Below are 57,671 nucleotides of genomic sequence, written 5' to 3'. Positions count from 1 at the left end.
CATGCCAAAACGTACAGACATAAAAAGCATCCTGATTCTCGGCGCTGGCCCGATCGTGATCGGCCAGGCCTGCGAATTCGACTACTCCGGCGCCCAGGCCTGTAAAGCCCTGCGTGAGGAGGGCTACCGCGTCATCCTGGTGAACTCCAACCCGGCCACCATCATGACCGACCCGGCCATGGCCGACGCGACATACATCGAACCGATCAAATGGCAGACCGTTGCCAAGATCATCGAGAAAGAGCGTCCGGACGCGCTGCTGCCAACCATGGGCGGCCAGACTGCATTGAACTGCGCCCTGGACCTGGAGCGCGAAGGCGTCCTGGAAAAGTTCGGCGTAGAGATGATCGGTGCCAATGCCGACACCATCGACAAGGCTGAAGACCGTTCGCGTTTCGACAAGGCCATGAAGTCCATCGGCCTGGCGTGCCCGCGTTCCGGTATCGCCCACAGCATGGAAGAAGCCAATGCGGTCCTTGAGACCCTGGGCTTCCCTTGCATTATCCGTCCGTCCTTCACCATGGGCGGCACCGGTGGCGGCATTGCCTACAACCGTGAAGAGTTCGAAGAGATCTGCGCGCGTGGCCTGGACCTGTCGCCGACCAAAGAGCTGCTGATCGACGAATCGCTGATCGGCTGGAAAGAATACGAGATGGAGGTTGTCCGCGATAAGAAGGATAACTGCATCATCGTCTGCTCCATCGAAAACTTCGATCCGATGGGCGTGCACACCGGTGACTCGATCACCGTAGCTCCGGCGCAGACCCTGACCGACAAGGAATACCAGATCCTGCGTAACGCCTCCCTGGCGGTATTGCGCGAGATCGGCGTTGAAACCGGCGGTTCCAACGTTCAGTTCGGCATCTGCCCGGACACCGGCCGCATGGTCGTGATCGAGATGAACCCACGTGTATCGCGTTCTTCTGCGCTGGCCTCGAAAGCTACCGGCTTCCCGATTGCGCGGATCGCTGCCAAGCTGGCTATCGGCTACACCTTGGACGAACTGCAAAACGAAATCACCGGCGGCGCTATGCCGGCGTCTTTCGAGCCGTCTATCGACTACGTTGTGACCAAGCTGCCACGCTTTGCCTTCGAGAAGTTCGCCAAGGCTGATGCGCGCCTGACCACCCAGATGAAGTCGGTCGGCGAAGTCATGGCGATCGGCCGCACGTTCCAGGAATCCCTGCAGAAAGCCCTGCGCGGCCTGGAAGTCGGTGTTTGCGGCCTGGACGAGAAGCTCGACCTGAGCAATCCGGAAAGCATGAGCATCCTCAAGCGCGAGCTGACCGTGCCGGGCGCCGAGCGTATCTGGTACGTGGCCGACGCCTTCCGTGCCGGCCTGAGCGTCGAAGATATCTTCGGCATGAACATGATCGATCCGTGGTTCCTGGTGCAGATCGAAGATCTGATCAAGGAAGAAGAGAAGGTCAAGACTCTGGGCCTGTCGTCTATCGACCGCGACCTGATGTTCCGTCTCAAGCGCAAAGGCTTCTCCGACCAGCGTCTGGCCAAGCTGCTGGGTGTGACCGAGAAGAACCTGCGTACTCATCGCCACAAGCTGGATATCTTTCCGGTCTACAAGCGCGTTGACACCTGCGCCGCAGAGTTCGCCACCGACACTGCCTACATGTACTCCACCTATGAGGAAGAGTGCGAAGCCGCGCCGTCGGATCGCGACAAGATCATCATTCTGGGCGGCGGTCCGAACCGTATCGGCCAGGGTATCGAGTTCGACTACTGCTGTGTACACGCCGCCCTCGCCCTGCGCGAAGACGGGTACGAGACCATCATGGTCAACTGCAACCCGGAAACCGTTTCCACCGACTACGACACTTCCGACCGTCTGTACTTCGAGCCGGTAACGCTGGAAGACGTATTGGAAATCTGCCGCGTCGAGAAGCCTAAGGGCGTGATCGTCCAATACGGCGGCCAGACCCCGCTGAAACTGGCGCGTGCCCTGGAAGCTGCCGGCGTGCCGATCATCGGTACCAGCCCGGACGCTATCGACCGTGCCGAAGACCGTGAGCGCTTCCAGCAGATGGTTGAGCGCCTGAACCTGCGTCAGCCGCCAAACGCTACCGTGCGCAGCGAAGACGAAGCCATCCGTGCAGCCAGCAAGATCGGCTACCCGCTGGTGGTGCGCCCGTCCTACGTACTGGGCGGTCGCGCGATGGAAATCGTCTACGAAGAAGACGAACTCAAGCGCTACCTGCGTGATGCGGTGAAAGTGTCCAACGACAGCCCGGTGCTGCTGGACCACTTCCTCAACTGCGCCATCGAAATGGACGTGGATGCGGTATGCGACGGTACTGACGTAGTGATCGGCGCGATCATGCAGCACATCGAGCAGGCCGGCGTTCACTCCGGTGACTCCGCGTGCTCGCTGCCGCCGTACTCGCTGCCGGCGCACATCCAGGACGAGATGCGCGAACAGGTCAAGAAAATGGCCCTGGAGCTGGGTGTGGTCGGCCTGATGAACGTTCAGTTGGCGCTGCAAGGCGAAGACATCTACGTCATTGAAGTCAACCCGCGTGCCTCGCGTACCGTGCCTTTTGTATCCAAGTGCATCGGTGTGTCCCTGGCCATGATCGCTGCCCGTGTGATGGCCGGTAAGACCTTGAAGGAAATCGGCTTTACCAAGGAAATCATTCCAAACTTCTACAGCGTGAAAGAGGCGGTGTTCCCATTCGCCAAATTCCCTGGTGTGGACCCGATCCTGGGCCCAGAGATGAAGTCCACCGGTGAAGTGATGGGCGTGGGCGATACCTTCGGTGAAGCGTTCGCCAAGGCCCAGATGGGTGCCAGCGAAGTGCTGCCAACCGGTGGTACTGCGTTTATCAGCGTGCGTGATGACGACAAGCCACTGGTTGCGGGCGTGGCCCGTGATCTGATCAACTTGGGCTTTGAAGTTGTCGCGACTGCCGGGACCGCCAAGCTGATCGAGGCTGCGGGCCTGAAAGTACGTCGCGTGAACAAGGTGACGGAAGGCCGTCCGCATGTGGTCGACATGATCAAGAATGACGAAGTCACGCTGATCATCAACACCACCGAAGGTCGTCAGTCGATCGCGGATTCCTACTCCATTCGTCGTAATGCCTTGCAGCACAAGATCTACTGCACCACCACCATTGCTGCTGGCGAAGCCATCTGCGAAGCGCTCAAGTTCGGTCCGGAAAAGACCGTGCGTCGCTTGCAGGATCTACACGCAGGATTGAAGGCATGATCAAATACCCAATGACCGTCCAGGGCGCCAAGGCCCTGGAAGAGGAACACGCCCATCTGACCAAGGTTGTACGTCCGAAGCTGAGCCAGGACATCGGTACGGCCCGCGAGCTGGGTGACTTGAAGGAAAACGCCGAATACCACGCTGCTCGCGAGCAGCAGGGTATGGTCGAGGCGCGGATTCGTGATATCGAAGGCCGTATGCAGAATGCGGTGATCATCGACGTCACGACCATCCCGCATACCGGCAAGGTGATTTTCGGCACGACCGTGGAAATCGCCAACGTCGAGACTGACGAAAGCGTGACTTACCAGATCGTGGGTGAGGACGAGGCTGATTTCAAGCAAGGCAAGATCTCCGTCGGCTCGCCGATCGCTCGCGCCTTGATTGCCAAGGAAGAGGGCGACGTCGTTGCCGTGAAAACGCCGAGCGGCGTCATTGAGTACGAGATTGTCGAAGTCCGCCACATCTGAAAGACGGCGCCCGCTACGTGCGGGCGCCATGCTTTGGCAGCTCTCTCAGATGCTTTGGGTGGGCGGTCTGTGGCTGTTGCATATGGGTGTATTGCCGGTGCTGGGCCTTATTGGTCTGGCACCGTTACTGATCGATGAGATCGACAAATTGCTGAGCGCGCTGCTGGTGGGTTTTGCGGCGGCGTGTGTGTTGCTCCAGGCGTTAGTGCTGGTCAAGGCTGAGGGCTTTGAGAGTTTGTGGCGGGACATTCGCGGGCAACTGCTGTTGATGTCGCTGTATGCGTGCGCGATGTTTTGCGTGGTGTATATTTGGCTGCCGCAAGCGTTGCGCTGGCAGTTATTCAGCTATCTTGTGCTAGGGTTTTCCGGTTTGGTGCTGGTCATGCAGCCGGCGCCGGGGTGGAGTGGCAGGGCGCGCGAAGCACGCCCGTGACCCTTTTCATCATTTGAAACGATGAACGTTCGACAGTTGCTTGTTGACGCTGAAGTTCTTGCGATACAGCAGCGCCATCTTGCCGATGACCTGAACCAGGTCCGCTTTGCCCACCTTGCACAGTTCTGCAACGGCGGCCAAACGCGCTTCGCGATCAAGGATATTGACCTTGATCTTGATCAGTTCGTGATCGTTCAGTGCGCGTTCAAATTCGGCTAAAACACCTTCAGTCAACCCGTTGTCTGCCACAATCAGAACTGGTTTCAGATGGTGGCCAATGGATTTGTACTGTTTCTTCTGCTCTTGAGTGAGCGGCATAATCTGACCCCTGCGTCTGATCTTGTAAAAAGCGGCGGCCAGTTTACCCGAGCGAGTCCGGGACCGCCCAGTTAATCACGACCCGTTTTATTTTTCGAGGTGGCCCGTGGCCCGTTCCAAAACCAGCCTTAAGTGGCTACAAGAACATTTCAATGATCCTTACGTCAAAAAGGCGCAAAAGGACGGCTACCGTTCCCGGGCCAGCTACAAGCTGCTGGAGATCCAGGACAAGGATAAACTGATCCGTCCGGGCATGAGCGTTATCGATCTCGGCGCGGCCCCCGGTGGCTGGTCCCAGGTGACCAGTCGTCTGATTGGTGGGCAAGGCCGATTGATCGCTTCCGACATCCTCGAGATGGACAGCATCCCGGACGTGACCTTTGTTCACGGCGACTTTACCGAAGACAAGGTATTGGCCGAGATCCTGGAGGCTGTGGGAAATTCGCAGGTAGACCTTGTGATTTCCGACATGGCCCCCAATATGAGTGGATTACCGGCTGTTGATATGCCGCGTGCCATGTTCCTGTGTGAGCTGGCGCTGGATTTGGCGGGTCGGGTATTGCGTCCGGGTGGCGATTTCCTGGTGAAGGTCTTCCAGGGCGAAGGTTTCGACGAGTACCACAAGAACATTCGCAAGTTGTTCGACAAGGTGCAGACCCGTAAACCGGACTCTTCCCGTGACCGGTCCAGGGAGCAGTATCTGCTGTGCCGTGGCTACCGCGGTGTGGAAGGCGCAGCGAGCGAAGAGCGTTTTTGAGAAATTCGAGGAGGGCGATAGGTTTTTTTATATCGCTTTCGTCACGAAGCTTTACGAATATTGTGTAGTCAAAGTTTCACAAAGGGTTACAGACGGCGCCTGCCAGAGTTGTAGGTAATGTAGTAAGTTAGGCCGGTGAATATCATGCGAAGCGCGCGCCAGTAGCGGAGCTTGCTTCAGAGGGTAGTTAATTGAACGATATGGCAAAGAATCTGATCCTGTGGTTGATCATCGCGGCTGTCCTGGTGACGGTGATGAACAACTTCTCCAGCCCTAACGAGCCACAGACCCTCAACTATTCCGACTTCATCCAGCAAGTCAAGGATGGCAAGGTCGAGCGCGTAGCGGTTGATGGCTACGTGATTACCGGTAAGCGCAACGACGGCGACAGCTTCAAGACCATTCGTCCGGCAATCCAGGACAACGGTCTGATCGGTGACCTGGTGGATAACCACGTGGTTGTCGAAGGCAAGCAGCCTGAACAGCAAAGCATCTGGACTCAGCTCCTGGTGGCAAGCTTCCCGATCCTGGTGATTATCGCCGTGTTCATGTTCTTCATGCGCCAGATGCAAGGTGGTGCGGGAGGCAAGGGCGGGCCGATGAGCTTTGGCAAGAGCAAGGCGCGCCTGCTCTCCGAGGACCAGGTCAAGACTACCCTGGCTGACGTTGCAGGTTGCGACGAAGCCAAGGAAGAAGTGGGTGAGCTGGTCGAGTTCCTGCGTGATCCGGGCAAGTTCCAGCGCCTGGGTGGTCGTATTCCTCGCGGCGTGTTGATGGTAGGTCCACCAGGTACCGGTAAAACCTTGCTGGCCAAGGCGATTGCCGGCGAAGCCAAGGTGCCTTTTTTCACTATTTCCGGTTCTGACTTCGTCGAGATGTTCGTCGGTGTGGGCGCCAGCCGTGTTCGCGATATGTTCGAACAGGCCAAGAAGCATGCGCCGTGCATCATCTTCATCGACGAAATCGATGCCGTTGGTCGCCATCGTGGCGCTGGCATGGGCGGTGGTCATGATGAGCGTGAGCAGACCCTCAACCAGTTGCTGGTAGAGATGGATGGTTTCGAGATGAATGACGGCATTATCGTCATCGCCGCGACCAACCGTCCGGACGTACTGGACCCGGCGTTGCTGCGCCCGGGCCGTTTCGACCGTCAGGTCGTGGTTGGCCTGCCGGATATCCGCGGTCGTGAACAGATTTTGAAAGTACACATGCGCAAGGTGCCAATGGGTGACGACGTGGCTCCGGCTGTGATTGCTCGTGGTACGCCTGGCTTCTCCGGTGCCGACCTGGCCAACCTGGTCAACGAGGCTTCGTTGTTTGCTGCCCGTACCGGCAAGCGCATCGTTGAAATGAAAGAGTTCGAATTGGCAAAAGACAAGATCATGATGGGCGCTGAGCGCAAATCCATGGTCATGTCCGAGAAAGAGAAGCAGAACACGGCTTATCACGAAGCCGGTCACGCCATTGTTGGTCGCGTTGTGCCTGAGCATGACCCGGTCTACAAGGTGTCGATCATTCCTCGTGGCCGTGCGCTGGGTGTGACCATGTTCCTGCCGGAAGAGGATCGCTACAGCCTCTCCAAGCGCGCATTGATCAGCCAGATCTGTTCGCTGTATGGCGGGCGGATTGCCGAAGAGATGACCTTGGGCTTCGACGGCGTCACCACAGGTGCTTCCAATGACATCATGCGTGCCAGCCAGATTGCACGAAATATGGTGACCAAGTGGGGGTTGTCGGAAAAACTCGGTCCTTTGATGTATGCAGAGGAAGAGGGTGAGGTGTTCCTCGGTCGTGGTGGTGGCGGTCAAAGTGCCAGCTTCTCCGGTGAGACTGCCAAGCTGATCGACTCCGAAGTTCGCAGCATCATTGACCAGTGTTACGGCACGGCCAAGCAGATCCTCACCGATAACCGCGACAAGCTTGATGCCATGGCTGATGCGCTGATGAAGTACGAGACCATTGATGCCGATCAGATCGACGACATCATGGCCGGTCGTACACCGCGTGAGCCTCGCGATTGGGAAGGTGGTTCAGGTACTTCGGGTACCCCACCCGTCGTTCAGAACGAACGCCCTGAGACCCCGATCGGCGGCCCGGCAGCTGACCACTAAGGTTTGAAATGACTTCTGCTTTGTCCTCTACCCGGTTGCCTTGCGGCAACCGGGTTCTTGATTTGGCCCATACGCATGTCATGGGTATTCTCAATGTAACTCCCGATTCCTTTTCCGATGGTGGCCGTTTCAGCCAGCTGGATGCTGCGTTGCGTCATGCCGAGGCGATGGTGGCTGCCGGTGCGACCTTGATTGATGTGGGCGGCGAGTCCACTCGGCCTGGGGCTCGTGTGGTGTCCCCGTTGGAAGAGCTTGAGCGGGTAGCGCCCATTGTCGAGCGTATCGCCCGTGAGCTGGATGTGATCATTTCTGTGGATACTTCAACTCCCGCGGTAATGCGTGAAACCGCGCGTCTGGGGGCGGGGCTTATCAATGATGTGCGTTCGTTGCGGCGTGACGGTGCTCTCGATGCCGCTGCAGCGACCGGCCTGCCGGTGTGCCTGATGCATATGCTGGGTGAGCCCGGTAACATGCAGGACAGTCCTCACTACGACAACCTGGTCGGCGAGGTCACTGGGTTCCTGGCAGACAGGATCGCTCAGTGTGTCGAGGCGGGCATCGCGTGCGAAAAGATCATCCTTGATCCGGGGTTTGGCTTCGCCAAGACCCTGCAACATAATTTAAGCCTGTTCAAGCATATGGAGGCGCTGCATGCCCTTGGTCGGCCGCTGCTGGTCGGTGTGTCGCGCAAGAGCATGATAGGGCTGGCCTTGAATCGCCCGGTGGGTGAGCGCTTGTACGGCGGCCTCGCCCTTGCAGCGCTTGCCGTGACCAAGGGCGCTCGTATTTTGCGTGTGCATGATGTCGCCGAGACGGTGGATGTGGTGCGCATGATTGCCGCTGTAGAATCAGCCGAATAAGAATGATGGAGCACTTATGACTAAAAAATACTTTGGCACCGACGGCATCCGTGGTCGGGTTGGCGAGTTTCCGATTACCCCTGATTTCATGCTCAAGTTGGGTTGGGCGGCAGGCATGGCGTTCCGCAGCATGGGGGCGTGTCGGATCCTGGTTGGCAAGGACACCCGTATTTCGGGTTATATGTTTGAATCCGCGCTTGAGGCAGGCTTATCTGCTGCCGGCGCCGACGTAATGCTGTTGGGGCCCATGCCCACGCCGGCGATCGCTTACCTGACGCGTACCTTTCACGCTGAAGCCGGTATTGTGATCAGTGCGTCGCACAACCCGCATGACGACAATGGCATCAAGTTCTTCTCGGGGCAGGGTACCAAGTTGCCTGACGAGATCGAGTTGATGATCGAAGAGCTGCTGGATGCGCCGATGACGGTGGTTGAATCCAGCAAGTTGGGCAAGGTGTCGCGAATCAATGATGCGTCCGGCCGTTATATCGAATTCTGCAAAAGCAGCGTGCCGAGCAGTACCAATTTTGCCGGGCTGAAGATCGTTGTCGATTGCGCCCATGGTGCGACCTACAAGGTAGCGCCAAGTGTTTTCAAGGAGCTGGGAGCGCAGGTCACCGTGCTGTCGGCTCAGCCTAACGGGTTGAACATCAACGACAACTGCGGCTCCACGCACATGGAGCAACTGCAGGCGGCGGTTCTGGCCGAACATGCGGACCTGGGTATCGCGTTCGATGGCGACGGCGATCGTGTGCTGATGGTGGATCACACCGGCATGATTGTGGATGGTGATGATTTGCTGTTCATCATTGCCCGTGATCTGCATGAGCGTAACAAGCTGCAGGGCGGCGTTGTGGGTACCCTCATGAGCAACCTGGGGCTTGAGTTGGCATTGGCGGAGTTGGGTATTCCGTTTATCCGCGCCAATGTCGGCGACCGTTATGTGATCGCCGAGCTTCTGGAGCGTAACTGGCTGGTAGGCGGCGAGAACTCGGGACACGTCGTATGCTTCCAGCATACGACTACGGGCGACGCCATCATCGCTGCGCTGCAGGTGCTTCTGGCCTTGCGTCGTCGTGACGAGAGCCTGGCGCAGGCGCGTCAGGCCCTGCGCAAGTGTCCGCAGGTGCTGCTCAATGTGCGTTTTGCCGGTGGTGAAAATCCAATCGAGCACCCTGCCGTCAAAGAGGCTTGTGAGCGTGTTACCCAGGCAATGGCCGGGCGTGGGCGTGTGTTGTTGCGCAAGTCGGGCACTGAGCCTCTGGTGCGTGTCATGGTCGAAGGCGAGGACGAAACCCAGGTTCGCGGCCATGCCGAAGACCTGGCAAAACTGGTAACTGAAGTTTGCGCCTGAATTCGGCTTGCCAGTGATGGTGTGGTTGGGTAACATCTGCGCCCACTTTGACCGACGGGGTACAGCATGCGTCGCACTATGGTAGCTGGTAACTGGAAGATGCACGGTACCCGCGCCAGTGTCGCTGAGCTGATCAATGGCCTTCGTCACTTGGCCTTGCCTAGCGGTGTTGATGTCGCGGTTTTCCCGCCTTGCTTGCATATCAACCAAGTGGTTGATGGCTTGAAGGGCAAGTCGATCCAGGTCGGCGCGCAGAATTCTGCGGTGGAGCCCATGCAAGGCGCATTGACCGGTGAGATTTCGCCGAGTCAGTTGGTTGATGCAGGGTGTGCCTATGTACTTGTCGGGCACTCCGAGCGCCGTCAGATGATGGGCGAGCGGGATGCGACGCTCAACCGCAAGTTCGCCGCGGCACAGGCTTGTGGCTTGGTTCCGGTGTTGTGCATAGGGGAGACCCTTGAGCAGCGCGAATCAGGCAAGACTCTTGAAGTTGTCTCGCGTCAGCTGGGCAGCATCATCGAGGAGCTGGGTGTTGGGGCGTTTGCAAAGGCGGTTATTGCTTACGAGCCGGTCTGGGCCATTGGCACCGGACTGACTGCTACACCGCAACAGGCGCAGGATGTGCACGCAGCCATCCGCGCGCAGTTGGCGGCAGAGAATTCTGAAGTCGCGCAAGGTGTGCGGCTTCTATACGGCGGCAGCGTGAAGGCGGCCAATGCGGTCGAACTGTTCGGCATGCCGGATATCGATGGGGGGCTCATTGGTGGAGCCTCCCTGAATGCAGATGAGTTCGGTGCGATCTGTCGCGCCGCGGGAAACTGAAAAAATGCTGGAAACAGTCGTAGTCGTTTTTCATCTGTTGGCTGCCCTGAGCGTAGTTGCTCTGGTTTTGTTGCAACAGGGTAAAGGTGCGGATGCTGGTGCGTCTTTCGGTGCAGGTGCTTCAAATACTGTGTTCGGAAGCCAAGGTTCCTCTACCTTTCTTAGTAAGTTTACTGCTATACTTGCCGCAGGTTTCTTCATAACCAGCTTAGGGTTAGGTTACTTTGCTAAAGAGAAAGCTCATGTGCTGACTCAGGTAGGTTTGCCAAACCCAGCAGTGTTGGAAGTTCCAAAAGCAAAACCGGCTTCTGATGATGTCCCGGTGCTTCAAGAGCAAAAGTCGGCTACTCCAGCGACTGACGTACCTCCAGCTCAAGAGCAGAAGTAAGAAGGGTTGTAAGCGCTGTATTGCCGAGGTGGTGGAATTGGTAGACACGCAACCTTGAGGTGGTTGTGCCCATAGGGTGTAGGGGTTCGAGTCCCCTTCTCGGTACCAATTATCAGGAGAGCCCGCTGTTGCGGGCTTTCTTGTAGGTGGAAGGTTACATTGACCCTGTAAGGGATCGGTCGTATACTTCCGCCCCAGCTTTGTCGCGGGGTGGAGCAGTCTGGTAGCTCGTCGGGCTCATAACCCGAAGGTCGTCGGTTCAAATCCGGCCCCCGCAACCAGTTTTAGCGGAGCCCCTTTTAAGGGGCTTTTTGTTAGCTGGACACTTTCAACGCCGCTGTTCGACGGCGTTTCAAGGATGGGCGTTTCGCCCATTTTTTTATTTTGCACAGCATGCACATACATGCACGAGGGGGTTCAGGTGTCGAGCAAGCTAGAAGAGTTGCAGGCCTTGCTGGCCCCGGTGGTCGTGGCCCTAGGCTATGAATGCTGGGGTATTGAGTTTTCGGCTCAAGGTCGCCACTCAATGTTGCGCGTTTATATCGATAAAGAGGGCGGCGTGCTGGTGGACGATTGTGCCATTGTCAGCCGTCAGATCAGCGGTGTGCTGGATGTTGAAGATCCGATTTCCGTTGAATACACCCTTGAAGTTTCCTCGCCAGGCATGGAACGCCCACTGTTCACTATTGATCAGTTTGCAAAATTTGCCGGTGAACAAGTGAAGATCAAGCTGCGTTCGCCCTTCGAAGGGCGACGCAACTTTCAGGGCCTTCTGCGCGGTGTAGAAGAACAGGATGTCGTGGTGCAGGTAGAAGACCATGAGTTCCTGTTGCCGATCGATATGATCGACAAGGCCAACATTATTCCCAGTTTTGACTGAGACGCGGATCCCGCGGATCCAATGGCTTGCGAAAGGCGAGGCGTACGATGAGCAAAGAAGTACTGCTGGTTGTTGAGTCGGTATCCAATGAAAAGGGCGTACCGGCAAACGTGATTTTTGAAGCGCTGGAGCTGGCCCTGGCCACTGCTACCAAAAAGCGTTTTGAAGACGAAGTTGATCTGCGTGTGGAAATCAACCGCCACACCGGTGCCTATGAGACTTTCCGTCGCTGGACGGTCGTCGAAGAAGCCGATCTTGATGATCCGGCCATCGAAACCTGGCCGAGCAAGGTTGCGCAAACGCACCCGGGCGCCCAGGTCGGTGATGTCGTCGAAGAAAAGATCGAATCGATCGAATTCGGCCGTATTGCTGCACAGACCGCCAAGCAGGTCATCGTGCAGAAGGTTCGTGAAGCCGAGCGCGCTCAAGTCGTTGACGCTTATCGCGAGCGCCTGGGTGAAATCATCTCCGGCACCGTGAAAAAAGTTACCCGCGACAATGTGATCGTCGACCTGGGCAACAACGCCGAAGCGTTGCTGGCCCGCGAAGACATCATCTCTCGCGAAACCTTCCGTGTCGGCGTGCGTCTGCGTGCGCTGCTCAAGGAAATCCGCACCGAGAACCGCGGTCCTCAGCTGATCCTGTCGCGCACCGCGCCGGAAATGCTGATCGAGCTGTTCCGCATCGAAGTGCCGGAAATTGCCGAAGGTCTGATCGAAGTCATGGCTGCGTCCCGCGATCCGGGTTCGCGTGCCAAGATCGCGGTTCGCTCCAAGGACAAACGCATCGACCCGCAAGGCGCTTGCATCGGTATGCGCGGTTCGCGCGTCCAGGCAGTGTCGGGCGAATTGGGCGGTGAGCGTGTGGATATCGTCCTGTGGGACGATAACCCGGCGCAGTTCGTGATCAACGCCATGTCGCCGGCTGAAGTGGCGGCAATTATCGTTGACGAAGATGCCCATGCAATGGACATCGCCGTTGGCGCAGACAATCTGGCTCAGGCCATTGGTCGTGGTGGTCAGAACGTGCGTCTGGCCAGCCAACTGACCGGCTGGACCCTGAACGTGATGACCGAATCGGACATCCAGGCTAAGCAGCAAGCTGAAACCGGTGACATCCTGCGCAACTTCATCGAAGAGTTGGAAGTCGATGAAGACCTGGCACAGGTACTGGTAGATGAAGGCTTCACCAGCCTGGAAGAGATTGCCTACGTACCGTTGGAAGAAATGCTCAACATCGACGGCTTTGACGAAGACACCGTCAACGAGCTTCGCGCTCGGGCCAAGGATCGTTTGTTGACTAAAGCCATCGCTACTGAGGAAAAGCTGGCAGACGCCCATCCGGCCGAAGACCTGCTCTCGCTTGAGGGTATGGACAAGGATTTGGCGATGGAACTGGCGGTGCGCGGCGTAATTACCCGCGAAGACCTGGCCGAGCAGTCTATTGACGATCTGCTCGACATCGACGGCATTGACGAAGATCGTGCCGGCAAGTTGATCATGGCCGCCCGAGCCCATTGGTTCGAGTAATTAGGCGCGGCCTGAGGAGAGAAGTGCATGACGCAAGTCACGGTGAAACAACTGGCCGATGAGGTCAAAACACCGGTAGAGCGCCTGTTGCAGCAGATGCGTGAGGCAGGTCTGCCGCACACCGCCGCCGATGAAGGTGTGAGCGATAGTGAGAAGCAGTCTTTGCTGACTCACTTGAAGAGCAGCCACAAGGCGAAAGTGGAAGAACCGCGCAAGATTACATTGCAGCGCAAAACCACCAGCACCCTGCGTGTTGCGGGTAGCAAGAGCATCAGCGTAGAAGTACGCAAGAAGAAAGTCTTCGTACAGCGCAGCCCGGAAGAAATCGAAGCCGAGCGCAAACGCGAGCTGGATGAACGTCGCGCAGTAGAAAATGCTGCTCGCCAGAAGGCTGAAGAAGAAGCCAAGCGTCGCGCCGAAGAAGAAGCGCGTCGCCAGCCTGCTGCTGCGCAACCTGCCAACACTGAAGCGGTTGCCGCTCCTGTTGAAGCTGTGCGTGAGGCCGCCCCGGTTGCTGCTGCGCCTGCTCCTGCAGCCGACGCCCGCAAGCGCGACGAACCTCGTCGTCCGGACAAACCACGTGCCGACGATAACAATCGTCGCGGTGGTGGTGGCGATGGCGAGCGCAAAAACGCTCCGCATCGTGCCTCGGTCAAAGAGAAAGCGCCTGCTCCACGCGTTGCCCCACGTACTACCGACGAAGAAAGCGATGGCTTCCGTCGTGGTGGTCGCGGCAAGGCCAAGCTGAAAAAACGCAACGCCCACGGTTTCCAGAGCCCAACCGGCCCTGTCGTGCGTGAAGTGAAGATCGGCGAGACCATCACTGTGGGCGATCTGGCCCAGCAGATGTCGGTCAAGGCTGCTGAAATCATCAAGTTCATGTTCAAGCTGGGCACCCCGGCCACCATCAACCAAGTACTGGATCAGGAAACTGCCCAGTTGGTTGCTGAAGAGCTGGGCCACAAAGTGACCCTGGTCAGCGACACTGCCCTGGAAGATTCCCTGGCCGAGTCCCTGAAGTTTGAAGGCGAGGCAGTTTCCCGTGCGCCGGTTGTGACCGTAATGGGCCACGTTGACCACGGTAAAACTTCCCTGCTCGACTACATCCGTCGTGCCAAGGTTGCCGCAGGCGAAGCCGGTGGTATTACCCAGCACATCGGTGCATACCACGTTGAAACCGAACGCGGCATGGTCACCTTCCTTGACACTCCAGGTCACGCCGCGTTTACCGCAATGCGTGCCCGTGGTGCCAAGGCGACCGACATCGTGATCCTGGTGGTTGCAGCGGACGACGGCGTAATGCCGCAGACCATTGAAGCTGTCCAGCACGCCAAGGCTGCCGGTGTTCCTCTGGTTGTAGCCGTGAACAAAATCGACAAGCCGGGCGCCGATCTCGATCGCATCCGTAGCGAACTGTCGGTTCACGGCGTGACATCCGAGGAATGGGGTGGCGAGACGCCATTCGTATCGGTCTCGGCGAAAATGGGTACCGGCGTTGACGAACTGCTCGAAGCGGTCCTGTTGCAAGCTGAAGTCCTGGAATTGACTGCTACGCCTTCGGCTCCTGGCCGTGGTGTAGTGGTTGAATCGCGCCTCGACAAGGGCCGTGGCCCGGTCGCGACCGTGCTGGTTCAAGACGGTACCCTGCGCCAAGGCGACATGGTGCTGGTCGGTTCGAACTACGGCCGTGTACGTGCCATGCTCGACGAGAACGGCAAGCCAATCAAGGAAGCAGGTCCTGCTATCCCGGTCGAGATCCTCGGCCTGGACGGTACGCCGGACGCTGGCGACGAGATGAGCGTAGTTGCCGACGAGAAGAAAGCCCGTGAAGTGGCTCTGTTCCGTCAAGGCAAGTTCCGCGAAGTCAAGCTGGCCCGTGCTCACGCCGGCAAGCTGGAAAACATCTTCGAGAACATGGGCCAGGAAGAGAAGAAGACGCTTAACATCGTCCTCAAATCCGACGTCCGTGGTTCCCTCGAAGCGTTGAACGGCGCCTTGAACGGCCTGGGTAACGACGAAGTGCAAGTGCGTGTTGTCGGTGGCGGTGTCGGTGGTATCACCGAATCCGACGCCAACCTGGCACTGGCTTCCAACGCTGTACTGTTCGGCTTCAACGTGCGTGCCGATGCTGGCGCTCGCAAGATCGTCGAGCAGGAAGGCCTGGACATGCGTTACTACAACGTCATCTACGACATCATCGAAGACGTCAAGAAAGCCCTTACCGGTATGCTTGGCAGCGACGTCCGGGAGAACATCCTGGGTATCGCCGAGGTGCGTGATGTGTTCCGCTCGCCGAAATTCGGCGCGATCGCCGGTTGCATGGTTGTCGAAGGCACCGTGTACCGTAACCGTCCGATCCGTGTACTGCGTGAAGACATCGTTATCTTCGAAGGCGAGCTGGAATCCCTGCGCCGCTTCAAGGATGACGCTGCCGAAGTACGTGCCGGCATGGAATGCGGTATCGGCGTCAAGAGCTACAACGACGTCAAGGTTGGCGACAAGATCGAAGTCTTCGAGAAGGTTCAGGTTGCTCGCAGCCTCTAACTCGCGCACTTCAGGAGCCACACAGCGCGTGGGCATGTACTTGCCCCGCGCCGTGTCCGGACTCTAAACGCAACGCCCGGTCTGGCTTTTGTCAGGCCGGGCGTTTGCCGCTTTCAGACCCCACGGGTTTCACCGTGTGGCAGTAACAGGTAACAAGACATGGCAAAAGAATACAGCCGTACCCAGCGTATCGGCGATCAGATGCAGCGTGAGCTGGCTCAACTGATCCGTCGCGAAGTTAAAGACCCGCGCGTTGGCCTGGTCACCATCACCGCCGTTGAAGTGAGCCGTGACGTGGGTCATGCCAAAATCTTCATCACCGTGATGGGGCAGGACAACAGCGAAGAAATCGCGCAAAGCATCAAGGTGCTCAACTCCGCCGCAGGTTTCCTGCGGATGCAGTTGGCCCGCGAAATGAAGCTGCGCAGCGTTCCGCAGTTGCACTTCCATTACGACGAAAGCGTCGTGCGTGGCGCGCACCTCTCGGCCTTGATCGAGCGCGCCGTGGCTGAAGACAGCCAGCATCCGTCCACACCTGAAGACGCCAAGGAGTAAGCGGTGGCTCAGGTCAAACGTATCCGTCGCAACGTCAGTGGCATCATTCTGCTCGACAAGCCCATTGGTTTCACCTCCAATGCAGCGCTGCAGAAGGTCCGCTGGCTGCTTAACGCCGAGAAGGCGGGACACACCGGCAGCCTGGATCCACTGGCCACCGGCGTTCTGCCGTTGTGCTTTGGTGAGGCCACCAAGTTCTCGCAGTACCTGCTTGATTCAGACAAGGGTTATGAAACCCTCATGCAACTGGGCAAGACAACCACCACGGCAGACGCCGAAGGTGATGTTTTGCAGGTTCGCGACGTGACCGTTGGTCGTGCGGATATCGAAGCTGCATTACCTGCTTTTCGTGGGCAAATCAGTCAGATACCGCCGATGTACTCGGCGCTCAAGCGGGATGGGCAACCTCTTTATAAGCTGGCACGTGCGGGCGAAGTGGTGGAGCGCGAACCGCGTTCTGTTACTATTGCCCGGCTGGAATTGCTCGCTTGTGAAGGTGACACTGCTCGATTGGCGGTGGACTGCAGCAAAGGCACCTATATCCGTACCCTCGTGGAAGATATTGGTGAGAAGCTGGGCTGCGGTGCTTATGTAGCTGAACTGCGACGTACCCAGGCCGGCCCTTTCACCCTGGCCCAGACGGTCACGCTGGAAGAGCTGGAAGCGGTGCACGCCGAAGGCGGCAACGAAGCGGTTGATCGCTTCCTGATGCCATCGGACAGCGGTTTGCTGGATTGGCCATTGCTGCACTTCTCGGAGCACAGCGCGTTCTACTGGCTCAACGGCCAGCCGGTACGCGCCCCGGATGCCCCGAAGTTCGGCATGGTGCGAGTACAGGATCATAACGGTCGCTTTATCGGTATCGGTGAAGTGAGCGAAGACGGGCGCATCGCGCCGCGTCGACTGATTCGGTCAGAATGACCGAACGAGGGTGGCTGTTAATAGGCATGGTCACTTCTCATTTATAGATACGGGGGTATGCCCTCGGCCTATTGAGATCACCCCTTGGGTGGTTTCCTGAAAAAAGGATTGCCTCATGGCTCTCGACGTTCAAGAAAAAGCACAAATCGTAGCTGACTATCAGCAAGCTGTTGGTGACACTGGTTCGCCAGAAGTGCAAGTTGCACTGCTGACCCACAACATCAACAAACTGCAAGGTCACTTCAAGGCCAACGGTAAAGACCACCACTCCCGTCGTGGTCTGATCCGCATGGTAAACCAGCGCCGTAAGCTGCTGGACTACCTGAAAGGCAAGGATCTGGGTCGTTATCAGGCTCTGATCGGTCGCCTGGGTCTGCGTCGCTAATCAGCGATTGCGCTAGAGGTTGGTTGTCTGCCGTGTGCCAGTGGGATTCCCGCTGGCCCATGGTAGGCTCCCAGCCTCAAGTTTTATCTGGATACACGTTTTACCCTGGACGAGGGTCGGGCCGATTCCCGACATTGCCCAAGAATTTCGCAAGAAGACAAGTTCCCCCAAGAGCCACAAAGAAGGTAGGACACCGTGAACCCGGTTATCAAAAAATTCCAGTTCGGTCAGTCGACCGTTACCCTCGAGACAGGCCGTATCGCCCGTCAAGCCTCTGGCGCAGTGCTGGTTACCGTTGACGACGACGTTACCGTACTGGTGACCGTGGTTGGCGCCAAGACCGCTGACCCGAGCAAGGGCTTCTTCCCTCTGTCCGTTCACTACCAGGAAAAGACTTACGCTGCCGGTAAGATCCCTGGCGGGTTCTTCAAGCGCGAAGGCCGTCCTTCCGAGAAAGAAACCCTGACCTCCCGACTGATCGACCGTCCGATCCGTCCGCTGTTCCCGGAAGGCTTCATGAACGAAGTGCAGGTTGTCTGCACCGTCGTTTCCACCAGCAAAAAGACCGATCCGGACATCGCTGCGATGATCGGTACTTCGGCTGCGCTGGCTATCTCCGGTATTCCGTTTGATGGCCCAATCGGCGCCGCTCGCGTTGCTTTCCACGAAAGCACAGGTTACCTGCTGAACCCATCCTACGAGCAGCAGAAAGCTTCGAGCCTGGACATGGTCGTTGCCGGTACCTCCGAAGCCGTATTGATGGTTGAGTCGGAAGCCAAAGAGCTGACCGAAGACCAGATGCTGGGCGCCGTACTGTTTGCTCACGACGAGTTCCAGGTGGTAATCAACGCGGTCAAGGAATTGGCTGCCGAAGCTGCCAAGCCAACCTGGACCTGGGCTGCTGCTCCGGAAGCTACCGACCTGCTGGGCGCTATCCGCTCCGAGTTCGGCGCTGCCATCTCCGACGCCTACACCATCACCGTCAAGGCCGACCGTTACGCTCGCCTGGGCGAGCTGAAGGACCAGGTTGTCGCCAAGTTGTCCGGTGAAGAAGGCCAGCCTTCTGCCAGCGACGTCAAGGCTGCATTCGGTGAAATCGAATACCGCACCGTTCGCGAAAACATCGTTAACGGCAAGCCACGTATCGACGGTCGCGACACTCGCACCGTGCGCCCGCTGAACATCGAAGTCGGCGTGCTGCCCAAGACTCACGGTTCGGCGCTGTTCACCCGTGGTGAAACCCAGGCCCTGGTAGTTGCGACTCTGGGTACTGCCCGTGACGCACAGCTGCTGGACACCCTGGAAGGCGAGAAAAAAGACCCGTTCATGCTGCACTACAACTTCCCTCCGTTCTCGGTGGGCGAGTGTGGCCGCATGGGTGGTGCTGGTCGTCGTGAAATCGGTCACGGCCGTCTGGCCCGTCGTTCGATTGCTGCGATGCTGCCGGCTGCCGACGTGTTCCCGTACACCATCCGTGTCGTATCGGAAATCACTGAGTCCAATGGTTCCAGCTCGATGGCTTCCGTTTGCGGTGCTTCCCTGGCGCTGATGGACGCTGGTGTGCCGATGAAGGCGCCGGTTGCCGGTATCGCCATGGGCCTGGTTAAAGAAGGCGAGAAGTTCGCCATCCTGACCGACATCCTGGGCGACGAAGACCACCTGGGCGACATGGACTTCAAAGTAGCCGGTACCGCTAAAGGCGTAACCGCGCTGCAGATGGACATCAAGATCAAGGGCATCACCGAAGAGATCATGGAAATCGCTCTGGGCCAAGCCCTGGAAGCGCGCCTGAACATCCTCGGCCAGATGAACCAGATCATTGGCCAGTCGCGTACCGAACTGTCGGAAAACGCTCCGACCATGATCGCGATGAAAATCGACACCGACAAAATCCGTGATGTTATCGGTAAAGGCGGCGCGACCATCCGTGCGATCTGTGAAGAGACCAAGGCTTCGATCGACATCGAAGACGACGGCTCGATCAAGATCTTCGGCGAAACCAAGGAAGCGGCTGAAGCTGCACGCCAGCGCGTCCTGGGCATTACCGCTGAGGCCGAGATCGGCAAGATCTACGTCGGCAAGGTTGAGCGCATCGTCGACTTCGGCGCATTCGTCAACATCCTGCCGGGCAAAGACGGTCTGGTTCACATCTCCATGCTGAGCGACGCTCGTGTTGAGAAAGTGACCGACATTCTCAAAGAAGGCCAGGAAGTGGAAGTGCTGGTACTGGACGTGGACAACCGCGGCCGTATCAAGCTGTCCATCAAGGACGTAGCAGCAGCCAAGGCTTCGGGCGTTTAATCACCCCGCGTTCTAGCTGAAAAAAAGGGACTCTTCGGAGTCCCTTTTTTGTGGGAGAAGGAAATTCCCCTAAAATCAGTTGTTTAGTCGCCTGCAAAAAACCGCAACTTGCACGCAGGCACGACCTGCTTCATGCAACTTGCACGATTTCGAAAAGCGCGCTGTTTTTTAACTTGTTGTTTTATAACGATTTTGTCCTGTTATCCCACTTGGCACGCCGCCTGCACTATCCCTGTTAACGCTGCCGCATCAAGGTTCACACGCTGCAGACTTTTAATAAAACAGGAGTTACTCGTATGAAGAAGTTCGCTCTCGCTACCGCAACTGCTACCGCTCTGACCCTGGCCATGGCTAACGCCGCCTTCGCTCAGCCAACCCAGGCGCCAATGACCCTGGCAGCTGGCGAAATGACCAAGGCTAAAGAGTCCACCTCGGATACCTGGATCACCACCAAAGTCAAAGCAGACCTGCTGACTGAAAAAGGCATCCCAGGCTCCGACATCAAGGTAGAAACCAACAAAGGTGTCGTTTCCCTATCTTCGGACGTAGCTATCTCGGACTCGCAGAAAGCGACTGCTGTAGCCATCACCAAGAAAATCAAAGGTGTGAGTGCTGTTTCGGCTGACGGCCTGCTGGCTGGCGGCGCTGTCAAAGCTGACGGCATCGACAAAACCAAAGGTGCGGCTGCTGATGCCAAAGAAACCACCAGCGACACTTGGATCACCACCAAAGTGAAGGCTGACCTGGTTACCGAAAAAGGTATTCCTGGCACTGATATCAAGGTCGAGACCAACAAAGGTGTAGTTTCCCTGTCGTCCCCGACTGCTGTGACTGCATCGCAGAAAGAAACTGCGGTTGCCATCACCAAGAAAATCAAAGGCGTTAAAGCTGTATCGGCCGACGGCCTGAAAGCAGAGTAACGTTCAAGGTTTCGTCTGAACGATATAGCGGCGGCTTAGGGTGAGCTAGTTATCCACCCGATGCACCTCTGGAGTTCATGCGACCGACCACACGGATGTGGTCATTACAGGCCCCGGCACTTGTGTCGGGGCCTGTTCTATTTTGGGGTTGAAACAAAAACTGCCAGCCCCCCCAAAATGTGGGAGCTGGCTAGCCAGCGATGCTGGCACCTCAGTCATTCAGTTGCACCGAGGTGGTGCTATCGCAGGCAAGCCAGCTCCCACATTAGGATAGGCGTTGCTCAGAAGTTACTCAGCATCCAGATGCATTGGGGTGATGACGCGACCATCTTTCTCCGCCTGCCCCAGCTGCGCATCAATGAAGTACACCCGGTCGTCTTCCAACTGGCCCTTGTCCACCAAGTAATCCTTGATGGTACTGGCGCGCTCCTGGCCCAGTTGGCGCAGCAGCACATCACTGCCGCTCCAGAACTTGATCACACCCTCTTTGAGCTTCGCCGAGCGCTCATCGCTGCCCAGGTCTTTCCATTCGGCGGGAGGTTGCTGTTTAAGACGGGTGCGGTAGATACCTTCCAGCAACGGTGCTTTTTCTTTCTCGGGCACTTCAAGCAACGAAGCTTGGGCCGGGACTTTGTCGCCACGGCGCTGGAGGATCTTGTAGTAGTTGTACTGGTATTCACGTTCCAGTCGCTGTGCCGCCAGGAACGGCCCGTCGCTGCTGGCAGCAGCCGTGCCTTCGATTTCCAGGCGCAGGGTAGGGCGCTCTTTCAGTGCCTTGGCCAGGGTGTTCAGCGCGCCCTCGGCATCTTTGTTCAGCTCACTGGAGCCCGCGGCGAACGAAACATTACCCAAGTCTTCAGAGCCGCCACCCGTCACCAGCCCGCCAATAAACTTGAAGGGCGCCGTCGCTGCGCGGACGACGAGGTTACGCAGGGTCTGCCACACAATCGGCATTACGCTGAATTGCGGGTTGTTCAGGTCGCCACTGACCGGCAGTTCGATCGAGATCTTGCCGTCGCTGTCCTTGAGCAGGGCGATGGCCAGGCGAATCGGCAAGTCCACCGCATCGGAGCTGTCGACTTTCTCACCCAGTTGCAACTGTTCGACCACCACTTTGTTTTCGGCCTTCAACTGGCCCTTGGTGATCACGTAGTGCAAGTCGAGATTCAGCCGGCCCTTGCGGATACGGAAGCCTGCGAACTTGCCCGAGTAAGGTGTCAGGTTGGTCAACTCGACACGTTTGAAGCTGGTTGCGATATCCAGGGCTGCCATCGGATCAAACGGGTTCACGCTGCCCTTGATGGTCACCGGGGCGTAACGGTCTACCTTACCCTTGATATCGACGCTGGCCGGTTTGGCCTGGCGACTATCGATGGTGCCAATCTGGCCGTTGAGCTGTTGAATCGCGGTGGCGAAGTTGGGCGTGAGGCTAAAGTCGGCAAAGTTGGCCGAACCATCGTTAATTGCGATCTGCCCGATGTGGATGCCCAAGGGTTTGTCTTTGCTGGCCGCCGGCTTGGCGGCTGATTTGGCACCACTGTCGGCAGGCTGGGGAATCAGCAAGTCATCGATGTTGGTGGTGCGATCGTCGTTGATCATGAAGCGTGCATACGGCTGCAGCAGGTTGACCTTGTCGATCGACAGGCTCTGACCGTGCTGATAGTTCACACCCTCCAGTACCAGGCGCTGCCACTTGAGGAAGTCGCGGGTCTTGAGGGTGTCCAGGGTATGCAACTGATCGACCTGAGCGCGGCCGGTGATTTGCAGGGCCAACGGCTCGGTGCTCTTGAGGTTCACATCCAGGTTGCTGCCCAACATGCCGCTGCGCAGTTCCAGGCGAATAAATGGGCTGATATACGACTGGGCCACCCGCAGGTCGATGTCCTGGGTATTCACTTTCAGCTTGGCGCTGACCGGGTTGAGGTTAACCTCGCCGGTTGCCTGGATCTTGCCTTGCTTGCCCACGCCACTATCGACCTTCAAGGTGAAGGGGCTTTGGTTGAGGCTGTCGAAGTTCTGCATGTCGACATTCAACGGGCCCAGTTCCAGCGCCACCGCAGGTTTGGCCTGGCGGTCGGCCAGGTGTACCTGATAGTTGCGCAGTTGCACATCCTTGAGCATCACTTGCCAGGGTTTGCTTGGCGCTGCCGGTTGAGGTTCAGGCGTGTCGGCGTTGGCCGGTGCAGGTGCTGGCTTGCCTGGCTGGCTGGCGAACAGTTTCTGCCAGTCGAGTTGGCCATCGGCTTCAAGAGCGGCCCAGGTTTCCAGCTTGTTGCTGCGGATTTTGCCGACAACTACTTGCTGCTTGGCCAGGTCCACCGTGGTTTCGCTGACATCCAGGCGTTCCAGGCGTACCAATGGCCGGCCATCCGGCGCCTTGATCGCGAAGGGCGCAATGCTGGCGGCGGTGTTGGTCAAGTTCAGTTCGGTCTCTTTGGCCAGGCTGAACTTATAGTCGGTGCTGAAGTTAAGCACGCCGTCTTCCAGCACCAGCGGCAAGGCGTCACGTACATACGGCCACCAGGCTTTCATCTTGCCGTCGGTGACCTTCAAGGTACCTTCGGAGGTGATCGGTACCAGGCTGACATTCCCTTTCCAGTCGATCTGCCCGCCGTCAGGGCCAGCGGCCACCAGGGTCATGTCGGCGTTGTCTTCGGGCAGGGTGCTGAGGTTTTTCAGCTCGAAGTCGAGTTTGTCGTAGAGGAATTCGATAGGTTCGCTGGGGCGCAGATCTCTGAAGTGCAGATTGCCGCCCGCCAGTTTGATGCTGTCGATACGCAGCGGGAACGGTTTGGCATCGGGATCTGCGGGAGTCGGTTCGCTCGGCGGCAGTTTGAACAACTGCGCCAGGTTCAACTGGCCGGATTTGTCGAACAGCAGTTCGGTCTTGGGCTGGTCCAGTTGCACATCGGCCAGGTGCAGGGCGCGGGTCCAGAGACTGTCGGCCTGCAGGTTGGCGTAAAAGCGCTGGAAGCCCACTTGTTCTTTGCCCGGCTCACCGATCTTCAGGCCCCACAGCGTGAGTTCCAGGCTGAACGGGTTGAGCTCGATGCGCTCGATTCGCGCCGGCACCGTGGCGTAATTCGCCAACTGTTGGTTGGCAATGCGAAGAGCGATGCCGGGTAAAATCAGAAAGCCCAGCAAGCTGTACAAAGCCAGGGCGGTCAACAAGGCGCCTGCGGCGCGGATCAATCCTTTGGGCATGGGTGACGCCATCTGTGTCGAACGAGAGTGCCTTGGAGTATGGCACGGTAATTCGGTTCCGAAGAACAGTGGCCGCTGGGAAACTTCCTACAAATGCAGGATCAAGGTCTTTAACGGAGGCTGCTGATCCGTGGAAGGAAAGTCCGCCCCGGGTGTCATGACCTGCCAGTCGCGCACTGGGCGACCGGCTTTTTCTGCGCAACGCAGCACCTGTTCACGCCAGTCATCCATGCTGACTTTGGCCAGGTTGTTACAACAGATCAGTACGCCATTGTCAGCGGTGGTCAGCAGCGCTGGCTTGAGCAAGCTCTGATAGTCGCGCAGCAGGTCGACGGTGCCGAACGCGCTCTTGGCCCAGGCGGGCGGATCAAGCAGGACCAGGTCGTACTGGCGCTGCTCCAGGCGCGGATAGCTCGGCAGTTTTTGGCCGCGACGCTGGGTGATCGGCAGGCCCGCCAGTTGGCGAATGGCCGGGAAGTAATCGGACTGTACGAATTCCATGCTCGGCAATTGTGGGTTGAGCAGGCCGTTTTCACGCCCAACCGCCAGGTTGCCCTCGGCAAAATCCAGGTTGCACACTTCGCGTGCGCCGCCGGCGGCCGCGCTCAAGCCCACGCCGCAGGTGTAGGCGAACAGGTTCAGCACGCTTTTGCCGGCGCTGTGATCCTTCACCCAGCCACGGGTGTTACGCAGGTCGAGGAACAGCAACGGGTCCTGCCCGGCATGGCGCCCCCGCACACGGTAGCTGAGGCCCCACTCGTGGCCGACCAGGTCTTCCAGCGCCGCAGGCTCTGCGCGGTATACCGTATCTTCACGATCGATACGCGAGTTGCCTCGGGCACGGTCGTTGTACACCAGCAGCAATTCCAGGCCTATGTATTGGTTGATCAGCTGATGCAGGTCCAGAAGGTCTGCGCTGTCCAGCGACTGATGGAAGCTCTGCACCAGCAATTGCGGGCCGTAGCGGTCGATGGTCAAGCCGCCGGCGCCTTCCTGGCTGCCGTGGAATAGCCGGTAGCAGTCCGTACCCTGGGCGTGCAGTTCGTTGATCAGGTCTTGGCGGTGATCGAGGGCGGCGCGCAGCGCCTGATTCAGGGGGGTCATGAAGCGCGCCTTGCTTGCAGAAAAATAAGAAAATCGGGGCGCGGAGTTTAACAGTTAACCCCGGCCTGCACAGGCCGGGGATTATCCTGAGCGCTATCGGTTCAGGCGTTTGTCGATCAACCCGTCTACGACGCTTGGGTCAGCCAGGGTTGAGGTATCGCCCAGGCTGTCCAGTTCGTTGCAGGCGATCTTGCGCAAGATGCGCCGCATGATCTTTCCGGAGCGGGTTTTCGGCAAGGCAGGCGCCCACTGGATCAGTTCCGGTTTGGCAAAGCTGCCAATTTCCTTGCTGACCAGGTCCAGCAAGTGCTTTTTCAGCGCATCGCTGGGCTCGACGCCGTTCATTGGCGTTACAAAGGCATAGATGCCCTGGCCCTTGACGTCATGGGGATAGCCGACCACAGCGGCTTCAGCGACCTGGTCATGCAGCACCAGGGCACTCTCGACCTCGGCGGTGCCGATGCGATGGCCGGATACGTTGATCACATCATCGATGCGACCGGTGATCCAGTGGTCGCCGTCTTCATCGCGGCGCGCGCCGTCGCCGGTGAAGTAGTAGCCGGGATAGGGCTTGAAGTAGGTGTCGACCATGCGCTGCGGGTCGCCGTAGACGCTGCGAATCTGCCCCGGCCAGCTGGCCTTGATCGCCAGCACGCCACTGCCGGCGCCGCTGATTTCCTTGCCCTGCTCATCGAGCAGCACCGGTTGTACGCCGAACATCGGCTGTGTCGCGCAGCCCGGCTTGATGCGCTGGGCGCTGACCAGCGGGCTGAGCATGATGCCGCCGGTTTCGGTTTGCCACCAGGTATCGACGATGGGGCAGCGCTGTTCGCCCACCGCATTGAAGTACCAGTCCCAGGCTTCCGGGTTGATCGGCTCACCGACACTGCCCAGCAGGCGCAGGCTGGCGCGGGAGGTGCTCTCCAATGGACCGTGGCCTTCACGCATCAGGGCGCGCAAAGCGGTGGGCGCGGTGTAGAAAATATTCACCTGATGTTTATCGATCACCTGCCAGAAGCGCGAGCTGTCCGGATAACTCGGTACGCCCTCGAACATCAGCGAAGTAGCGCCATTGGCCAGCGGACCGTAGACGATGTAGCTATGCCCGGTGACCCAGCCCACATCGGCGGTGCACCAGAACACTTCGCCCTCTTGGTAGTCGAGTACGTACTTGAAGGTCATCGCCGCTTGCAGCAGGTAGCCGCCAGTGGTGTGCAGCACGCCCTTGGGTTTGCCGGTGCTGCCGGAGGTGTAGAGGATGAACAGCGGATCCTCGGCGTCCATCGGCTCGGGTGGGCAGTTGTCGCTGGCGGCGTCCAGGGCCGCTTGGTACTTGAGGTCGCGGCCCTCGTTCCAGTTCACGCTGGCTCCGGTGCGCTCGACCACCAGCACCGTGCTGACGTTCGGGCAACTGGCCAGGGCTTTATCGACATTCTGTTTCAGCGCCACGGGCTTGCCGCCGCGCACGCCTTCGTCGGCGGTTATCACGGTGCGGCAGTCGGCATCGAGAATACGGTCACGCAGGGCGTCAGGCGAAAACCCGCCAAACACCACTGAGTGCACCGCGCCAATTCGCGTGCAGGCCAGCATGGCGTAGGCCGCTTCCGGGATCATCGGCATGTAGATGCACACGCGGTCGCCTTTTTTCACGCCACGGTTTTTCAGCACATTGGCCAGGCGGCTGACGTTTTGATGCAGTTGGCGGTAAGTGATCGTGGAGGATTTTGACGGATCGTCGCCCTCCCAGATGAAGGCCGGCTGATCGGCGCGTTGCGCCAGGTGACGGTCAATGCAGTTGTAGCTGACGTTCAGTTGGCCGCCGGCAAACCATTGGGCGGCACCGGTATTGATGTCTGACTGCTGGACGGTGTGCCACGGTGTTATCCAGTCCAGAAAGGCCTTGGCCTGTTCGGCCCAAAAAGTGTCCGGCTGTTCGATGGATTGGCGATAGAGGCGCTGATAGTCCTCTTGACTGAGTTGCGCAGCCCGGCGGACGGCATCGGCGGTGGGAAACGTGCTGATATCGAACATGAGCGATCCTTATTCTTGTTTTTGCGACAAGTGATAAAGATGCACCCTGTGGTGGGAGGGTTCAAGGCCAACGTCCAAACAGACGTTGGCCTTGAGTGATCAGCATCAGCCGCGGTGACGACCGCGGAAGTAGTTGATCAGGCCCTGGGTCGAAGCGTCCTCGGCTGAGGTTTCTTCGGCGCCCGTCAGGCGGTTGTAAACGCCTTTGCCCAGTTCTTTGCCCAGTTCAACGCCCCATTGGTCAAAAGCGTTGATGCCCCAGACCACGCTCTGCACGAACACCTTGTGCTCATACATCGCCACCAGCGCACCGAGGCGACGCGGGCTGATGCGTTCGACCACGATGGTGTTGCTCGGACGGTTGCCCGGGATCACCTTGTGCGGTGCCAGCTTCTGCACTTCCGCTTCCGGCAGGCCCTTTTCACGCAGCTCGGCTTCGGCTTCGCCGCGGGTCTTGCCGAGCATCAGTGCCTGGCTCTGGGACAGGCAGTTGGCGTATAGCCACTGGTGGTGATCGGAGACCGGGTTGAAGCTGACGATCGGCACGATGAAGTCGGCCGGGATCAGTTGCGTCCCTTGGTGCAGCAGCTGGTGGTAAGCGTGCTGCCCGTTGCAGCCTACGCCGCCCCAGATCACCGGGCCTGTATCGGTGGACACTGGCGTGCCGTCCTGGCGCACGCTCTTGCCGTTGGATTCCATGTCCAGCTGTTGCAAATGCTTGGTGATGTTACGCAGGTAATGGTCGTACGGCAGGATCGCATGGCTCTGCGCGCCCCAGAAGTTGCCGTACCACACGCCCAGCAAACCCAGCAGCACAGGCATGTTGGCTTCGAACGGCGCGTTCAGGAAGTGCTGGTCCATGGTGTAGGCACCCGACAGCAGTTCCTTGAAGTTGGACATGCCGATGGCCAGGGCGATTGGCAAGCCAATCGCCGACCACAGCGAGTAACGCCCACCTACCCAATCCCACATCGGGAAGATGTTCTCTTCGCGAATACCAAAGGCCACGGCCGCCGCGTTGTTGCTCGAAACGGCGATGAAGTGGCGATACAGCTCAGCTTCCGAACCACCCTGGGCCAGGTACCAGGCGCGGGCGGCCTGGGCGTTCTTCAGGGTTTCAAGGGTGTTGAAGGATTTGGACGAGACAATGAACAGCGTGGTCTCGGCGCGCAGCTTCATGGTCAGCTCGTGGAACTCGCTGCCGTCGATATTCGCCAGGTAGTGGCAACGCACGCCTTTGTGGGCGTAGGACAACAGTGCTTCGGAGACCAGTTCCGGACCGAGGAACGAACCACCGATGCCGATGTTCACCACGTCGGTGATCGGCTTTTCGGTGTAGCCACGCCACAGGCCGTCGTGGATGCGGCCGACCAGGTCAGTGATCTGGTTCAGCACCTTGTGCACGTCCGGCATGATGTTCACGCCGTTGACCGACAGCTTGTCACCCACCGGGCGGCGCAGGGCGGTATGCAGCGCCGGGCGGCCTTCGGAAGAGTTGACGGGCTCGCCGGCGTACAGCGCATCAATCGCGCCTTTAAGGTTCACTTCCTTGGCCAGGTCCACCAGCAGGTCGCGGGTTTCGCTGGTGATCAGGTTTTTCGAGTAATCGAGGAAAAGTCCGCAGCTGCTCAAGGTAAATTGGGAAAAGCGCTGAGGGTCGGCATTGAACGCTTCGCGCATGCTGAAATCCTGCATGGCTTGGCGATGTTGAACAAGCGCTTGCCAGGCGGGCAGAGCGGTAACGTCGTGAGGGGTGCGGTAGTACGCCATCGCTGCGGGTTTCCTTTTATTACAGGGACTGCCTTTAGGACACTTAAAAGCCCGGAACATCCATTCTTGTCTCAACGACTGGGTTCCAGACAGCGCTAACCATAGCGCAGGGCGATTACATTAAACCTAGCGTGTGGATATGTCTTGGCTTTGTCTGCGCTGTGGCCGGTACTTTTTTATACCGGCACAGCCGTCGGGGCAACAGGTGGAGGGTAAAGTGGGGTCAGGCGAGGTTCAGGTGCAGGTTATCGATCAGGCGCGTGGCGCCCAGATAAGCGGCGACCAGGATCACCACATCCCGATCTTCAGCCGTGGCCGGGCGCAAATTTACGCCTTGGCGCACTTCCAGGTAGTCCATGCGTAGCCCTGCGGCTTCAATCTGCTGGATTTGCTCGGCGCGAAGCTTGGCGAAATCATGATCACCGTCTTGGATGGCCGTGGCGATCTGGCTGAGCGCGCGGTACAGCACCGGCGCGATCGCACGTTGTTCCTCGGTGAGGTAACCGTTGCGTGATGACAGCGCGAGGCCGTCCGCTGCACGCACGGTGGGTTCACCGATAATCTGGATCGGCATGTTCAGATCGCGGACCATGGCGCGAATGACTGCCAACTGTTGGTAGTCCTTCTGGCCAAATACGGCCATGTCGGGCTGGACCATGTTGAACAACTTGCTGACCACCGTGGCCACGCCTTCGAAATGCCCTGGGCGGCTGGCGCCGCACAAGCCTTCGGACACTTGTGGCACGCTGACGCGGGTCTGGCCGTTCATGCCATCGGGGTACATTTCCTCGACAGTGGGCGCGAACAGCAGGTTGCAGCCCGCCTGCAGGAGTTTTTCCTGGTCGGCGGCCAATGTGCGCGGGTATTTATCCAGATCTTCGCCGGCACCGAATTGCAGTGGATTGACGAAAATGCTCGCCACCACGAAATCCGCCTGCTGCGCGGCCTTGGTCACCAGGGTGGCATGGCCGCTATGCAGGTTGCCCATGGTAGGCACAAAGCCGATGCGTTTGCCGGCGCTGCGGGCGTGGGTCACGGCAGCCCGCAGTTCGCGGACGGTTTTAACGGTGTTCATGCCGAGAATCCGTGTTCAACGCCTGGGAAAGTCACATTCTTGACTTCGCTGACGTAAGCGCTCAGGGCTGCGTGAATGCTGTCCTGGCCGGCCATGAAGTTCTTCACGAACTTGGGCACGTGACCGCTAATCGACAGGCCGAGCATGTCGTGCAGGACCAGCACCTGACCATCGGTGGCGGAGCCGGCGCCAATGCCGATTACCGGCACTTTGACGGCCTGGGTGATTTCTGCGGCCAGTTCGCTGGGGACGCACTCCAGCACAATCATCGCGGCACCGGCTTGTTCCAGGGCGATGGCATCGGCACGCATCTGGCGTGCCTGGGCTTCATTGCGACCCTGTACCTTGTAGCCGCCGAGGATGTTCACCGACTGCGGGGTCAGGCCCATGTGCGCACATACCGGTACACCGCGTTCAGCCAGCAGCCGGATCGACTCGGCCAGCCACACGGCGCCTTCGACTTTGACCATATGGGCGCCGGCCTGCATCAGCTTGCCGGCGTTCTGGAAGGTCTGCTCAAGCGTGGCGTACCCCATGAACGGCAGGTCGGCGATGATCAAGGCGCCGTCGTTGCCACGCTTGACGCTGGCGGTGTGGTAGGCAAGTTCATCCGTGGTCACGGGCAAGGTGCTGTCATTCCCTTGAAGAACCATGCCCAGGGAGTCGCCCACTAACAACACTTCAACCCCGGCCTGGCAACAGGCGTTGGCGAAGGTGGCGTCATAGCAGGTCAGCATGGTGATTTTTTCACCCTTGAGCTTGAGGCTCTGCAAGGTGGTCAGGGTAATGTCTGGCATGAAAAGGGTCCTCGTTCAGGCGCTTGGAAACAGCGAGTAACGCGCGTGAGTCTTCGTTTATACAGGCGCACTGTCTTGAAAGCAGTGCTTATAAGGCCTGGATTGCGCCCTGTAGCGCCGTGTTGGCGGCAGCGGGACGCCTATAGTCGTGAGGAGGACACGGGAAGTCAATTGGATGTGTTACCGCATTGTTACGATGGCGGTGTTACCGCTGTTACTGACGCCATTGCGCAACTTGTGCGCGGTTTTACGGCAGAGGAGATCAAATGTGGAAGCTGGCTTGCCTGCGATGGCATCCACGCGGTGTGGCTGATACACCGAGTCGCTTGTATCGCAGGCAAGCCAGCTCCCACATTGACCGAGTCATTCTTGCGGTAAGCGTTCCAGGCCGACGAATGGGCAGGCTGTGAGCAGGGCGCTCAAGCGTTGGCCGTCAGGCAGTTGCAGGTCGGTTGACGCCAATTCAGCCAGCGGATACAGCACAAAGGCGCGCAGATGCATCTGGTAGTGCGGCACCTTGAGGCGCGGTTCGTCGATCAGGCGATCACCGAACAGCAAGATATCCAGATCCAGTGTGCGTGGGCCCCAGCGCTCAAGACGTTCGCGGCCCTGGTCATTCTCGATGGTTTGCAGTGCGTCGAGCAGGTCCAACGGCGCCAGGCTGCTGTCCAGTGCCGCAACCGCGTTGGTGTAGCGCGGTTGGCCCGGGAGCAGGGAGTCACTTTGATAGAAGGCGGACACACCAGCGAGGTGGGTGCCAGGCAGTTGCGCCAGCGCCTCGATCGCGCTGCGCAATTGCTGTTGCGGGGCAGCCAGGTTGCTGCCCATGCCGATGTAGATACGTTCCACGTTTATTCGCCCGCGGCGCCCGAGGCATCGGCACTGCTGCGTTTACGCTTACTGCCGCTGCGGCGACGCTTTTTCGGCCCTTCACCGGCACCATCGCCTTTGCTGCCAAGCTCACGAATCATTTCGCGGCGCTGGCTGTCATTGGCGTCCTGATAGTCAGTCCACCATTCGCCCAGGCCATCGGTCTGCTCACCGGCGCTTTCGCGCAGCAGCAGGAAGTCGTAGCCGGCACGGAAACGCGGGTTGTCCAGCAGCAGGTCGGCACGCTTACCGCTGCGACGCGGCAAACGCTCCTGCATGTCCCAGATTTCGCGGATCGGCATGGTGAAGCGTTTCGGGATAGCGATGCGTTGGCATTGCTCGGCGATCAGTTCGTGAGCGGCTTCCTGCATGGCCGGGATCGGCGGCATGCCACGGTCCTGCAGGCGCAGTACGCGCTTGGGCAGCGCTGGCCACAGCAGGGCGGCAAACAGGAATGCCGGGGTTACCGGTTTGTTCTGCTTGATGCGCAGGTCGGTATTGACCAACGCTTCGCTGATTAGCGTGTGGGTGTACGTCGGGTTGTATTCCAGCGCCTCGGCACTGGCCGGGAACAGCGGGTCGAACAACTGCAGGTCGACGAGCATTTCGAAGGTGTCGGCGGCATACCCCGAGAGGAACAGCTTGAGCACCTCTTCGAACAGGCGTGCCGAGGGGATTTCCCGCAGCATGGGCGCCAGATCGCGAATCGGCGTGGCAGTGTGCTTCTCGATACCGAAGTTGAGTTTGGCCGCGAACCGCACGGCGCGCAGCATACGCACCGGATCTTCCTGATAGCGCTGGGTCGGGTCACCGATCAGGCGGATCAGGTTATTGCGAATGTCGTGTACGCCATTTGCGTAATCGAGGATGCGCTCGCTGACCGGATCGTAATAAAGGGCATTGATGGTGAAGTCGCGACGTTGCGCGTCCTCCTCCAGGGTGCCGTAGACGTTATCGCGCAGGATGCGCCCGCTCTCGTTGCGGGAAGACTGATTGGTGTCTTCTTCGTCATCGTTTTGCGGGTGACCGGCGCGGAAGGTCGCGACCTCGATGATTTCGCGACCAAAATGGATATGCACCAGCTTGAAACGCCGGCCGATGATTCGTGCGTTACGAAACTCGGCGCGCACTTGTTCAGGCGTGGCACTGGTGGCTACGTCGAAATCCTTGGGCGTGATATTGAGCAGCATGTCGCGTACGCAACCACCCACCAGGTAAGCCTGGTAGCCGGCGTTCTGCAAACGTTCGACGATGTTCACTGCATAACGGCTGAATTGAGCGCGCTGCAACGAATGCTGGCTGCTGTTGAGCACTTCAGGCGTGCTGCGTTTGTGTTGCGTACGACGCAAGGGAGAACGGAATGACTGGAACAACTTCTTCAGCATGGGATGCACTGTTTGAAGGAATGTTCGGCCATAACGAAGAATGACCGCATGATGGGCGGGGATTCTAGCATTTAGTCAGGGGATGGTGTAGGAACAAGCTACAGGCATTGCGCCATAAGCGTTTTGGGGGCAAATCCCGGAAACTACAAGGGGAGCCGAAGCTCCCCCAGAAGTAGTTGCGTGCTCTATTTTTATTATTGATTTCGGGCTTCTTGTTTTTGTTGATCGCCCTCGCCATGAAGCTTCACCTTCATGACACTCCCAATCGAGAGTCAAGAGCAAACGGATTGCTTTGGTCGCTGTGCTGCTGATCTACGATCCAACCAGTTCAGGCTCTGCCTCAGGGCAGTTTTTGTTGTTCTCGGCCTGGTTGCGGGGCAAGCCCCAAATGCAACGCCTCTCCAAAAGAATCAGTTAGCTGCGCCTCCGCCGTGTTGTTTTTGTTATGCGTGAGTCGATTCGTCTTATTTTTATTGTCTTGTACAAAGCTTGTTATTGTTTTTGTACTAAGCATATAGCAGGGTGCGTGCCAACTTTTGTGCCGGCCAGCAAAATCAGGGGGTTGAGGTGGTTTTGCAGTTTTCAGGGGCAAAAAAAAGCCGGGGCTTCGTTACCGTAAGCCCCGGCTTTTGTTACGTGAAAAGTCAGCGGTAACAGTTTTTTCACATCTGCAGGTGTTACCTGTGGGGGCGCCCCCTCAACTCTCGCTGGCAACCCCGGTCTTGCGCCGCGGAATGCCCAGGCGCTGGCGCCGCTCCCACAGGCACTTGCGACTCACACCCAGTTTGCGGGCCAGTTCGGTCTCGGTCATATGGTCCTGATGCTCCAGGACGAAATGCTGGAAGTAGTCTTCCAGTGACAAATCCTCCGTCGGCTCATGACTGGTATTGCTACCGCCGCCCTGTTGTGGGGCCAGGCCGATGAAGTCATCGTCTTCCAGGTCACTGAGCTCGATATCGATGCCCAAAAGCTCGGCGGAAATCTCCGGGCTTTCCGACAGGATCACCGCGCGCTCCACGGCGTTCTCCAATTCCCGCACGTTACCCGGCCACGAGTAATGCCGGATTGCCTGCTCGGCGTCCGCGGCAAACTTCAGGTCGGTACGGTTGATGCGTGCGCTCTGGCGTAACAGGAACGCACTGGCGATCTCGTTGACGTCGGCGCCGCGCTCGCGCAGGGCTGGCAATTTGAGGGCGATCACGTGCAGGCGGTAATACAAGTCTTCACGGAACTGGCCGATCTTGGCCAGGCTCTTGAGGTCACGGTGCGTCGCTGCAATAAGCCGCACATCAACCTTTTGCGATTGCACCGAACCGACTCGGCGAATCTCGCCTTCCTGCAACACCCGCAACAAGCGCGCCTGGGCTTCCAGTGGCAGCTCGCCGATTTCATCGAGGAACAAGGTGCCGCCGTCCGCCGCTTCAACCAGGCCGGCACGCCCGGCGCTGGCGCCGGTGAACGCGCCTTTCTCGTGACCGAACAGTTCGGACTCGATCAGCGATTCAGGGATTGCCGCACAGTTCACCGAGATCATCGGTGCCTTGGCGCGCTTGGACAGGTTGTGCAGGGCGCGGGCTACCAGCTCCTTGCCGGTGCCCGACTCGCCCTGGATCAATACATTGGAATCGGTCGGCGCCACCTTGCGGATCTTGCTGTACAGATCCTGCATCGGCGGGCAGGAGCCGATGATGCCGATCTCGCCATTGCTGTTGTCCACACCAGGTTTGTCGGCGCCGTTGGTCGCTTTACCGGCTGGGCGTTGTTCGGCAGGCGCGCTGCTGGCCGACTGACGGTCACGCAGGATGCGGGCCACGGCCTGGAGCATCTCATCGTGATCGAAAGGCTTGGCGATATAGTCCACCGCGCCCATCTTCATCGAGTCGACCGCCGAGCGCAGGCTGGCGTAGCTGGTCATGATCAGCACCGGGGTGCCTTGGCCCAGCTTGATCAGCTCGGTGCCCGGGGCTCCAGGCAGGCGCAGGTCGCTGACAATCAGGTCGAACGTGGGGATGCTGAACCGCTCCTGGGCTTCCTGCACCGAGCCGGCTTCGCTGACCTGGTACTGATTTCGTTCAAGCAGGCGACGCAAGGCAGAGCGGATAATGGTTTCGTCTTCGACGATCAAAATGTGCGGCATTGATTCAATTCTCTCGACGGTCTCAGTTCACAGCGGACGTCGCTTCGACATGACGCGGCAAGGTCACCCGGATACGGGTGCCGCGTTGGCTTTCGGTGTCAGCCGGGCTGTCGATGGTGATTTGTCCATAATGCTCTTCAACGATGGAATAGACCAGTGCAAGGCCCAGACCGGTACCTTCACCGGGGTCCTTGGTGGTGAAGAAGGGTTCGAACAATCGGTCCATGATGTTCTGTGGGATGCCGCTGCCTTCGTCCTCCACGATCAGGTCGACCGTGTGCTCGAAAGCCTCGCTCTTGACGCGCACAGCGCTGCCGGCCGGCGATGCATCGCGTGCGTTGGACAGCAGGTTGATCAGCACTTGGGCCAGGCGTTGCGAGTCGCCATCGACCCAATGTTCCGGATCACACAGATTAAAGAACTGTACTTCGAAATTGCGCCGATTCAAGGCCAGAAGCCCAATGGCGTCCTGCGCGACCTCGGCCAGGCATACCGCTTCGTCCTGGTTTTGATGCGCGCCGGAGTGGGCGAAGCTCATCAGCGACTGCACAATGCGCGAAACACGCTTGGTCTGTTCAAGGATCTGCCCGCTGATTTCGGTGATTTCACCGTCTTCCTCGCGCTCTTCGCGCAGGTTCTGCGCCAGGCAGGCGATACCGGTGATCGGGTTGCCGATTTCGTGGGCCACGCCGGCTGCGAGACGACCAATACTGGCCAGGCGCTCGGAATGCACCAGCTTGTCTTCGAGCATCTGTGTGTCGGTGAGGTCTTCCACCAGCAAAACCAGGCCGCTGTTACCGGGGGCCAGGGGCTCATCAATGGCGGCTTTGTGCAGGTTGAGCCAGCGGGTCTGGCCGTCGAGGGCCAGGTGCTGCTTGTGCAAATGCTCGTCGGGCAGGTTGATAAACCCCTGAAGCAGTTCTTTCCACGGATCGGCCAGGGTATTGAGGCGCGAGCCCACTACCCGCTGCGCGGCGATGCCGGTGAGTTCTTCCATGGCCTTGTTCCACATCAGGATTTCCTGGTCCTTGGCCAGGGAACAGACACCCATCGGCAGTTCCTGCAAGGTCTGGCGGTGGTAACGGCGCAAGGCATCGAGTTCGGCGGCCAGGCCGGTGAGGCGCGAGTGGTAATCCTCCAGCCGGCTTTCGATGAAATGAATGTCTTCGGTCACGTAGTTTTCGCCGCCCGCCTTGTAGGGCAGGAAGGTTTCGACCATGTCCTGGGACACGCTGGGGCCCATCAGGCCGGAGAGGTTGGCCTCGATACGGTCACGCAGACGGCGCAGGGCATAGGGGCGACGCTCGTCGAACGGCAGGTAGAGGTCACGCAGTGCTTGCTCGACCTCCTTTTGCGCCGCCTTGGCGCCCAGAGGCTTGGCCAGTTGCGTGGCAAACTCCTGGGGCGAGGCTGCGTGCAGCTCGCGGCGTTGCGGGCGACGCACGTTGTCCACTGCGCAGGCTTCGGCGGCGCTGGTTTCTTCGGCGCTGGCGTTGGTGAACAGTGAGATCAGGGTAAACATCAGTACGTTGGCGGCCAGCGAGGCGATAGCCGCCATGTGCCAACTGGTGTCGTCGAGCACGTAAATCATGTTCAGCAACGGGATGTAGAATCCCTGCAAGTTGCCGACCAGTGGTAGCAACATGGTGACGATCCACACCAGGATCCCCGCCAGCAGCCCGGCGATAAAACCACGGCGGTTGGCGGTCGGCCAGTACAGCACCGACAACACCCCCGGCAGGAACTGCAAGGTGGCGACAAACGCGACAATGCCAAGGTTGGCCAGGTCTTGCCCGGCGCCGAGCAGCAGGTAGAACCCGTAGCCGGCGGTAATGATCGCAACGATCAGCGCACGGCGGGTCCATTTCAACCAGCGGTAGATATTGCCTTCAGCCGGCGGCTGGTACAGCGGCAGCACCAAGTGGTTGAGTGCCATGCCCGAGAGTGCCAGCGTGGTGACAATGATCAATCCACTGGCCGCCGACAAACCGCCGACATACGCCAGCAGTGCCAACGCCGGGCTGTTGGCGGCAATGCCGATGCCCAGGGTGAAATACTCAGGGTTGGTGGTGGCCCCCAGTTTCAGGCCGGCCCACAGGATCAACGGCACCGCCAGGCTCATCAGTAACAGAAACAGCGGCAAGCCCCAGCTCGCACTCACCAGTGAGCGTGGGTTGAGGTTTTCGGTGAAGGTCATGTGGTACATGTGCGGCATTACGATCGCCGAGGCGAAGAACACCAACAGCAGCGTGCGCCACGGGCCTTCCTGCAAGGGTGTGTGCAGGGCGGCGAGGGCAGTCTGGTTTTGCAGCAGCCACAGCTCCAGCTGTTGCGGGCCGTCAAATACGCCGTAGAGCGCATACAGGCCGACGCCGCCGATGGCGATCAGCTTGATGACCGACTCAAAGGCAATTGCGAACACCAAGCCTTCGTGTTTCTCGCGGGTAGCAATATGGCGCGAGCCGAAGAAAATTGTGAACAGGCTGATCAGTGCACAGAAAGCCAGGGCAACACGGTGTTGCACGGGTTCGCGGGTCAGGATGCTGATGGAGTCTGCCACTGCTTGAATCTGCAGGGCCAGCAACGGCAGTACGCCGATCAGCATGAAAATCGTGGTCAGCGCACCGGCCCAGGTACTGCGAAAGCGGAAGGCAAACAGGTCCGCCAGGGATGATAACTGGTAGGTACGAGTGATTTTCAGGATCGGGTACAGCAACACCGGCGCCAGCAGGAACGCACCGGACACCCCCAGGTAACTGGACAGAAAACCGTAGCCGTACTGATAGGCCAGGCCCACCGTACCGTAGAACGCCCAGGCGCTGGCGTACACGCCCAGGGACAAGGTGTAGGTCAGCGGATGGCGAATGATCGCCCGCGGAATCATTCCGCGCTCACTGATCCAGGCCACGCCGAACAACGCAGCCAGGTAGGCGGCGCTGATCAGCAGCATCTGGGTGAGGCTAAAGCTCATCGGCATCTTTTTGGCTCTGCAGGATGAAGGTCACGACGATCAGGATCAGCCACAGCAGATAAGGGCGATACCAGGCACCCGTGGCGTCGATCCACCAATCCATGATGGCGGGGGAGAACAGGTAGATCCCGACGACCAGCAACAGGACCAATCGATAGATGTACATATTGGCCTCTGATTAAAAATCTGCGGCGATGGTAACGGATGGCGGGCAACCTGCAAGCGCCTTCAACTCAATTGCGCTTCGGCCAGCGTGAGTGTGCGCGGGATCTGCGTCGCGTCCCAGTGCGTAATGCCCCAATCCAGCAGTTCTCGTGGGCTTGCGTAAAGCAGTTCGTTACCGGCTGGCTGGCCGAGGGCGCGCAGTGCGCGAAGCAGCAAGGGCGTGGCCTGGTCGGTGGTCAATGGTGGGGAACGGTAGGATTTGCCCAGTTTGTTGCCGTCCGGTTGCACAATCAGCGGTACATGCAGGTAACGTGGCTGGCGCAGGCCGAGCAGTTCTTGCAGGTAAAGCTGGCGCGGTGTGGAGTCCAGCAGGTCCGCGCCGCGCACGATATCGGTAACCCCTTGCCAGGCATCGTCGAGGACCACGGCCAACTGATAGGCGTAGAGGCCGTCGCGGCGCCGGATGATGAAGTCGCCGGCGTCGCGGCCCAGATGCTGTCGGAACTCGCCCTGCACGCGGTCGGTAAAGTGGTATTCCAGTTCGGGTACACGCAGACGGATGGCAGCATCCTGCTGGTCGTGGCCGGCATTGCGGCACAAGCCTGGGTAAATCCCGTTGTAGGGTTCCAGTTGCTTGCGCGAGCATGTGCAGGCATAGGCCAGGCCATGGTTGAACAGGTCATTCAGCACTTTGGCGTAGGCGTCATGCCGCTCGCTCTGCCGAACCAGCTCGCCATCCCACTCAAAGCCGTAGCGTTCCAGGGCATGCAGGATCGCTGCCTGGGCGCCGGGCTCTTCACGGGGAGGGTCAAGGTCTTCCATGCGCATCAACCAGCGGCCATGTTGGGCGCGTGCGTCGAGGTAGGAGGCGAGGGCGGCAACCAGGGAACCGAAGTGCAAATGGCCGCTGGGCGTGGGGGCGAAACGCCCGATATAGGTAGAGGCTGTCATGGGCGGATACTACTGCAAAACCGGTAAACGCCAGAAACAAAAATGGGGCGTTTGCACGCCCCATTCGTTCAGCTCGGCAGGGTTACTTGCCGACCTGTTTTTCCTTGATTTCAGCCAAGGTCTTGCAGTCTACGCACAGGTCCGCAGTCGGGCGGGCTTCGAGGCGGCGAATACCGATCTCGACGCCGCAGGATTCGCACCAGCCATACTCTTCGTCTTCGATCAATTGCAGGGTCTTGTCGATCTTCTTGATCAACTTGCGTTCGCGATCACGAGCGCGCAGTTCAAGGGCGAATTCCTCTTCCTGGCTGGCACGGTCTGCCGGGTCCGGGAAGTTGGCTGCTTCGTCCTTCATATGGTCAACCGTGCGGTCGACTTCCTGCATCAAGTCCTGCTTCCACTGCTTCAGGATTTTGGAGAAGTGCTCGCGCATGGGCTTGCCCATGTATTCCTCGCCCTTGGATTCAACGTAGGGCTGGAAACCGCTGATGCTCTGTTGCTTTGCTTGGGTGGACATGAATAGACCGCCTCTCACTCTTCTAATCCATTGCGCAGGATTGCAACGTCACCGACACCTGCCGGCCCTGCGGCTGCAAGCGGGCGAACTTACCAGATAGATTCAGGGTGCGCTACTCCCGGTTGTCGAGCTCCAGGGCAAAGGGGTTGCAAACTGCAGCAGCCCGCCATGACTGGGTATGTATCGCCTCGAATGTTGATTTTAGCTGTTTTACGAGCGTGCGCAGGGTGCACTTGCAGCCCCAATCAGGCAATAGAGCATGTTTTACCGCGAGGGTTCGGTAGAATCCTGATTTTGTCCTCACCGTTAAGGAAGGCTAATGGCTCAGCCCTACAGTGCGCGCAGTCGCGCCATCGAACCTTTTCATGTCATGGCGTTGCTGGCACGCGCCAATGAACTGCAGGCTGCCGGCCACGACGTGATCCATCTGGAAATCGGCGAACCGGACTTTACCACCGCCGAGCCCATCATCCAGGCCGGCCAGGCTGCGCTGGCCAATGGCAAGACGCGCTACACGGCGGCCCGTGGGGTGCCCGAGTTGCGCGAGGCCATCAGCGGGTTTTACCAGCAGCGCTACGGCTTGAGCGTCGATCCCGAGCGTATCCTGATTACGCCCGGTGGCTCCGGCGCGTTGCTGTTGGCCAGCAGCTTGCTGGTCGACCCTGGCAAGCACTGGCTGCTGGCTGACCCAGGCTACCCCTGCAATCGACACTTTCTGCGATTGGTAGAGGGCGCGGCGCAATTGGTGCCGGTAGGGCCTGAGGTCCGCTATCAGTTGACCGCCGATCTGGTCGCCAGGCATTGGGATCAGGACAGCGTGGGCGCGCTGGTTGCGTCCCCGGCCAATCCTACCGGCACAGTCCTCACAAGGGACGAACTGGCAGGCTTGTCGAGTGCAGTCAAAGCGCGTAACGGCCACTTGGTAGTGGACGAGATCTACCACGGCCTCACCTACGGCACCGATGCCGCCAGCGTGCTGGAAGTCGACGATGACGCCTTCGTCTTGAATAGTTTTTCGAAGTATTTCGGCATGACCGGCTGGCGCCTCGGTTGGCTGATAGCGCCTCCTGCTGCGATCAGCGAATTGGAGAAACTGGCGCAGAACCTCTACATCAGTGCGCCGAGCATGGCCCAGTACGCTGCCTTGGCCTGTTTTACCCCGCAGACCCTGAGCATTCTTGAAGAGCGCCGCGCCGAATTCGGCCGGCGTCGTGACTTTCTGCTGCCGGCCTTGCGTGAGCTTGGATTCGGTATCGCCGTGGAGCCGGAAGGGGCGTTCTATTTGTATGCCGATATCAGCGCGTTCGGCGGCGATGCCTTCGCGTTCTGCCGTCACTTTCTGGAGACCGAGCACGTGGCTTTTACGCCTGGGCTGGATTTCGGTCGTTATCAAGCGGGCCACCATGTGCGTTTTGCCTACACGCAAAATATTGACCGGCTGCAAGAAGCGGTGGAACGCATCGCTCGTGGCCTGCGGAGCTGGCAAGGCTGATGCGCTTTTATCCTCCTCTTGAAGAAGGGCGGCTGATCCGCCGCTACAAGCGTTTTCTCACCGATATCGAAACCGTTACCGGCGAGTTGCTCACCATCCATTGCCCGAACACCGGCTCGATGCTCAATTGCATGGTCGAAGGTGGTCAGGTCTGGTTCAGCCGGTCCTCGGACCCCAAGCGCAAGTTGCCAGGCACCTGGGAAATTGCCGAAACGCCTCAGGGCCGGCTGGCGTGCGTCAACACCGCGCGGGCCAATCAGCTGGTTGAAGAGGCGCTGCTGGCTGGCGTGATCACTGAACTCAATGGCTTTACGGCGCTCAAGCGTGAAGTGCCTTACGGTCAGGAGAAGAGCCGCATTGACTTTCGCCTGGATTACCCACAGGGCGCCGCCTTCGTGGAGGTCAAAAGCGTCACCCTGGGTTTTGACGCAACCTCGGTGGCGGCTTTTCCTGATGCAGTGACGCAGCGCGGCGCCAAGCACTTGCGCGAACTGGCTCACCTGGCGCGTGAAGGTGTGCGGGCGGTGCAGTTGTATTGCGTGAATTTGTCGGGCATCGATGCGGTTCGCCCAGCGGTGGAAATTGATGCCGGTTACGCTGCGGCGTTACGCGAGGCCAAGGCCGCGGGTGTGGAGGTGCTGGCTTACGGCGTGCGGGTCACACCGCAAGAGATGTATGTCGAGCGTCGACTGAAGGTGTTGTTGGGCGACTAGAGTTCTACCCACAAGCCTTGTTCATCCTCATGGCCGGGCAGGGCGGTGAGACTCTGGCCTGCGCACGGGCCGGCGATGCACTCGCCGCTCTCGATCAGGAACAGGGCGCCATGGGTGGCGCATTGGATCAGGCTGGCGCTGGCGTCGAGGAAGCGGTCGGGCTGCCATTCCAGCGGGATGCCGCGATGGGGGCAGCGGTTGCGATAAAAGTAGGCAATGCCGTCTCGGCGCACGGCCAGCAGTTTATGGCCATCGATATCAAAACCGCGGCTGCTGTTGGGTGCGAGGTCGCTTGAGGGGCAGAGAAACTTCATTTCAATCCTTAAGTGCCTTGACGTTCAAATGCAAACAATTATCAAATGGCCGCTTCGCCCGTCAGCTGACTGGGTGCTTAATACGATGTCCGGCAGCAATGTTCTGTCACATTGATGAGTGCCTGAATGGCCCTGCCCTAGGAAGGAAACCCTGTTATGCGCCTGAGTACCAGCGCTATTGCGCTTGTTGTCTCATTGCTGGTCAACCACGGGGCACACGCCTCTGAACTGCCACAACGCTGGGTCAGTGCAGGAGGGGCGCTATCGGAATGGGTGACGGCTTTGGGCGGCGAATCGAAATTGGTCGGGGTCGACACCACCAGCCAGCATCCGCAGTCGCTCAAGGCGTTGCCGAGCATTGGCTACCAGCGGCAGCTGTCGGCTGAAGGCATTCTCAGCCTGCGCCCGCAAATCCTTGTGGGCACTGAGGAAATGGGGCCGCCGCCGGTACTGGCGCAGATTCGCAATGCCGGCGTGCAGGTCGAGATGTTTTCGGCCCGGCCGGATCTGTCGACATTGAAGGGCAACCTTGAACACTTGGGAAAACTGCTGGGCAGTGAGACCCGGGCAGACGCACTGTTTGCCAAATACGGGCAGGCGCTGGAGCAGCAAAAAAGCTGGGTGACCAAGGCCCAGGCGGCGCAAAAGGCTCCGGGCGTGCTGTTGTTGCTGGGCCATGCCGGTGGCAAGCCGCTGATCGCGGGTAAGGACACGGCCGCCGATTGGATATTGCAGCAGGCCGGCGGTCGTAACCTGGCCACGCACTCGGGCTATAAGCCCTTTTCAGTCGAGTCTTTGGCGGGGTTGAGTCCTGATGTGCTGGTGTTTGCCGATCGCGCGCTGACCGGTGATGCGGCGCGCGCAGCCTTGTTCAAGGAAAACCCGATTCTCGCGTCGACACCGGCAGCCAAGCGTGGGCGAGTGTTTGAGCTGGATCCGACCTTGCTGGTGGGTGGCCTGGGGCCGCGATTGCCAGAAAACCTGGTGAAACTGTCCGCTGGTTTTTATCCGTCCCAGACTAAATCGGCCCCATGACCACGCTGCTTAAGCCCAAGACACTGTTTATTGGCCTGTCGCTGCTGTGTGTGTTGGCGATCTGGCTTTCATTGGCCCTCGGACCGGTCAGCTTGCCGTTGATTGATACGCTCAGAGCCGCGTTAAGGCTACTGGGTGTGCCGATTGAGGCGGCGGGGTTGGAGCAGGCTGAATTGATCCTGGGGCAGATTCGCCTGCCGCGGACCCTCTTGGGGCTGGCCGTCGGCGGTGTCCTTGCGTTGTCGGGCGTGGCGATGCAGGGGTTGTTTCGCAACCCGCTGGCCGATCCTGGGTTGGTGGGTGTGTCCAGCGGTGCGGCGTTGGGGGCAGCGGTGGCGATTGTCGGCGGTTCGTTCTTCGGTGGGCTGCCGGATGCGTTCGGTCCCTATTTGTTGTCGCTGTGCGCATTTCTGGGGGGGCTGGGCGTTACCGCACTGGTCTACCGGTTGGGGCGTCGCAATGGCCAGACCAATGTCGCGACGATGCTGCTTGCAGGTATCGCGCTGACGGCACTGGCCAGCTCAACGGTGGGGCTGTTTACCTATCTGGCCGACGATGCCACCTTGCGCACCCTGACGTTCTGGAACCTGGGCAGCCTCAACGGCGCGAGCTATTCGCGGTTGTGGCCGTTGCTGTTGGTAAGCGCTGGCGTGGCGCTGTGGTTGCCGCGCCGGGCGAAAGCGCTGAACGCATTGCTGCTGGGTGAGTCGGAGGCCAATCATCTGGGCATTGATGTTGAACGGCTCAAGCGCGAGTTAGTGTTCTGCACGGCCCTAGGCGTTGGCGCAGCCGTGGCGGCTGCGGGCATGATTGGTTTTGTCGGTTTGGTGGTGCCACATCTGGTGCGGCTGCTGGCGGGGCCGGATCATCGGGTGTTGTTACCGGCGTCAGTGCTGGCGGGGGCGAGCCTGCTGTTGTTTGCCGACCTGGTGGCGCGCTTGGCGTTGGCGCCGGCGGAACTGCCGATCGGTATTGTCACTGCATTTATCGGTGCGCCATTTTTCCTCTATTTATTGTTACGAGGGCGCGCCTGATGCTGCGGGTAGAAGCGTTGCAGATTCGGCGCGGTGGTAAAACCGTGTTGTCCGATGTCACCTTGGACCTGCTGCCGGGCGAAGTGCTGGGCGTGCTGGGGCCCAATGGTGCGGGCAAAAGTACCTTGCTCGGAGCGCTGTGCGGGGAGTTGTCGCCTGACGAGGGCAAGATCTGGTTGGACCAGCAAGAATTGAAGAGTCTGGGAGGGGTGCAACGTGCCCAGCGTCTGGCGGTGTTGCCACAGACTTCCACCCTGGACTTCGCCTTTCGTGTCGAAGAGGTGGTGGGCATGGGACGCTTGCCTCATCAGACCGGGCGAGTGCGCGACGATCAAATTATCCGCGCGGCGCTGCACGCGGCCGATGTGGGCCACCTGAGTGGCCGCAGTTACCTGGCCTTGTCGGGCGGCGAGCGACAAAGGGTGCACCTGGCGCGGGTGTTGGCGCAGTTATGGCCAGGTGAGGCGGGGCAAACGTTGTTGTTGGACGAGCCAACGTCGATGCTCGATCCCCTGCACCAGCACACCACCTTACAGGCGATTCGCAGCTTTGCCGACAAGGGGGCTGCGGTGCTGGTTATCCTGCATGACTTGAACCTGGCGGCGCGTTACTGCGACCGGATCCTGCTGCTGGAAGGCGGACGCCCTCATGCTCTGGATAGGCCCGCAACAGTCCTGCAACCTGAGCCACTCAAGGCTGTATTTGGTCTGGATGTGCTGGTACAACCGCATCCGGAGCGGGGGCATCCGCTGATCATTGCGCGCTGAAATCAGTAATTTGCAGGCAAAAAAAGACCCGGCAAGAGCCGGGTCAAATAACCGTGATTAGCCTGATGAGGAGATAATCTGAGAGTCCGAACCAATGGTCTTTCAGTTATCGGCTGATCTCGCGACCAGTTGTGATAATCATAACGATTCTCATTTGAGAGTCAACTATTGTTTTATCTGCTCATCCAGTTTTTCTCAAACGCTCGTTTGTAATACTTGTAAACATTGGGCTTGAGGGCCGATCTAGTTTTTCTGCCGCGCTGACAGGGCATCCAACTGGCGGTTCAGCGCCTCCTTGCGTTCAGAGGGGAGGTCGTTCCAGTGCACATCCATCAATGCGCCTTCAATGGCGTACAGCAGAACTTTCGAAGCTCGGAAGCCGCGAGTCCGTACGGCTCGGTAAGCATCGACCGCGCCCAGGCGGCGCAAGTCAGACGCGCTGTGGATACCCACCGCATGCAGCCACTGCGCTGATGTCTTGCCGAGGTTTTTCAGGTGTTGCAGCTCATCGTTCATCAAGCCTCCTTGCGACGGCCGAATGGTGCGGTGGGTATCGTGACCAGGCAGCCTGAAAATGAGTGTAGCGCTCAGTAGGAAAAACGCAGTTCTTTGGGCAGGAACGGCTGAAAAGCTTATAAGAATGTGGCGATGCTTTAGCTGACGGGCAGGCGTGAAACGCCCGGCACGCTTGAGGCGACGCCGGGGTTCAGAAGGTGGATTACTTGGTGCGGTAGCGTAGGCGAGTGCCGAAGTTGACTGACATCAGGATCTCGTCAGCCGTGAGCTCGGGTGGGAAGTAAGTGCCGGAAATCTGCGCGTGGGCCAGGCTGGCGCCTTCCAGCGAGCAGTCGCGTAAATCCAGGCCGCGCAAGTCGGCAGAGCGAAAATAGGCGTCGGTGAAGTCAACACCTGCGGCGTTCAGATCTCGCAGGTCCAGCCCTCGGAAGTCGCCACCGCGCATGTCGATGGTGCCGTCTTGAGGGCGCTGCTGGTTGAATCCGCGGATGTCATCCTTGTGCAGGAGCGCATAGAGCGGGGTATCAAGAAGCTTGGGCTGACTCACGATAGCGACTCCTGTTAGGTGGTGATGTCATTATAGTGGCTATATTGCCGGGTCGTGCGCCATGTGGGCGACGCGACCAGGAAATATTGCTTACAAGCCCGGGAGGCGCTGGCGAATATGCGCGACCAACGCATCCAGCGTTCCGCTTTCATTGGTTTCCACGCGCTTGCTCAGCAACAGCTCTTGCGCCGTCAACGGCTCACGACTGGCTTGCTGCTCTTGGATAACGCTCAGCGTTGCGTCGGACGGATCGTTTTGATCCGCCTGACGTTGTGCCAGCCAACTGCTGATAACCGCTTGAGGTGCGTTGCAATCGAGGATCAGGAATGGCGCGCCGGTGGCTTCGGCGATCTGGGCTGCCGCATCACGTTGAGCGCGTTTCAAGAAGGTCGCATCCAGCACCACCGGGTAACCGGCGCGCAGTACGGTCTCGGCAATTTCGTTCAAGCGTGTATAGGTGGCAATGCTGGCGTCCTGATTGTAGATGCCGGCCTGTGGCGCGTTTTCGACCTGCTGCTCGCCAAACAGACGCTTGCGCTCCACATCCGAACGCAGGCGTACGGCGCCCAGGGCCTCGACCAGGCGCATGGCTACATGGCTCTTGCCCACCGCTGAAACACCATGGGTGATTGCCAGAAAGCGCGACGGAATGGTGCTGTAGCTTTCCGCCAGGTTGGCGTAGTTGCGGTACTGGCGCAGGGTAGTGGCGCGCTGCACCGGGCTTGCCTCGCTCGGCATACTGAACAGCGCAACCTTTGCACGTACCAGCGCACGGTAGGCTTTATAGAAATTCAGCACTTCCAGGCCTTGATAGTCGCCGGTCAGTTCCAGGTACTGGCTGATGAAGCGGCGCGCCAGAGACTTGAGCCCACGGTCTTCAAGGTCCATGGCGAGGAAGGCGGTATCGGCGTAAACATCGGTAAAGCGGAAAGGCTCGTTGAACTCGATGCAGTCGAAGATCACGACGTGGCCGTCAATCAGGGTGGCGTTGCCCAGGTGGATGTCACCGTGGCATTCGCGAGTGAAACCATCGAGCTTGCGTTGTTCAAGCAGTGGCTTGAGGCGCTCGAAGCTGCTTTCGGCCCAGGCTTGCAGGGCCTCAAGTTGAGTCAGGTCGGCTTTGTCGCTGAGGAACGGGCGAATCTGGTCGAAGTTCTGGCGTACCGGCGCCATGACTTCATCCGGCGTGCCGGCCGGGTGCTCTTGCGGGACCTTGGGGGCAGTGAGGTGAAAGTGCGCAATCTGCCTGGCCATCTCGTCGATGTGGGCGTTGGTCAGTTCGCTGTTGGCTTGCAGGGTGCTGAGCATCTGGCTTTGCGGGAACTGGCGCATTTTCAGTGCGTACTCGATGACCGGGCCGTCGCCGCCCAACTGCGGCGCGTCGGCAGTGCCGGTAATCGGCAACACTTCAAGATACAAATCTTTGGTCAAGCGCTGGTTGAGACGCAGCTCCTCATTGCAGAAGTGGCCACGTTTTTCCAGGTCGGTGAAATCCAGAAATCCGAAGTTCATCGGTTTCTTCAATTTGTAAGCATAGGGACCTGTCAGAACCACCCAGGAAATATGGGTCTCGATGACTTGAAATGCTTCAACCGGATGAGGGTATAAAGCCGGGTTTTGCAGGGCTGCGATCAGGGACTGGCTCACGGGCGATCCTTCAAAGTCTGGGAGAAATCATGGTGGCCATTATGGCTGCTGATGCCAGTCGTGCAAACCGCTGTCCGGCTCATGTTGATCATCAATAAAGTGCGTATAATCCGCCGCCATGACTCGAACCCGATCTCCCCGTTCCCGTAAAAAACCTCCTTCCCGCAGCTTGCGCCCCTGGTTGGGCTGGGCGCTCAAGCTGGGCCTGGTTGGCCTTGTGGTGGTCGCCGGCTTTGCGGTGTACCTCGATGCCGTGGTGCAGGAAAAATTCTCCGGCAAGCGCTGGACGATTCCGGCCAAGGTGTATGCACGCCCGCTGGAACTGTTCTCCGGCCAGAAGCTGAGCAAGGAAGACTTCCTTACCGAGCTCGACGCACTGGGCTATCGCCGCGAACCTGTGAGCAATGGCCCCGGCGCCGCAGCCGTCAGCGGCAACACCGTCGACCTGAATACCCGTGGGTTCCAGTTCTACGAAGGCCTGGAAAAAGCCCAGCCGGTACGCGTGCGTTTCTCCGGCGACTATGTGGCTGAATTGTCCTCGCTCAATGGCTCCAAGCTGCCGGTAGTGCGCCTGGAACCGTTGATGATTGGCGGTATTTATCCGAAAAACCTTGAAGATCGCATCCTGATCAAGCTTGATCAGGTACCGCCTTATTTGCTGGAAACCCTTGTGGCGGTCGAAGACCGCGATTTCTACAGCCATTGGGGCGTTTCGCCGAAGTCGATTGCCCGCGCTGTCTGGGTCAACACCTCCGGTGGCAAGATGACCCAGGGCGGCAGTACGCTCACGCAACAATTGGTCAAGAACTTCTACCTGACCAACGAGCGCAGTCTCACCCGTAAACTCACCGAAGCCATGATGGCGATGTTGCTGGAGCTGCATTACAGCAAGCAGGAAATCCTTGAGGCGTACCTCAACGAGGTCTTCGTCGGTCAGGATGGCCAGCGCGCGGTGCACGGTTTCGGTTTGGCCAGCCAGTTCTTCTTTGGGCAACCGTTATCCGAGTTGAAGTTGCATCAGGTCGCGCTGCTGGTGGGCATGGTCAAGGGGCCGTCCTATTACAATCCGCGTCGCAACCCGGAGCGTGCGCTCGAACGTCGCAACCTGGTACTCGATGTATTGGAGCAGCAGGGTGTCGCCACGGCTGAGCAAGTGGCCGCCGCGAAGAAAATGCCGTTGGGTGTGACCACTCGCGGCAAGTTGGCTGATAGCTCGTTCCCCGGCTTTATCGATCTGGTCAAGCGCCAGTTACGTGAAGACTACCGCGACGAAGACTTGACCGAAGAGGGCTTGCGGATTTTCACCAGCTTCGACCCGATCCTGCAGATGAAGGCCGAGGCGTCCGTCAACGACACCTTCAAACGCCTGACCGGCCGTAAAGGCTCGGATGAAGTCGAAGCCGCCATGGTCGTGACCAACCCGGAAACCGGTGAAGTCCAGGCCATGATCGGCAGCCGCCAGGCCAGTTTCGCCGGCTTCAACCGCGCACTGGACGCCGTGCGGCCGATTGGCTCGCTGGTCAAGCCTGCGGTCTACTTGAGTGCGTTGGAAAAACCCAGCAAGTACACGCTGACCAGTTGGCTGTCGGATGACCCGTTGTCGGTCAAAGGCGCGAATGGCCAGGTATGGACGCCGAAGAACTTCGATCGCCGTTCCCACGGCACGGTGTTCCTGTATCAGGGGCTGGCGCATTCCTACAATATTTCCACCTCGCGCCTGGGGCTTGAGGTCGGTGTGCCAAATGTCCTGAAAACCATTGCGCGACTGGGGGTGGAGCGTGAGTTCCCTGCATTCCCGTCCATGCTTCTGGGCGCTGCGGCCATGACCCCGATGGAAGTGGCGACCATGTACCAGACCCTCGCCAACGGTGGCTTCAATACACCGATGCGCGGGATCCGCAGTGTGCTGACCGCCGAAGGCGAACCGCTCAAGCGCTACCCGTTCCAGATCCAGCAGCGTTTTGACGCGGGCTCTATCTACCTGATCCAGAACGCCATGCAGCGTGTGATGCGTGAGGGTACAGGGCGCTCGGTGTACAGCGTGCTGCCGTCGAACCTGACGCTGGCGGGCAAGACCGGTACCAGTAACGACTCGCGTGACAGCTGGTTTGCGGGTTTCGGCCAGGATGTATTGGCCGTGGTGTGGCTGGGGCGTGACGATAACGGCAAGACGCCGTTTACCGGTGCGACCGGCGCACTGCAGGTATGGACCAGTTTCATGCGCAAGGCTGACCCGTTGCCGCTCAACATGCCCCAGCCGGACAATATCGTGCAGGCCTGGATTGATCCGCACACCGGCCAGGGCTCTGATGCCAACTGTCCGGGGGCGGTGCAGATGCCGTATATTCGCGGCAGCGAACCACCACCCGGCCCTGCGTGCGGTGGCAGTGCCCCTGCTGACGCGGATTCGGTGATGGATTGGGTCAAGGGCTGGATGAATTAAGCAAAGAGGGTTTCAAGTGAACAAGTTGTGGATTCCAGCAATTACGGCTCTGGCTTTGCTCGGCGGTTGCTCCAGCGTGCAGCGCGGCTCCATCCCTGTGGTGGACTCAAGCACGTCCGTCTCCAATAACGACCGCATTTCGGCCAATGGCGGCTTCCGCCAGACCGTGGTCAAGCGGCCTGCCCAAGCTGCAACCCAGGCAATTCCCCAGGACTCCGGCGTCGTGGTGATGGTGCCCGGCAGTGGTGCTGCAACCTCGGCGCCTATCAGTGCCGAGCCATGGACCCCAGGCCCGAGCACTTCCGGGCCGGTTAACGCCACGCCGATTCAAACCGCGCCGGTCAACCAGGGCACCTACAACATGCCTTCGACGCCGAGCGGTATTCCGTCATCGTCCAATGCGGGCGGGTTGTCGGCTGACGAACAACTCGATGGCCCGGTGCTGGCGCTGCTCACCACCGCTCAGCAGCAGCAGGCGGGTGGCGATTTGAATGGCGCCTCGTCGAGCCTTGAACGTGCCCAGCGCGTGGCGCCGCGTGAGCCACAAGTGCTGTATCGCCTGGCCCAGGTGCGCATGGCCCAGGGCGATGCGCCCCAGGCCGAGCAATTCGCTCGCCGTGGCCTGAGCCTGGCCAATGGCCGTCCAGACCTGCAAGCCAGCCTTTGGGCCTTGATCGGTGATGCGCGTGCCGCCCAGGGCGATGCAGCGGGTGCCGCCCAGGCGCGACAGAAAGCCAAGGTCAGCCTCTGATGGATGCACGTTTCCCAGCGATTGCCGAACAGCTATTGCTGATCGAGCGAGAACTGCGCGTGCAGGGCTGGTGGGATGAAGAGTCCCCCGGTGCTGAAGCGCTCAGCAGTGTCGAACCCTTTTCAGTCGATACCCTGGACTTCCACCAGTGGCTGCAATGGATCTTCCTGGTACGCATGAAGCAGATCCTTGAACAGGACCTGCCCTTGCCGAATGCATCGGGGATCCTGGAAATGGCCGAGATGGTCTATGCCGACCGACCGTTACAGAGCCTCGGCTTGCGTAACGCGCTGAAAAAGTTCGATCAATTGATCGTCGACGCTCGTTAATTGCCTGACTGCCGGGTTTTTCGGCAGTCTTGCGCACATTTCTACCGCTTGACGACATTCAGGCGAGTTTTATCCCTCCTCAAAGCCCTTTCTTCTACGTTCTCATGCGCTTAGTTGGAAAAAAGCGCAATTATTGCTTGACTTGAAGGGCCTGAAACAGAAGAATCCAAAGTCCGCTGTATCGGGACTGCCAGAAGCAGGCCCGCTCAGCAGATCATGAGGCGCACACCCGCGCCGACCTGTAACACCCGCAACGCGTTACCTCGCGCTGGGTGGGAAAAGCCCGCAACACTTGGGACGATCCCAATACTTGCTCAGTCAGTGCTGACGTAGTCGGCGACCACCGTCGCTCATGCTCTGTTGAGAAGTAAACCTATTAAGACCCGTCGGTTTTTAACGGACGGTATTCTGGCGTTTTAGAGGTGAACAACGTGGAGCTTTTATCTGGCGGTGAGATGCTCGTCCGCTTTTTGCGTGACGAAGGCGTCGACTATATCTACGGGTACCCAGGTGGTGCTCTGCTGCATGTCTACGACGCACTGTTCAAGGAACCGGCTGTTACCCACATCCTGGTTCGCCACGAACAGGCCGCGACCCATATGGCTGACGGTTACGCCCGTGCCACCGGTAAAGCCGGTGTGGTACTGGTAACGTCTGGCCCAGGCGCAACCAATGCCATTACCGGTATTGCGACTGCGTATATGGACTCCATCCCGATGGTGATCATTTCTGGCCAGGTGCCAAGCACCATGGTCGGCACTGACGCTTTCCAGGAAACCGACATGATCGGTATTTCCCGCCCGATCGTGAAACACAGCTTCATGATCAAGCACGCGTCGGAAATCCCGGAAGTCATGAAAAAGGCGTTCTACCTCGCACAGTCCGGTCGCCCGGGCCCTGTGGTGGTCGATATCCCGAAAGACATGACCAATCCGGCCGAAAAATTCGAATACATCTTCCCCAAGAAAGCCAAGCTGCGTTCCTACAGCCCGGCCGTCCGCGGGCACTCGGGGCAAATCCGCAAGGCGGCAGAAATGCTCCTGGCGGCCAAGCGCCCCGTGTTGTACTCCGGCGGTGGCGTGATTCTGGGCGGCGGTTCCGCTCCGCTGACCGAACTGGCCAAGCTGCTCAACCTGCCGGTGACCAACACCCTGATGGGCCTCGGCGCATTCCCCGGTACGGACCGCCAGTTCGTCGGTATGCTCGGTATGCACGGCAGCTACACCGCCAACCTGACCATGCACCACGCTGACGTGATCCTGGCCGTGGGCGCGCGGTTCGATGACCGTGTGATCAATGGTGCGAGCAAATTTTGCCCGAATGCCAAGATCATCCATATCGACATCGACCCGGCGTCCATCTCCAAGACCATCAAGGCCGATGTGCCGATCGTGGGGCCGGTGGAGAGTGTGTTGACCGAAATGGTCGCAGCGCTCAAGGACATCGGCGAGGCGCCGAACAAGGAATCCGTTGCCAGCTGGTGGAAGCAGATTGACGAATGGCGTGGTGATCGCGGCCTGTTCCCTTATGACAAGGGCGACGGCAGCATCATCAAGCCACAAACCGTGATCGAAACCCTGTGCGAAGTGACCAAGGGCGACGCCTTTGTAACCTCCGACGTGGGCCAGCACCAGATGTTCGCGGCGCAGTACTACAAGTTCGACAAGCCTAACCGCTGGATCAACTCCGGTGGCCTGGGCACGATGGGCTTTGGTTTCCCTGCGGCCATGGGTGTGAAACTGAGCTTCCCGGATGCCGACGTTGCCTGCGTCACCGGCGAAGGCAGCATCCAGATGAACATCCAGGAGCTGTCGACGTGCCTGCAATACGGTCTTCCAGTGAAGATCGTCTGCTTGAACAACGGCGTGCTCGGCATGGTTCGTCAATGGCAGGACATGAGCTACGGTAGCCGTCACTCCCATTCCTACATGGAATCGTTGCCGGATTTCATCAAGTTGGTTGAAGCCTATGGCCACGTCGGCATTCGCATCACTGATTTGAAAGATCTGAAGCCGAAGATGGAAGAAGCGTTCGCCATGAAAGACCGCCTGGTGTTCATCGATATTCAGGTCGATACCAGCGAGCACGTCTATCCGATGCAAATCAAAGACGGCTCCATGCGCGACATGTGGCTGAACAAGACGGAGCGTACTTAATCATGCGGCATATTATCTCCCTGCTTCTGGAGAACGAGCCCGGCGCCTTGTCCCGTGTTGTCGGCCTGTTTTCGCAACGCAACTACAACATCGAAAGCCTGACCGTGGCGCCGACCGAAGACCCGACCCTGTCGCGCCTGACGTTGACCACTGTTGGTCACGATGAGGTGATCGAGCAGATCACCAAGAACCTCAACAAGCTGATCGAAGTGGTCAAGCTGGTCGACCTGTCGGAAAGCGCCCACATCGAGCGCGAACTGATGCTGGTCAAGGTCAAGGCCACGGGTGCCCAGCGTGCCGAGATCAAGCGCACTACCGATATTTATCGCGGGCAGATCGTCGATGTGAGCGCCAGCGTTTATACCGTTCAACTGACCGGTACAAGCGACAAGCTGGACAGCTTCATCCAGTCGATCGGGACGGCCTCGATTCTGGAAACCGTACGCAGTGGTGTCACCGGGATTGCCCGTGGCGACAAAGTACTCAGCATCTAACCCAAATTAGCGAATGGCCTTACGGCCTGGATATATAGAGGAACCTCATGAAAGTTTATTACGATAAAGATTGTGACCTGTCGATCATCCAGGGCAAGAAAGTCGCCATCATCGGCTACGGTTCCCAGGGCCACGCACAAGCGTGCAACCTGAAAGATTCCGGCGTGGACGTCACCGTTGGCCTGCGCAAAGGTTCGGCTACTGTTGCCAAGGCTGAAGCCCACGGCCTGAAAGTGACCGACGTTGCTTCCGCCGTAGCGGCTGCCGACCTGGTCATGATCCTGACCCCGGACGAGTTCCAGTCCTCGCTGTACAAGAACGAAATCGAGCCGAACATCAAGAAGGGCGCTACCCTGGCCTTCTCCCACGGTTTCGCGATTCACTACAACCAGGTTGTGCCGCGCGCTGACCTCGACGTGATCATGATCGCGCCGAAAGCGCCGGGCCACACCGTGCGTTCCGAGTTCGTCAAAGGCGGTGGTATCCCTGACCTGATCGCGATCTACCAGGACGCGTCGGGCAACGCCAAGAACGTTGCACTGTCCTACGCTGCTGGCGTCGGTGGCGGTCGTACCGGCATCATCGAAACCACGTTCAAGGACGAGACTGAAACCGACCTGTTCGGCGAGCAAGCCGTTCTGTGCGGTGGTACCGTTGAGCTGGTCAAGGCCGGTTTCGAAACCTTGGTTGAAGCTGGCTATGCGCCGGAAATGGCCTACTTCGAATGCCTGCACGAACTGAAGCTGATCGTTGACCTCATGTACGAAGGCGGTATCGCCAACATGAACTACTCAATCTCCAACAACGCCGAGTACGGCGAGTACGTGACCGGTCCGGAAGTGATCAACGCCGAGTCCCGCCAGGCCATGCGCAACGCCCTGAAACGTATTCAGGACGGCGAATACGCCAAAATGTTCATCAGCGAAGGCGCTACCGGCTACCCTTCGATGACCGCCAAGCGCCGTAACAACGCCGCTCACGGTATCGAAGTCATCGGCGAGCAACTGCGCTCCATGATGCCGTGGATCGGTGCCAACAAGATCGTCGACAAAGCCAAGAACTAAGTCGTACGCATCAAGGGAAAACGCGGCTTAGGCCGCGTTTTTTCGTTTGAGGGGTCGGTTCTGGTATAAAGCTGCATCGTTTGCAGGCGAACACTCGCCGCAAGTATCTGTCGAATTTTTTCACACCGTTGCAAGGTAAAGTCCATGAGCGAACGTCCCGAAGAGCCAAATCAGGCTTCCGACGCCGAAAGCATGCTGCCGATCGATGAACATGTCGAAGAAGGGCATGACGCCGAAGGCCGCAAGGTCCGGCATCGTGGCATCTATCTGCTGCCCAACCTGTTTACCACGGCAAACCTGTTTGCCGGCTTCTATTCCATCATCAATTCCATGAGCGCCCAGAGTGCGCTGGCGGCCGGTGATGCCGCGAGTGCCAGCAAATACTTCGGTTTTGCCGCCATTGCAATTTTCGTGGCCATGGTGCTCGACGGCCTGGATGGTCGCGTGGCGCGTATGACCAACACCCAAAGTGCCTTCGGTGCCGAGTACGACTCGCTGTCGGACATGGTTGCCTTTGGTGTCGCCCCTGCGCTGCTGGCTTTTGCCTGGGCATTGGGTGACATGGGCAAGGTCGGCTGGATGGTTGCCTTCATCTATGTCGCCGGTGCCGCGTTGCGGCTGGCACGTTTCAATACGCAGGTGGGCACTGCCGACAAGCGTTACTTCATCGGGCTTGCCAGCCCGGCAGCCGCCGGCGTCGTGGCGGGTATCGTCTGGGCGTTCAGTGATTACGGTATCCAGGGGTCGAAGATGTCGTTCCTGGTAGCGTTGATGGTTGCGGCGGCCGGGATGCTGATGGTCAGCAATATCAAGTACAACAGCTTCAAGGAGCTGGACCTCAAAGGGCGCGTGCCTTTCGTGGCGATCCTTGTGGTGGTGCTTGTGTTTGCTGTGGTGTTCAGTGATCCGCCGCGGATTCTGCTGCTGGCGTTCCTGGTTTATGCCGCTTCTGGTCCGATTCAGTATTTGCTGCATCTGCGCCGGGACAAAACATTGCCTTAATGTAATTTCCCCCATACTCCGCAGTCTATTGGTGCATCAGTTCTCCAATGCTGCGGAGTTGCCATGTTAATCAAACTACCCAAAGCGTCCGATTGCCATGAATCGGATGTCACGCCTGAATCCCTCTATTTCTCTCGTCGCAGTTTGCTCGGTGGTGCGCTGGCCGGTATTGCCGCCAGTAGCTTGCCGCGTTGGGCCCGTGCGGGCGATGCGGCGCGTTATGCCGATGTCGAAGCGGGCAGGGCGCCCAACTGGTTTGCCGAGAAGCTTCCTGGTACGAAATGGCAGGCGGTGACGGTCAAGGACGAGGCGATCACGCCGTTCAAGGATGCAACCCACTACAACAACTTTTATGAGTTCGGTACCGACAAGGGCGACCCGGCGGCGAATGCAGGTTCGCTCAAGACCGAGCCGTGGAGTGTTGTGATCGATGGTGAGGTGGCCAAGCCTGGGCGTTATGCCTTGGAAGACTTCATGAAACCCTATGAGCTGGAAGAACGGATCTATCGATTGCGCTGCGTTGAAGCCTGGTCGATGGTGATTCCGTGGATCGGTTTCCCGATCTCGGCCTTGCTCAAGCAGGTTGAACCTACCTCCAAAGCGAAGTACATCCGTTTTGAAACCCTCCAGGACCCGAAGAGCATGCCTGGGCAGCGCTCCAGTTTCGGCTTGATTGACTGGCCTTATGTAGAAGGGCTGCGTCTGGACGAAGCGATGAACCCGCTGGCGATTCTCGCCGTAGGTATGTATGGGCGCGAGCTGCCTAATCAGAATGGTGCGCCGTTGCGCTTGGTGGTGCCGTGGAAGTACGGCTTCAAAAGTGTCAAATCCATCGTGCGGATCAGCCTTGTCAGCGAGCAGCCGAAAACCACCTGGCAGAGCATTGCGGCTGATGAGTATGGGTTCTACGCAAATGTGAACCCTACGGTCGATCATCCGCGGTGGACCCAGGCGCGGGAGCGACGTCTACCCAGTGGCCTGTTCAGCCCGAACGTGCGCGATACGCAGATGTTCAATGGCTACGCGGATGAGGTCGCGTCTTTATATACAGGTCTCGATCTGCGGAAGAACTACTGATGCGCTTTCAAATCTGGCGCATTGGAGTCTTTACAGCTGCGGCGGTTTGGCCATTGCTCTGGTTATATGAAGCATGGAGTTTCGCCCTGGGGCCTGATCCGGGCAAAGTGCTGGTTGATCGCCTGGGGCTGGGTACGTTGATCCTGCTGCTGATCACGCTTGGGATGACGCCGCTGCAGAAGTTGAGCGGTTGGGCAGGATGGATCGCGGTACGCCGGCAGTTGGGGCTGTGGTGCTTCGCCTATGTAGTACTGCATTTGGCGGCATACTGCGTGTTCGTCCTTGGGCTCGATTGGTCGCAGCTCGGCGTAGAACTGCGCAAGCGGCCCTACATAATTGTGGGGGCGCTGGGGTTTATGGCTCTATTGGTGCTGGCTGCCACATCCAACCGCTATAGCCAGCGTCGGTTGGGTAGCCGCTGGAAGAAGTTGCATCGCTTGACCTATGTGATCCTGGGCCTGGGTTTGCTGCACATGCTCTGGATAGTTCGGGCTGATCTGAAGGAGTGGGCTGTTTACGCTTCCATTGGTGCGCTGCTT

At 58.9% G+C, this 57,671-nt stretch carries 49 protein-coding genes and 2 tRNA genes (1 of these 51 cut by a window edge); 33 read left to right on the top strand and 18 right to left on the bottom strand.

Features of this window, described 5'->3' with window-relative positions; all coding sequences use genetic code 11:
- Nucleotide 1: 1 nt before the first annotated feature.
- Genes carB through PSEBG33_RS04320 form a run of 3 tightly spaced genes read left to right on the top strand, consistent with a single transcriptional unit; the run spans nt 2 to nt 4,129 of the window.
- Nucleotides 2-3,223 (top strand): carbamoyl-phosphate synthase large subunit, encoded by a 3,222-nt coding sequence (gene carB / locus PSEBG33_RS04310; RefSeq protein ID WP_005791497.1) that lies wholly within the window; start codon nt 2-4, stop codon nt 3,221-3,223.
- On the top strand, nt 3,220-3,696 hold the full coding sequence (greA, locus tag PSEBG33_RS04315) for a transcription elongation factor GreA (protein ID WP_005791494.1): 477 nt from the start codon (nt 3,220-3,222) through the stop codon (nt 3,694-3,696). Before carB ends, greA begins: the two co-directional genes overlap by 4 nt.
- A 28-nt stretch (nt 3,697-3,724) precedes the next feature.
- The gene (locus tag PSEBG33_RS04320) at nt 3,725-4,129 is read left to right on the top strand and encodes a hypothetical protein (protein WP_005791492.1); all 405 of its coding nucleotides are present in this window, start codon (nt 3,725-3,727) and stop codon (nt 4,127-4,129) included.
- Nucleotides 4,130-4,138: 9 nt separating this feature from the next.
- On the opposite strand, the gene PSEBG33_RS04325 is transcribed toward PSEBG33_RS04320, so the two are convergent.
- Nucleotides 4,139-4,447 carry a YhbY family RNA-binding protein gene (locus PSEBG33_RS04325; RefSeq protein ID WP_003176146.1) on the bottom strand — a complete coding sequence of 103 codons (309 nt, stop codon included), beginning with the start codon at nt 4,445-4,447 and terminating at the stop codon, nt 4,139-4,141.
- Nucleotides 4,448-4,553: 106 nt separating this feature from the next.
- Between PSEBG33_RS04325 and rlmE the strand changes: the two genes are divergently transcribed.
- The 16 genes from rlmE (at nt 4,554) to PSEBG33_RS04400 (ending at nt 20,774) form a co-directional block, all read left to right on the top strand.
- On the top strand, nt 4,554-5,204 hold the full coding sequence (gene rlmE, locus PSEBG33_RS04330) for a 23S rRNA (uridine(2552)-2'-O)-methyltransferase RlmE (protein ID WP_003194199.1): 651 nt from the start codon (nt 4,554-4,556) through the stop codon (nt 5,202-5,204).
- A gap of 200 nt (nt 5,205-5,404) precedes the next feature.
- Nucleotides 5,405-7,315, top strand: coding sequence for an ATP-dependent zinc metalloprotease FtsH (gene ftsH / locus PSEBG33_RS04335; protein WP_032803717.1), 1,911 nt, complete (start codon nt 5,405-5,407; stop codon nt 7,313-7,315).
- Between the two features lie 8 nt (nt 7,316-7,323).
- On the top strand, nt 7,324-8,175 hold the full coding sequence (gene folP / locus PSEBG33_RS04340) for a dihydropteroate synthase (RefSeq protein WP_005791487.1): 852 nt from the start codon (nt 7,324-7,326) through the stop codon (nt 8,173-8,175).
- A 16-nt stretch (nt 8,176-8,191) separates the two neighbouring features.
- Entirely contained in the window at nt 8,192-9,529 is a 1,338-nt protein-coding gene (gene glmM / locus PSEBG33_RS04345) for a phosphoglucosamine mutase (RefSeq protein ID WP_005791485.1), read from the top strand.
- A 66-nt stretch (nt 9,530-9,595) separates the two neighbouring features.
- Complete coding sequence (gene tpiA / locus PSEBG33_RS04350) at nt 9,596-10,351, top strand: triose-phosphate isomerase (protein WP_005791483.1); 756 nt, start codon at nt 9,596-9,598, stop codon at nt 10,349-10,351.
- A gap of 4 nt (nt 10,352-10,355) precedes the next feature.
- A complete protein-coding gene (gene secG / locus PSEBG33_RS29040) occupies nt 10,356-10,739 on the top strand; it encodes a preprotein translocase subunit SecG (RefSeq protein ID WP_003194191.1) in 384 nt (127 codons plus the stop codon).
- 22 nt (nt 10,740-10,761) lie between these two features.
- Nucleotides 10,762-10,847, top strand: a tRNA-Leu gene (locus tag PSEBG33_RS04355).
- Nucleotides 10,848-10,943: 96 nt separating this feature from the next.
- Nucleotides 10,944-11,020: transfer RNA gene (locus PSEBG33_RS04360), tRNA-Met, on the top strand.
- A gap of 140 nt (nt 11,021-11,160) precedes the next feature.
- Nucleotides 11,161-11,619 (top strand): ribosome maturation factor RimP, encoded by a 459-nt coding sequence (gene rimP, locus PSEBG33_RS04365; RefSeq protein WP_003235029.1) that lies wholly within the window; start codon nt 11,161-11,163, stop codon nt 11,617-11,619.
- 47 nt (nt 11,620-11,666) lie between these two features.
- Nucleotides 11,667-13,148 (top strand): transcription termination factor NusA, encoded by a 1,482-nt coding sequence (gene nusA / locus PSEBG33_RS04370; RefSeq protein ID WP_005791481.1) that lies wholly within the window; start codon nt 11,667-11,669, stop codon nt 13,146-13,148.
- A gap of 27 nt (nt 13,149-13,175) precedes the next feature.
- On the top strand, nt 13,176-15,692 hold the full coding sequence (gene infB / locus PSEBG33_RS04375; protein ID WP_005791478.1) for a translation initiation factor IF-2: 2,517 nt from the start codon (nt 13,176-13,178) through the stop codon (nt 15,690-15,692).
- Between the two features lie 159 nt (nt 15,693-15,851).
- On the top strand, nt 15,852-16,247 hold the full coding sequence (rbfA, locus tag PSEBG33_RS04380; RefSeq protein WP_003176137.1) for a 30S ribosome-binding factor RbfA: 396 nt from the start codon (nt 15,852-15,854) through the stop codon (nt 16,245-16,247).
- 3 nt (nt 16,248-16,250) lie between these two features.
- Complete coding sequence (gene truB / locus PSEBG33_RS04385) at nt 16,251-17,168, top strand: tRNA pseudouridine(55) synthase TruB (protein WP_005791476.1); 918 nt, start codon at nt 16,251-16,253, stop codon at nt 17,166-17,168.
- A gap of 115 nt (nt 17,169-17,283) precedes the next feature.
- Nucleotides 17,284-17,553: a 30S ribosomal protein S15 gene (gene rpsO, locus PSEBG33_RS04390; RefSeq protein ID WP_003176135.1), complete on the top strand. Its 270-nt coding sequence runs from the start codon at nt 17,284-17,286 to the stop codon at nt 17,551-17,553.
- 195 nt (nt 17,554-17,748) lie between these two features.
- Nucleotides 17,749-19,854 carry a polyribonucleotide nucleotidyltransferase gene (pnp, locus tag PSEBG33_RS04395; protein ID WP_005791474.1) on the top strand — a complete coding sequence of 702 codons (2,106 nt, stop codon included), beginning with the start codon at nt 17,749-17,751 and terminating at the stop codon, nt 19,852-19,854.
- A gap of 296 nt (nt 19,855-20,150) precedes the next feature.
- Nucleotides 20,151-20,774: a BON domain-containing protein gene (locus PSEBG33_RS04400; protein ID WP_005791472.1), complete on the top strand. Its 624-nt coding sequence runs from the start codon at nt 20,151-20,153 to the stop codon at nt 20,772-20,774.
- Nucleotides 20,775-21,062: 288 nt separating this feature from the next.
- Here PSEBG33_RS04400 and PSEBG33_RS04405 read toward each other — a convergent pair whose 3' ends face one another.
- From PSEBG33_RS04405 to dksA, 13 genes are all read right to left on the bottom strand, one after another.
- Complete coding sequence (locus PSEBG33_RS04405; protein ID WP_005791470.1) at nt 21,063-23,978, bottom strand: DUF748 domain-containing protein; 2,916 nt, start codon at nt 23,976-23,978, stop codon at nt 21,063-21,065.
- A gap of 87 nt (nt 23,979-24,065) precedes the next feature.
- Nucleotides 24,066-25,082: a class I SAM-dependent rRNA methyltransferase gene (locus tag PSEBG33_RS04410; RefSeq protein WP_005791468.1), complete on the bottom strand. Its 1,017-nt coding sequence runs from the start codon at nt 25,080-25,082 to the stop codon at nt 24,066-24,068.
- A gap of 93 nt (nt 25,083-25,175) precedes the next feature.
- Nucleotides 25,176-27,113, bottom strand: a complete 1,938-nt coding sequence (gene acs / locus PSEBG33_RS04415) for an acetate--CoA ligase (RefSeq protein WP_005791466.1) — start codon at nt 27,111-27,113, stop codon at nt 25,176-25,178.
- A 105-nt stretch (nt 27,114-27,218) separates the two neighbouring features.
- Entirely contained in the window at nt 27,219-28,883 is a 1,665-nt protein-coding gene (gene pgi / locus PSEBG33_RS04420) for a glucose-6-phosphate isomerase (protein WP_005791464.1), read from the bottom strand.
- A gap of 223 nt (nt 28,884-29,106) precedes the next feature.
- On the bottom strand, nt 29,107-29,958 hold the full coding sequence (gene panC, locus PSEBG33_RS04425) for a pantoate--beta-alanine ligase (RefSeq protein ID WP_005791463.1): 852 nt from the start codon (nt 29,956-29,958) through the stop codon (nt 29,107-29,109).
- Nucleotides 29,955-30,755: a 3-methyl-2-oxobutanoate hydroxymethyltransferase gene (panB, locus tag PSEBG33_RS04430; protein WP_005791461.1), complete on the bottom strand. Its 801-nt coding sequence runs from the start codon at nt 30,753-30,755 to the stop codon at nt 29,955-29,957. Before panB ends, panC begins: the two co-directional genes overlap by 4 nt.
- A 363-nt stretch (nt 30,756-31,118) precedes the next feature.
- Nucleotides 31,119-31,604: a 2-amino-4-hydroxy-6-hydroxymethyldihydropteridine diphosphokinase gene (gene folK, locus PSEBG33_RS04435; protein ID WP_005791459.1), complete on the bottom strand. Its 486-nt coding sequence runs from the start codon at nt 31,602-31,604 to the stop codon at nt 31,119-31,121.
- 2 nt (nt 31,605-31,606) lie between these two features.
- Nucleotides 31,607-33,010, bottom strand: a complete 1,404-nt coding sequence (locus PSEBG33_RS04440) for a polynucleotide adenylyltransferase PcnB (protein ID WP_005791457.1) — start codon at nt 33,008-33,010, stop codon at nt 31,607-31,609.
- A 697-nt stretch (nt 33,011-33,707) separates the two neighbouring features.
- Nucleotides 33,708-35,147 carry a sigma-54-dependent transcriptional regulator gene (locus tag PSEBG33_RS04445; RefSeq protein ID WP_005791455.1) on the bottom strand — a complete coding sequence of 480 codons (1,440 nt, stop codon included), beginning with the start codon at nt 35,145-35,147 and terminating at the stop codon, nt 33,708-33,710.
- A 22-nt stretch (nt 35,148-35,169) separates the two neighbouring features.
- Nucleotides 35,170-38,124 carry a sensor histidine kinase gene (locus PSEBG33_RS04450; protein ID WP_005791453.1) on the bottom strand — a complete coding sequence of 985 codons (2,955 nt, stop codon included), beginning with the start codon at nt 38,122-38,124 and terminating at the stop codon, nt 35,170-35,172.
- Nucleotides 38,108-38,284, bottom strand: a complete 177-nt coding sequence (locus tag PSEBG33_RS04455) for a hypothetical protein (RefSeq protein WP_003176118.1) — start codon at nt 38,282-38,284, stop codon at nt 38,108-38,110. Before PSEBG33_RS04455 ends, PSEBG33_RS04450 begins: the two co-directional genes overlap by 17 nt.
- A gap of 62 nt (nt 38,285-38,346) precedes the next feature.
- Nucleotides 38,347-39,234: a tRNA glutamyl-Q(34) synthetase GluQRS gene (gene gluQRS, locus PSEBG33_RS04460; protein WP_005791432.1), complete on the bottom strand. Its 888-nt coding sequence runs from the start codon at nt 39,232-39,234 to the stop codon at nt 38,347-38,349.
- 82 nt (nt 39,235-39,316) lie between these two features.
- Nucleotides 39,317-39,751, bottom strand: coding sequence for an RNA polymerase-binding protein DksA (dksA, locus tag PSEBG33_RS04465; protein WP_005791430.1), 435 nt, complete (start codon nt 39,749-39,751; stop codon nt 39,317-39,319).
- A gap of 319 nt (nt 39,752-40,070) precedes the next feature.
- On the opposite strand from dksA, the gene PSEBG33_RS04470 reads away from it, so the two are divergent.
- Nucleotides 40,071-41,243 (top strand): pyridoxal phosphate-dependent aminotransferase, encoded by a 1,173-nt coding sequence (locus PSEBG33_RS04470; RefSeq protein WP_005791428.1) that lies wholly within the window; start codon nt 40,071-40,073, stop codon nt 41,241-41,243.
- Nucleotides 41,243-41,956, top strand: a complete 714-nt coding sequence (sfsA, locus tag PSEBG33_RS04475; RefSeq protein WP_005791427.1) for a DNA/RNA nuclease SfsA — start codon at nt 41,243-41,245, stop codon at nt 41,954-41,956. Before PSEBG33_RS04470 ends, sfsA begins: the two co-directional genes overlap by 1 nt.
- Here sfsA and PSEBG33_RS04480 read toward each other — a convergent pair.
- The gene (locus tag PSEBG33_RS04480; RefSeq protein WP_005791425.1) at nt 41,953-42,270 is read right to left on the bottom strand and encodes a Rieske (2Fe-2S) protein; all 318 of its coding nucleotides are present in this window, start codon (nt 42,268-42,270) and stop codon (nt 41,953-41,955) included. The two genes, sfsA and PSEBG33_RS04480, sit on opposite strands and share 4 nt — an antisense overlap.
- A gap of 156 nt (nt 42,271-42,426) precedes the next feature.
- On the opposite strand from PSEBG33_RS04480, the gene PSEBG33_RS04485 reads away from it, so the two are divergent.
- From PSEBG33_RS04485 to PSEBG33_RS04495, 3 genes are read left to right on the top strand one after another with little or no spacing between them, the layout of a single operon-like run.
- Nucleotides 42,427-43,305 (top strand): heme/hemin ABC transporter substrate-binding protein, encoded by an 879-nt coding sequence (locus PSEBG33_RS04485; protein ID WP_005791423.1) that lies wholly within the window; start codon nt 42,427-42,429, stop codon nt 43,303-43,305.
- Nucleotides 43,306-43,355: 50 nt separating this feature from the next.
- Nucleotides 43,356-44,339 (top strand): FecCD family ABC transporter permease, encoded by a 984-nt coding sequence (locus tag PSEBG33_RS04490; RefSeq protein ID WP_194440710.1) that lies wholly within the window; start codon nt 43,356-43,358, stop codon nt 44,337-44,339.
- The gene (locus tag PSEBG33_RS04495; RefSeq protein WP_005791419.1) at nt 44,339-45,106 is read left to right on the top strand and encodes a heme ABC transporter ATP-binding protein; all 768 of its coding nucleotides are present in this window, start codon (nt 44,339-44,341) and stop codon (nt 45,104-45,106) included. Before PSEBG33_RS04490 ends, PSEBG33_RS04495 begins: the two co-directional genes overlap by 1 nt.
- Nucleotides 45,107-45,349: 243 nt before the next feature.
- Here PSEBG33_RS04495 and PSEBG33_RS04500 read toward each other — a convergent pair whose 3' ends face one another.
- The 3 genes from PSEBG33_RS04500 to PSEBG33_RS04510 form a co-directional block, all read right to left on the bottom strand.
- A complete protein-coding gene (locus tag PSEBG33_RS04500) occupies nt 45,350-45,622 on the bottom strand; it encodes a TfoX/Sxy family protein (protein WP_005791418.1) in 273 nt (90 codons plus the stop codon).
- Between the two features lie 202 nt (nt 45,623-45,824).
- Entirely contained in the window at nt 45,825-46,169 is a 345-nt protein-coding gene (locus tag PSEBG33_RS04505) for a pentapeptide repeat-containing protein (protein WP_005791416.1), read from the bottom strand.
- A gap of 90 nt (nt 46,170-46,259) precedes the next feature.
- On the bottom strand, nt 46,260-47,816 hold the full coding sequence (locus PSEBG33_RS04510; protein WP_005791415.1) for an AAA family ATPase: 1,557 nt from the start codon (nt 47,814-47,816) through the stop codon (nt 46,260-46,262).
- 118 nt (nt 47,817-47,934) lie between these two features.
- Here PSEBG33_RS04510 and mrcB point away from each other — a divergent pair, with 118 nt between their 5' ends.
- The 9 genes from mrcB to msrQ all read left to right on the top strand — a co-directional run.
- The gene (gene mrcB / locus PSEBG33_RS04515) at nt 47,935-50,259 is read left to right on the top strand and encodes a penicillin-binding protein 1B (protein ID WP_005791412.1); all 2,325 of its coding nucleotides are present in this window, start codon (nt 47,935-47,937) and stop codon (nt 50,257-50,259) included.
- Between the two features lie 16 nt (nt 50,260-50,275).
- A complete protein-coding gene (locus tag PSEBG33_RS04520; RefSeq protein WP_005791411.1) occupies nt 50,276-51,010 on the top strand; it encodes a tetratricopeptide repeat protein in 735 nt (244 codons plus the stop codon).
- Nucleotides 51,010-51,339, top strand: coding sequence for a YqcC family protein (locus PSEBG33_RS04525; RefSeq protein WP_005791409.1), 330 nt, complete (start codon nt 51,010-51,012; stop codon nt 51,337-51,339). Before PSEBG33_RS04520 ends, PSEBG33_RS04525 begins: the two co-directional genes overlap by 1 nt.
- Before the next feature lie 431 nt (nt 51,340-51,770).
- Complete coding sequence (locus PSEBG33_RS04530; protein ID WP_005791407.1) at nt 51,771-53,495, top strand: acetolactate synthase 3 large subunit; 1,725 nt, start codon at nt 51,771-51,773, stop codon at nt 53,493-53,495.
- 2 nt (nt 53,496-53,497) lie between these two features.
- Complete coding sequence (gene ilvN / locus PSEBG33_RS04535; protein WP_003176102.1) at nt 53,498-53,989, top strand: acetolactate synthase small subunit; 492 nt, start codon at nt 53,498-53,500, stop codon at nt 53,987-53,989.
- Between the two features lie 47 nt (nt 53,990-54,036).
- Nucleotides 54,037-55,053, top strand: a complete 1,017-nt coding sequence (gene ilvC, locus PSEBG33_RS04540; protein WP_003194132.1) for a ketol-acid reductoisomerase — start codon at nt 54,037-54,039, stop codon at nt 55,051-55,053.
- A 144-nt stretch (nt 55,054-55,197) separates the two neighbouring features.
- Nucleotides 55,198-56,055: a CDP-diacylglycerol--serine O-phosphatidyltransferase gene (gene pssA / locus PSEBG33_RS04545; protein ID WP_005791399.1), complete on the top strand. Its 858-nt coding sequence runs from the start codon at nt 55,198-55,200 to the stop codon at nt 56,053-56,055.
- Between the two features lie 63 nt (nt 56,056-56,118).
- The gene (gene msrP, locus PSEBG33_RS04550; protein WP_005791397.1) at nt 56,119-57,132 is read left to right on the top strand and encodes a protein-methionine-sulfoxide reductase catalytic subunit MsrP; all 1,014 of its coding nucleotides are present in this window, start codon (nt 56,119-56,121) and stop codon (nt 57,130-57,132) included.
- A protein-coding gene (gene msrQ / locus PSEBG33_RS04555) for a protein-methionine-sulfoxide reductase heme-binding subunit MsrQ (RefSeq protein WP_005791396.1) crosses the window boundary here: on the top strand, nt 57,132-57,671 show its 5' portion. It continues 81 nt past the right edge of the window; 540 of the gene's 621 nt are visible here — the first part of the coding sequence; it begins with the start codon at nt 57,132-57,134; its stop codon lies beyond the right edge, outside the window. The genes msrP and msrQ overlap by 1 nt, the downstream gene beginning before the upstream one ends.

The sequence above is a fragment of the Pseudomonas synxantha BG33R genome (genome assembly GCF_000263715.2).
Classification (GTDB): domain Bacteria; phylum Pseudomonadota; class Gammaproteobacteria; order Pseudomonadales; family Pseudomonadaceae; genus Aquipseudomonas; species Aquipseudomonas synxantha_A.
Note: the sequence above shows the minus strand (reverse complement) of the source record. Positions and strands in the feature narration are given on the sequence as shown.

What these genes read in the sequence shown, in the direction of transcription:
- PSEBG33_RS04495 (WP_005791419.1), top strand. Translation starts at nt 44,339, where the DNA reads ATGCTGCGGGTAGAAGCGTTGCAGATTCGGCGCGGTGGTAAAACCGTG.
- ilvC (WP_003194132.1), top strand. Translation starts at nt 54,037, where the DNA reads ATGAAAGTTTATTACGATAAAGATTGTGACCTGTCGATCATCCAGGGC.
- PSEBG33_RS04450 (WP_005791453.1), bottom strand. Translation starts at nt 38,124, where the DNA reads ATGCCGATGAGCTTTAGCCTCACCCAGATGCTGCTGATCAGCGCCGCC.
- mrcB (WP_005791412.1), top strand. Translation starts at nt 47,935, where the DNA reads ATGACTCGAACCCGATCTCCCCGTTCCCGTAAAAAACCTCCTTCCCGC.
- glmM (WP_005791485.1), top strand. Translation starts at nt 8,192, where the DNA reads ATGACTAAAAAATACTTTGGCACCGACGGCATCCGTGGTCGGGTTGGC.
- ftsH (WP_032803717.1), top strand. Translation starts at nt 5,405, where the DNA reads ATGGCAAAGAATCTGATCCTGTGGTTGATCATCGCGGCTGTCCTGGTG.
- msrP (WP_005791397.1), top strand. Translation starts at nt 56,119, where the DNA reads ATGTTAATCAAACTACCCAAAGCGTCCGATTGCCATGAATCGGATGTC.
- PSEBG33_RS04445 (WP_005791455.1), bottom strand. Translation starts at nt 35,147, where the DNA reads ATGCCGCACATTTTGATCGTCGAAGACGAAACCATTATCCGCTCTGCC.
- gluQRS (WP_005791432.1), bottom strand. Translation starts at nt 39,234, where the DNA reads ATGACAGCCTCTACCTATATCGGGCGTTTCGCCCCCACGCCCAGCGGC.
- greA (WP_005791494.1), top strand. Translation starts at nt 3,220, where the DNA reads ATGATCAAATACCCAATGACCGTCCAGGGCGCCAAGGCCCTGGAAGAG.
- PSEBG33_RS04405 (WP_005791470.1), bottom strand. Translation starts at nt 23,978, where the DNA reads ATGCCCAAAGGATTGATCCGCGCCGCAGGCGCCTTGTTGACCGCCCTG.
- rbfA (WP_003176137.1), top strand. Translation starts at nt 15,852, where the DNA reads ATGGCAAAAGAATACAGCCGTACCCAGCGTATCGGCGATCAGATGCAG.
- PSEBG33_RS04440 (WP_005791457.1), bottom strand. Translation starts at nt 33,010, where the DNA reads ATGCTGAAGAAGTTGTTCCAGTCATTCCGTTCTCCCTTGCGTCGTACG.
- infB (WP_005791478.1), top strand. Translation starts at nt 13,176, where the DNA reads ATGACGCAAGTCACGGTGAAACAACTGGCCGATGAGGTCAAAACACCG.
- nusA (WP_005791481.1), top strand. Translation starts at nt 11,667, where the DNA reads ATGAGCAAAGAAGTACTGCTGGTTGTTGAGTCGGTATCCAATGAAAAG.
- dksA (WP_005791430.1), bottom strand. Translation starts at nt 39,751, where the DNA reads ATGTCCACCCAAGCAAAGCAACAGAGCATCAGCGGTTTCCAGCCCTAC.
- PSEBG33_RS04500 (WP_005791418.1), bottom strand. Translation starts at nt 45,622, where the DNA reads ATGAACGATGAGCTGCAACACCTGAAAAACCTCGGCAAGACATCAGCG.
- ilvN (WP_003176102.1), top strand. Translation starts at nt 53,498, where the DNA reads ATGCGGCATATTATCTCCCTGCTTCTGGAGAACGAGCCCGGCGCCTTG.
- PSEBG33_RS04320 (WP_005791492.1), top strand. Translation starts at nt 3,725, where the DNA reads ATGCTTTGGCAGCTCTCTCAGATGCTTTGGGTGGGCGGTCTGTGGCTG.
- secG (WP_003194191.1), top strand. Translation starts at nt 10,356, where the DNA reads ATGCTGGAAACAGTCGTAGTCGTTTTTCATCTGTTGGCTGCCCTGAGC.
- PSEBG33_RS04455 (WP_003176118.1), bottom strand. Translation starts at nt 38,284, where the DNA reads ATGTACATCTATCGATTGGTCCTGTTGCTGGTCGTCGGGATCTACCTG.
- PSEBG33_RS04410 (WP_005791468.1), bottom strand. Translation starts at nt 25,082, where the DNA reads ATGACCCCCCTGAATCAGGCGCTGCGCGCCGCCCTCGATCACCGCCAA.
- panC (WP_005791463.1), bottom strand. Translation starts at nt 29,958, where the DNA reads ATGAACACCGTTAAAACCGTCCGCGAACTGCGGGCTGCCGTGACCCAC.
- sfsA (WP_005791427.1), top strand. Translation starts at nt 41,243, where the DNA reads ATGCGCTTTTATCCTCCTCTTGAAGAAGGGCGGCTGATCCGCCGCTAC.
- pssA (WP_005791399.1), top strand. Translation starts at nt 55,198, where the DNA reads ATGAGCGAACGTCCCGAAGAGCCAAATCAGGCTTCCGACGCCGAAAGC.
- folP (WP_005791487.1), top strand. Translation starts at nt 7,324, where the DNA reads ATGACTTCTGCTTTGTCCTCTACCCGGTTGCCTTGCGGCAACCGGGTT.
- PSEBG33_RS04400 (WP_005791472.1), top strand. Translation starts at nt 20,151, where the DNA reads ATGAAGAAGTTCGCTCTCGCTACCGCAACTGCTACCGCTCTGACCCTG.
- tpiA (WP_005791483.1), top strand. Translation starts at nt 9,596, where the DNA reads ATGCGTCGCACTATGGTAGCTGGTAACTGGAAGATGCACGGTACCCGC.
- acs (WP_005791466.1), bottom strand. Translation starts at nt 27,113, where the DNA reads ATGTTCGATATCAGCACGTTTCCCACCGCCGATGCCGTCCGCCGGGCT.
- PSEBG33_RS04480 (WP_005791425.1), bottom strand. Translation starts at nt 42,270, where the DNA reads ATGAAGTTTCTCTGCCCCTCAAGCGACCTCGCACCCAACAGCAGCCGC.
- PSEBG33_RS04470 (WP_005791428.1), top strand. Translation starts at nt 40,071, where the DNA reads ATGGCTCAGCCCTACAGTGCGCGCAGTCGCGCCATCGAACCTTTTCAT.
- PSEBG33_RS04485 (WP_005791423.1), top strand. Translation starts at nt 42,427, where the DNA reads ATGCGCCTGAGTACCAGCGCTATTGCGCTTGTTGTCTCATTGCTGGTC.
- PSEBG33_RS04325 (WP_003176146.1), bottom strand. Translation starts at nt 4,447, where the DNA reads ATGCCGCTCACTCAAGAGCAGAAGAAACAGTACAAATCCATTGGCCAC.
- rpsO (WP_003176135.1), top strand. Translation starts at nt 17,284, where the DNA reads ATGGCTCTCGACGTTCAAGAAAAAGCACAAATCGTAGCTGACTATCAG.
- panB (WP_005791461.1), bottom strand. Translation starts at nt 30,755, where the DNA reads ATGCCAGACATTACCCTGACCACCTTGCAGAGCCTCAAGCTCAAGGGT.
- pgi (WP_005791464.1), bottom strand. Translation starts at nt 28,883, where the DNA reads ATGGCGTACTACCGCACCCCTCACGACGTTACCGCTCTGCCCGCCTGG.
- carB (WP_005791497.1), top strand. Translation starts at nt 2, where the DNA reads ATGCCAAAACGTACAGACATAAAAAGCATCCTGATTCTCGGCGCTGGC.
- PSEBG33_RS04525 (WP_005791409.1), top strand. Translation starts at nt 51,010, where the DNA reads ATGGATGCACGTTTCCCAGCGATTGCCGAACAGCTATTGCTGATCGAG.